Here is a 57,671-nt window from a genome sequence, read left to right as displayed (position 1 = left end):
TCACCTTCTGGTCGGGCGCGAGGTGCCAGAGCGTCTCGTACCGCTGGGTGTCGGTCGCCTGCCCGCGGTCGAGCGTGATGATCAGGTCGGGGTCCTTGAGGACGAGTACGTCGCGCTTCCGGGTCACGCCCGGCGCCGGTGAGTCCGCGAGCGAGTACGACTCCCAGGTCGGTGTGATCGAGGCGCGGACCAACTGCGTCGCCACGCTCACGGTGTCCGCCGACGGGATCGTCATCACGTTGTGCGCGGCCTGGCTCTTCGACCACGCCTGCCACTTGTCGAGCTGGTACCCGGAGTGCCCCGGGTCGATCAGCACGTCCCGGCCGTGCGACGAGTAGGTGATCGACATGTGGTCGTCATGGCCGTGCAGCGTCCGCGCGACGCCGTACCGGATGCTGTACGTCGACTCCTGCGCGAACGACCGCGTCTCGCCCCACCCGGTCCGGCCGAAAACGTAGCCGGCGTCGAAGACCCCGACTCGCTTGGACGGTCGCGTCCCGTGCTTCCCGAGCGAGGCCACGTAGTCGAGCGCGGTCCCGGCAGCACCGATCGGCTTCTGCCGTACGGCGTCACCGACCTGCTGCAACTCACCCGTCGACTTGGTCGCGAGCGCCAGCCATTCCGACAGCGCTGCCCGCCGCTGCGCGATCACCGGCCCGGGGTTCGACCCGCACCGCTGCAGGGCGGTTGTCGCGCGACCCCACAGCAGGTAGTTGAACATCGCGTACCCGACCGACTGCTCGTTCGTCGAGCCCTGTGCATCGATCGCCTTCGTGATCGCCTGCGACAGCCGGTCCACGGCCAGGGTCTTCAGCTCCGGCCGCTTCAACGTGCACCCGACGCCGAACAGCGCGATGCTCTCGTCCGTCCCGTGGTTCGACGGCCCGCTCCAGTTCACGATCATGAACTGCGCATGGTCGACGAGCGCCTTGTCGAGCCAGGCGTACTGCGTCGGCAGTTCACGGACGTGGAGCCCGGTGAGGACGGCCTGCCGGGCGCACAGCAGCACATTGGTGCGGTGCATCGTGGCCTCCCATGCACCGACATCGCCCTTCCACGTGTACGGGTTGTCCTGCACCCAGTCGTGGATGATCGCCATCACGTGCGTCAGCGCCTTGCGATCACCACGTTGCCCGGCCGTGATGCCGCTGCCCAGCCAGCGCAGCGAGTGCAGCCACATGTACCAGCTCGGCTTGTGGTACGGGTCGGAGCGCCAGTTGATGTCACCGCTCCCGTTGCCGACCTTGTACGGCGGATCGTCGCCCCAGGCGAACGTGTCGTTCATCAGCATCGGCAGCGGGACATTCGAGTCGATGCCACTGAAACCGGGGCATTCGTACGTGCCGGTGTTCGCGACCGGAGCCGACGGCGGGGGAGTGGCCGGGGTGTCGACGCCCGGCAGCGGCTCCTCACTCGAGGTCGAGTCGGGGACGCTCGGACGCGGGGCGGGCCGCGGGCTCGGGGTCGACGGCGTCGGCGATCCGACGGCAGCGGGCGTCGTACGGCGGTCGCGGGCGCCTGGCATCAGGACGAAGACCGCACCGGCGAAGGCGACGCCGCAGACCAGGACGCAGGCAAGGGTCAGCGCGACGGTCGTCCCCAGCCGTCTTTTCGACTGTGCAGTCACCCGCCCCCCTCGGCGTCCGGCCCCGATTCGATTGCAACGCCGACAAGCGATTTCTTCAAGCCACGCCGCTCCCGCCCCCAGGAAAGTTACCTGTATGAGTGAAACAGCGTTCACCCCGGCCCTGGTAGCGCGCGTATCCGTCGCGGATCACGAATCGCAGGCCGCCGAGGGTACGAGGACCGGCGTACGGCGGCCGAACGCGGTGACGCCGAGGCCCGCGATGCTCGCGCCGGCGGCCACGATCGCGCACGTCACGAAGCCGCCGGCGAGGTTGTGCGCGGTGCCGAGCAGCGGGCCGAACGTCGCGACGCCGATCGCTCCGCCGATCTGCCGGGAGGTGTTGAACGCGGCCGAGGCGGCGCCGTGCAGGGCGGGTTCGACCGCGGCGATGGACTGCGCGGTCATCGTCGGGACGAGCAGACCGGAGCTGAACCCGATCGGGATCAGTGCGAGCACCATCGGCCAGACCGCGGACGACGTACTCGCCCAGGCGAGTGCTAGCAGCGCTAGCGTCAGGACCGCCTGGCCGATCGCGAGCACGGCCGGTCGGCCGAGGCGGCGGGTCAGCGGAGCGGAGCCGAGGTTGGCGATCGAGATCAGCCCGGTCAGCGGCAGGAACAGCAATCCGGTGACGAGTGCGCTGAGGTGGCGCCCTTGCTGGAGCAGCAGGCTAATCGAGAACAGCACTCCGTAGAAGGCGAAATTGAGCAGCGTGCCCTGCAGCGCGGCGGTCGCGAAACCGCGCTCGGCGTACAGCTTGAGTGGGAGCAGCGGTGCCCGGACGGAACGCTCCAGCACGATGAAGGCGGCGAGGCCGGCAACGGTCATCACGGCCGCGCCGAGGACCGCGGGATCACGCCAGCCGCGCGTCGGCGCCTCGATCAACGCGAACACCAACCCACCGATGAACGCGGTCGCGGCTCCCATCCCCGCGAGATCGAGTCGTCGGGTACGTCGTACGACGGCAGGCATCGAGCGCAGCGCCCAGATCGCGGCGGGGATGCCGATCACCACGTTGACCGCGAAGACGGCTCGCCAGTTCGCGAGGGCGACGAGACCGCCGCCGAGGAGGGGGCCAGCGGCCATCCCGGCGCCGCCGGCCGCGGCCCACCAGCTGACCAGGCGGTGGCGGGCGTGCTCGTCGGTCGCGGACGCGGTCGCGAGAACGAGCGCACTGGGCAGGAGCAACGCGGAGCCCGCGCCCTGGACGAGCCGGGCGAGGTTCAGCATCAGCATCGAGCCGGCCGCCGCGCAGACCGCCGACGAGAGGGTGAAGACGAGGAGTCCGGTGAGGAACGCCCGCTTCGCGCCGATCGTGTCGGCGATCGCCCCGGCGCCGAGCATCAACGCGGCGAACGACAACGTGTAGGCGTTCAGCGACCACTCGAGCTCCGCGCGGGACGCGTGCAGGTGGGTCGCGAGCTGGGCGAGGGTGACGTTCACGATCGTGCTGTCGACGAAGACCATGAACGAAGCGATCAGCGCGAGCGCGACGACCGACCGGCGGTGCTCAAGAGGCATGCCACCCACCCTACGTCCATGTTCGATGTGCGTCGAACAGATCCCGCCCGTTGACCTCCAGGCAGGTGCTGGCTACGGTATCGGAAATCGATTTCTCCCGCTCCGTCCCGCCTAGGAGAACCGAATGACCACGCCTGACCTCCCGCCCGGTTGCGCGAACCGATCCTGTGCCGGCGACTGTCCCCGGGCGCACCTCAGTCGCCGTACCTTCATCTCCCTCAGCGCCGCCGCGGTCGGTGCGATGGCCGTCCCGGGGCAGGCGCTAGCAGCGCTAGCGGCGCCGCCGCGGCACGATCCGGCGGTGCTCTTCGACCGCGGTACACCGACGACGTACACCGGTGCCGCGTTGCCCAGGATCGGGATGCCGGTCGGCGGCGGTACGACGGGGCAGGTGTACCTGGCCGGCGACGGGCGACTGTGGGCCTGGGACATCTTCAACCCGACCTCGTTCCCGCTCGGCGGCGCGGACTTCTCCGGGCACAACTACGCTTTTCCGCCGTCCGCCGATCAGCCTGGTGCATCGCAGTTCGGCCAGGGCTTCGCGCTCCGCACGACCACCCGCGGCCGGACCTCGACGCGGACGGTCGACGCGGCCGGGTTCAAGGACGTCAGGTTCACCGGTTCGTACCCGATCGGCCGGGTCGCGTACGCCGACCCTGACAGCCCCGTGTCGGTAGAGCTGGAGGCCTTCTCGCCGTTCGTCCCGCTCGCCACGCTGGACTCGACGCTGCCCACGACGATTATGGCGTTCACGCTGCGGAACAAGTCGTCGGCGTCGGTCCGCGCGACGCTGCTCGGGTACGCCGAGAATCCGGTCTGCATCGACAGCCGTCTCCGACAGCCCACCACGCTGCAGGCGCGGGCGTTCACCGGCGGGATCCAGTTCGGGGCGATCGACGACACGACCGCAGAGCAGGGCGACATCCTCTTCGAGGATTGGGAGAAGGACACGTACGACGGGTGGACCGTCACCGGTGACGCGTTCGGTGCAGGCCCGGTGCGGCCCCTCGACGTACCGAATCTGATGAAACGGTTCGGCGATCTGAACGTGTCCGGGACGCGGTTCGTCACGTCGTACGACTTCCGTGGTGGCGTGAACGACGGGTCGACCGGGAAGCTGACGAGCCGCGAGTTCACCGTCGAACGCCGGTACGTCGCGGTCGGCGTGAGCGGCGGACGTCATCCCGGCGAGACGTGCGTCAACGTACTCGTCGACGGGCAGGTCGTGGCGTCGGCGGCGGGCGACGAGAGCGAGCCGTTGGTCGCACACATGCTGGACGTCGGCGCGTTCGCCGGCCGCGCGGCGCGGATCGAGATCGTTGACGCGCACTCGGGTGCGTGGGGGCACATCAGTTGCGATGCGATCGTGTTCACGGATCGTCCGGACATCGTGTTCGAGACCTGGGACAAGTCGACGTACGACGGGTGGACCGTGACAGGTGACGCCTTCGGTTCGGGCCCGGTGACCGCGGCCGAGACGCCCGACGGGTTCCGGCGGCCGTTCGGGGTGCGGACCGAGCTGAACGTGAGCGGGCGGTTCGTCACGTCGTACAACTTCCGCGGCACCGGCGACCCGGATCGGTACACGGGCTCGCTGACCAGCCGCGACTTCGTCATCGAGCGCCGGTTCGTCACCGCGTGGGTCGGCGGCGGGCACCACAAGGGCGAGACCTGTTTGAACGTCGTCGTCGACGGACAGGTGGTGGCCTCGGCGACGGGGACCGACATCGAGCCGCTGACCGCGGTGTCGATGGATGTAGGCGCGTTCGCTGGTCGCACGGCTCGGATCCAGATCGTCGACGACAACACCGGCGGCTGGGGTCACGTCAACGTGGACCGGATCCTCTTCAGCGACCGGCCGATCCGCCGGCAGCCGGTCGCGGAACGCCCGGACGGTGGCACCTTCGCGCTCGCCGCGCTGACTCCGGGCGGCGACCGGTCCAACGGCGCCGAGGCGACCGCGCAGGTCGTCGTACGGCCGTCGATCGTCGACTGGACGACGATCGACGCGCTCTTCGACTCGGCCGCCGGACCCGCGGACTCGGACGGTCCGCAGGCCGGGACCGTCGCGGTGACGGTCGCCTTGCCGCCGGGGGCGTCGCGGACGATCCGGTTCGCGTACGGCTGGTTCTTCCCGAACCCAGAGCGCGAGCTGTTCGCCGAACTCGTCGACGCCTCGACATTCCGCCGGCACTACGCGACCCGCTTCTCCTCGGCGCGTCAGGTCGTCGAGTACATCGTTCGTGAGGTGGACCGTCTCGAGCGCGACACGAAGCTCTGGGTGCAGACCTGGTACGACGACTCGTCGCTGCCGCACTGGTTCCTCGAACGGACCCTCGCGCCGGCATCCACGCTCGCCACGAGTACGTGCTACCGCTGGGACAACGGACGTTTCTACGCCTGGGAAGGGACGTACTGCTGCGCCGGCACCTGCGAGCACGTCTGGAACTACGCGCAGGCGATCGGCCGGCTGTTCCCCGAGTTAGAACGCGACACCCGGGAAAGGGTCGACCTCGGCATCGCGTTCCGCCCGAGCGGCGAGATCGGCAACCGCGGCGAGGCCGGCGACGCGTCGACCTCGTTCGCCGACGGTCAGACCGGGACGATCCTGCGGATCTACCGCGAACACCAGATGAGCAAGGACTCCACGTTCCTGCGCCGGGTCTGGCCGCGGGTCCGGACGGCCGTCGAGTTCCTGATCACGCACCGGGACGGGCCGGACGAGGGCGGGATCTTCCGCGGCAGCCAGTGGAACACGCTCGACACGGAGTGGTTCGGCGAGGTGCCGTGGATCAGCGGCCTGTACGTCGCCGCGCTCCGGGCCGCCGCTGCGATGGCGGGTGACCTCGGCGACAGTGCTAGCGCTGCTAGATACGCGACGATCGCCGGTCGCGGGTCGACGTACCTGTCGTCGCTGTGGAACCAGGAGTACGGGTACTACGTGCAGAAGGTCGACCCGGCGCATCCGACGGCCGAGAACAGCAACCGCGGGTTGTTCATCGACCAGATGTACGGGCAGACGTACGCGGCCCAGCTCGGGCTGCCCCGGGTGTTCCCGGCCGATCGGGCGCGGACGGCGCTGGGACGCTTGTACGAGTCGAACTTCCGCGCCGATCCGTGGACGTACCGGCCGCCGGGGATCGGGGCCGGGCGGGTGTACACGACCGAGGGGGAGAGCGGCGTGATCATGGCGACCTGGCCACACGGCGGGTCGTCCGAGACACGCGGGCTGATGTACTTCAACGAGGTGTGGACCGGGCAGGAGTACCAGTTCGCCGCGCACCTGTTCTCCGAGGGCATGACCGCGGAGGCGCTGGCTGTCACACGGGCGATGTACGAGCGCTACTCGGCCGAGAAACGCAACCCGTACAACGAAATCGAGGCCAGCGACCACTACGCCCGCGCAATGATGAGCTACGGCACCTACCTCGCCGCCTGCGGCTACGAGTACCACGGCCCTCGTGGTCACCTCGGCTTCGCACCCCGCATCCACCCGGAGAACTTCCGCTGCGCCTTCACCGCGGCCGAAGGCTGGGGCCTCTACCGCCAACGCCGTACACCGAACTCCCTCTCCGCAACCATCGACGTCCGCTACGGCCGCCTGACCCTCAATACCCTCTCCTTCGAAACAACCACACCCCCACGCCAGGTCGAGCTCCACCTCGACCGCGAACGCCTCCCCGCCCATCTAGTTGCCACCGGCAACCGCACCGTAGTCACCCTCACCCACCCAGCAACCCTCACACCCGGCCAGACCCTGAACGCAACCCTCACCTAGCTCCAGCCCGCCCCCAACCGTCACCCCCACATCGCCCACCTTGTGCACCAGATCCGCACAACAACGACCTCGGCACACGGATCTGGTGCACAAAGACAGCCCCCCGGCGCCGGGGTACGGCGGTCAGTCGCTGGCAGTCCTTCTCGCCGAACAGCGCCAGCCTGGTTCGTGGCGCGATCGCCCGGGTGATCGGGCTGGTGGTGGGACGGCTGCTCGCGGCGGTGGGATGTGCACGCTCGACAGGTAGTGCACCGGCGAGACGCTGTACGCACGGACAAGTTCACGCTCAGGTGCACTACCCCACCACCCGATACATCCTGTCGAGCTTGCACATCACACCCGGCCCCGCGGCCCTGGAACCCGGCGACCACCCACGCATCAGTCACAAGACTGGATATCCCCTCCTGTTGGGGGTTCTCCGTTGGTACTAGAGGGGAGAACCCCCAACACGAGGGGATATCCAGTCCCGTGCGCGGGTGCCGAGGGTCGGCCATCCGGTGACTCCCGGCTCAGCCCACCCGCACATGCGCCACAAGGGCCGCCTGAGGCAAAGGTGTCGCGGCTTGTGCGCCGGGGAGCTGAGGCGATGCTGCGGATTCGTGTGGATCAGGTGGCTGCGGCGGTGGCCAGGAGGAACCAGCCGGTGTGGGGGATCCATTGTTCGGCCCAGCGCCAGGACTCGCCTGTTGGGGCGTCGGGTGGGAGGAAGGCTAGGTCTTGTTCGTTGGTCCAGCCGGAGGTGATGCCGTTGACGATGCCGCCGGGGAGGTTAGGGAAGTCGGAGTGGTACTCGGGGTTGTTCCGGCCGCGGCCCTGCAGCATGCATATGTCGTACGGGTTGCGGCCCAGGATCCACGCCAGTTGGTCGTTGGCGAATATCTGGAATCGCAGGCGATCGGCGGCGGCCACTCCGTCGGCTCGGGCGCAGGCGCTGGCGGCGGCGGAGAGGGAGGCGATGGCGGCGTTCTCGCCTTGCCACCAGTAGCCGGTCTCGTTCTCGTGGGGGAAGAAGAACTGGTCGAGGGCGTTGCGTGGGTAGCCGAAGGGGTTGGGTACGGCGGATGTTCGATCGAGTACGTCGAGCATCGCGCGCACCGCTGTCGCGCGGGCGTGCTCCGCTTGGCGGGTCGTGGGGAACACCTCCGCGAACCGCAGCAGCGCGAGGATCGGCAACCCCGGCTCGACCGCATGCACAAACGCCCGACCACCCTCGTCGCCCCGAAACCACCCCGGACCATCACCCGACGACACGTACCGCGCCACCAACGAATGAGCCCGCCGCCAAGCGGAGTCAGCCACCGCGGCAATCCGATCCTCCGCACCAACCGCCCCGTCCCCGCGAACCGCCTCGTCCCCGCCAACCACCCCGTGCCCGCCCGTCGTGCGGAGGGCGGCGGCTAGTTCGGTGGTGCCTAGGAGGGCGCAGTAGTCGTCGATGATCGACTCGGTGTTGTCGAAGAGGTAGTTGCGGTTGTGTTGTTCTAGGTGGGTGAAGGCTTCGTAGGCCGCCTCGAGGTACGTCGCGCGGGTGTAGTCGCCGTCGGTCTCGGTGGTGGAGGCTCGGGCGAGGGCCGCGATCGCGAGGCCGGCGCCGTGGCGGTACGCGGCCTGGTAGCGCGACGTACGGACGGAGTTCTGGAGAGGTGCGGTGACGAACCGCTCGTCCAGCTGCTTGGTGAGGGCGTCGAAGATGCCGGTGTAGAAGTATCCGTCGGGGGAGCGGAACCGGATCAGGAAGTCCGCGCCGAACAACGCCTCGTCGCGCAGGCGCGTACTGAGGAGCCGAGTCAGCGCAGGGTGATGCGCCGCGATCTCGTCCCGCGCCGCCAGCATCGCCCAGGCACACAACGGGATCTGCTGCGGGCTCATCGTGGACGTGTAGGTCAAATGAGACAAGAACTTGCTGGTGTCCCCGCTCGCGTCCAGCCACCCGCCGCGGGCGTCCACCGTTGTATCCAAGTCACCCCACAACCGGGCGGTCCGGTCCTTGCGGTCGATCTCGCCGCTGGAGCGCATCGCCTTGAAATACGCCAGTACGTCGGACATCGTCTGCCGCTGCACCCGATCCGCCTCGATCACGAACGGTGCGGACTCCACCGGCCCGACGCGCACCGTGTAGGTGCCGGGTGGAAGGTCGTCGGGCAGGACGATCCGCGAGCAGGCGCCAATGCTCCACCCCGGCACCTGCTCTGCAGGCCCAGGACTGAGTGGAACAGTCCGAGGACCCGCCAACACGGCGTCCCTGGATACACCGAGAAGCACGACGGCGCGCCCGGGGCCGGTTCCGAAACCGAGGTGCGGGACGAGGATCTGCATCAGTCCGCGTCGGCCTCCGCAACGTGGCAGGCGGCCTCGTGGTTCGGTCCGAGGACCCGGAGCAGCGGTGTCTCCGAGTGGCAACGGTCCACGGCGAGTGGGCAGCGCCAGCGGAAACGGCAGCCGGGTGTCGGGTCGATGACCTTCGGCGGTTCGCCGGTGTCGCCTTCGATGCCGGTGCTCAGCGGCGCGCGTGGATCGGGCACGGCGCCGAGGAGCAGGTCCGTGTACGGGTGCTTCGGGTTCTGCAGGACCGACTCGGTCGGACCGGTCTCGACGACGTGTCCGGCGTACATGATCATCAACCGGTCGGCGACGTACCGGGCCGAAGCGATGTCGTGGGTGATGTAGAGGAACGAGACGCCCTGCGACTCCCGCAGCTCCGCCATCAGGTTCAGCAGCCCGATCCGGATCGACACGTCCAGCATCGACACCGGCTCGTCGGCGAGGATCAGTTTCGGTTTGTGTGCGAGCGCCTGCGCGAACCCGATCCGTTGCCGTTGGCCACCACTCAGCTCGTACGGGTACCGGTTCATGATGTCACCGGCCGGTGACAGTCCGACCGCCTCGATGACCCGCTCCGCCTCCTCGAGCCGCTGCTGCCGGTTCAGCTCCGGCCGGTGCAGCTTCAGCGAACGCAGTACGCCGTGCGACACCCGGAACGCCGGGTTCAGCGAGCTGAACGGGTCCTGGAACACCATCGGTACGTCGCCCCGGTAGGACAACTGGTCCTTCCGGGAGCGGTACGTCGACATCGCCCGCCCCTGGTAGAAGATCTCGCCGCTCGTCGGCTTGTAGACCCCTGCCAGCAGCCGCGCGATCGTACTCTTGCCGCTCCCGCTCTCACCGGCCAGCGCGACGATCTCCTGCCGCCCGATCGAGAAGTTGACCTCGTCGACCGCGTGCAGCATCTGCCGTGAGAAGCCCCGCCCGACCCGGAAGTGCCGGGTCAGTTCCTTTGCCTCGAGCAACGGTGCGCCGGCGGAATCGGTCTCACCGGGTACGACGTCCACCGCGGTCATCGAGCCTCCTCCCGCACGAGATCAGGGGCGTGCAACAGGCAGCGCGCCTGCACTGCGCCCACCTGGTAGAGCTCCGGCTCGATCTTCGGGCAGTCCTCGAACGCCTTCGGGCAGCGCGGCTGGAACCGGCAGCCGGGTGGCGGATCGGCCAGGTTCGGCGGACTGCCCGGGATGCCCGTCAACGGCACCTTTGGGCCGCGGATCGACGGGAACGCGTCCAGCAGCCCGGCGCTGTACGGATGCTCCGGATGATCGAACACCGCGCGCGTGTCGCCGAACTCGACGACCTGCCCGGCGTACATCACCACCAGCTTGTCCGAGAAATGACTCACCAGTGACATGTCGTGCGTGACGAAGATGACCGCGAACCCGAGCTGCCTCTGCAGTTCCTTGATCTGCACCATCAGCGACCGTTGCGCGACCACGTCGAGAGCGGACGTCGGCTCGTCCATGATGATCAGGTCAGGCGTGAACAGCAGCGCCATCGCGATCATCGCCCGCTGCCGCATGCCGCCGCTGAGCTGGTGCGGGTAGCTGTTCAGATGGATCGGGTCGATCCCGACCAGCCGCAGTACCTCGGCCGGCCGCCCGTCGGCGACCGGCTCGTCGTGCGCCATGATCGTGTCCCGGAACTGCGCGCCGATGCTCTTCACCGGGTTGAGCGCGTTCATCGCGCTCTGCATCACGACCGAGAAGTCGCGCCACCGCAACGCGGACAGCTTCTTCTCGCTCATCGTCACCAGGTTCTGGCCCTGGAACGTCACGCTCCCACCGGTGATGGCGGCCGGCGAGCTAAGCAGTTGCGCGATCGCGAACAGCAGCGTCGACTTGCCGCAGCCGGACTCGCCGACGACGCCGACGAACTCACCGGCGTGTACGTCGAGATCGACGTGGTCGACCGCGACGACCGGGCGGTCCCCGGTGTCGTACTCGACGGTCAGATCCCGGACTTCGAGAAGTGGCCCGCTGTCAAGACTTGGCACGTCGCCTCCGAACCGGCCGCAGCGCGGGGTTGCTGATCTCGTCGAACGCGTAGTTGAGCAGGGCGAACGACACACCGAGCAGCGCGACCGCGAGCCCCGGTGAGAGCGCCCACGCGGGCAGGCCGTTCACCAGGGCGCCCTGGTTCTGCGCCCAGTAGAGCATCGTGCCCCAGCTGAGTGAGTTGGGATCGCCGAGCCCGAGGAACTGCAGGCCGGCGGCGGTGAGCACGGAGTACAGCGCCGCGCCGAGGAAGTTCGCGACGATCAGCGAGATCATCGTCGGCAGCACCTCGACGACGATGATGTACGACGATCGCTCGCCGCGCACCCGCGCCGACTCCAGGAAGTCCCGGTTCCGCAGCGACAACGCCTGCGCCCGCATCTGTCTGGCCCCGTACGACCACCCGGTCAGGATCAGCACGATGATGATCACGGTCAGGTTGCCCTTACCGGCGTACGTCGCCAGCACGATGATCAGCGGGAACGTCGGGAGCACCAGGAAGATGTCGGTCAGCATCGACAGCCCGTCGTCCGCGAACCCGCCGAGGTACGCCGCCGAGACGCCGATGATCACCGACAGGATCGTCGCACCGAGACCGGCGACGACCGCGATCACCAGCGACTCCCGGGTGCTGTAGATCAGCTCGGCGTACACGTCCTGTCCGAGGCCGGTCGTACCGAGCCAGTGCGCGCCGGACGGTTTCGCCAGTGGCGTGTCGCCGATCGCGCGTGGATCGCCGTGAAACCCGGGCGTGAACAGTTGTGGGAACACTGCGAGCAGGATGAACAGGATCAGCAGCGCCGCCCCCACCATGGCCTTGCGGTTCCGCAGGATCGCCCGGAACAGACCACCCCGCGGCCGTCGGGTAACGGTCGGCGCCGGGGCAGCGGTGCCGGCAACAATTGCACTCATCGTCATTACCCCTTCGTCCGGGCGCGCGGGTCGAGCAGGAACACCGCGAAGTCGCAGAGCAGGACACAGATCAGGACCGCCAGCGTCACCAGCAGGAACAGGGCCTGCAGCAACGGATAGTCGGTACTCACCGTGGCGTTGTAGAACATGTAGCCGAGTCCCGGGTAGTTGAAGACGTACTCGACCAGGATCGTTCCGGAGATCACGAAACCGAGCGACATCGCGAACCCGGACAGGTTGGGCAGGAATGCGTTGCGGCCGGCGTACCCGAACATGATCTTGCGGTTCGGGATGCCCTTCGCACGTGCCATCCGGACGTAGTCCTCGGCGAGCGTGGTGACCATGTTGTTCCGCATCGTCAGGATCCAGCCGCCGACCGCCGTGATCAGGATCGTGGCGGCCGGCAGGATGCCGTGCTTGATCACGCTCCAGACGAACTCACCGGTGAACCCGGGGGTCAGGCTCTGGTCGTAGTTGAAGTCGTTGGGCAGCACCGGATTGTTGCCGATCGCAAAGAACGAGATCAGCAGCAGCGCCACCCAGAAGTACGGCAGCGCCGAGGTGACGATGAACACCGGCGGCACGATCCCGTCGATCAGACCGCCGCGCCGCCAGCCAGACACCGTACCGATGAGCGTGCCGAGGAGGAACGCGAGCACGGTCGAGATGCCGACCAGCCCGAGCGTCCACGGCAACGCGTCACCGATCAGCGTCGTCACCGGTACGCCGAGACTGCTGCCGATCGACACACCCCAGTGCCCGGTGACCATCGACCTCAGGTACTCGCCGTACTGCAGCAGGATGTTCTTGTCCGGATCGAAGCCGAACTCGGCCAGCACGGTGCGCAACTGCTCGGGCGTCACCACCGCGCCGCCCTTGCTCAGCCGTTGCCGCAGTGCTTCCTCGGGGCTGCCCGGCATCATCCGCGGGATGAAGAAGTTCAGCGTCATCGCCGCCCACAGCGTGAGCACGAAGAACCCGAGGCGTCGTATCAGGTACCGCACTCCCACCAACTCCTCGTGCTCACGCTACGCAGTCCCTTACTTTTGGGCGGACTTCGAGTACAGGTTGGTCAGCACCTGACCGACATCAGGGATGTTGTACGGCGCGGGCTGCGCGTACGGGTCGTCCTGCGTCGGCCAGCCCTGCAGGTCCTTGGTGTTGTACTGGTACCAGTCGACCGACTCGGTGGTCGGGATCAGCGGCACGTCCTTGATCATGTACGACGAGATCTGCTTGATCAGCTTGACCTGCGTGTCCGGGTCCGCCGCGGCGTACTGGTCGAACAGCTTGTCCACCTCGGGCTTCATGTACCGCGAGTAGTTACTGTTCGCCTGCTTGCCGATCGGCGCGGAGTTCTTCGAGTAGAGCAGCTGCCGCAACTCGTAGTACGGCGTCGGTCCACCGGACAGGCTGGAGTACGCGAGGTCGTAGTCACCGGTGTACAGCTTCTGGTTGTACGACTGCTGCTGCAGGTCCTGGATCGTCAACTCGATCCCGACCTTCGCGAGCTGCTGCTTCACGACCGCCAGCGACGCGTCCCAGTCGGTGTACCCGGTGACCGTGATGACGTTCAGCTTCAGCGGGTTCGACTCCGAGTACCCGGCGGTCTGCAGGAGCTGCTTCGCCTTGTCCGGGTTCGGCTTGTCATACCCCGCCGCGGTCAGCGCGTCCTTGTCGAAGTACTTGTCGAACGTCGGGGTGACGACACCGGTCTGGTTCGCGGCCGGCTGGTACCCGCTCTCACCGATCTTGGAGATCTGCTCCCGGTCGAGCGCGTACGCGATCGCCTGCCGGACCTCGAGCTTGCTGGTCGCCGGACGGGACGGGTCGTTGTTCGGGACCAGGGCGACGTTCGCGGTCGGCGGGAACCAGTAGTTGTTTTCCGGCGACTTGTTCTTGTAGAAGTTGTCGATGTTCGGGATGTACTGCCCGCCCCACTGCGCTTTGCCGCTGGCGAGGTCGAGGTTGGCCGGGTTGTTGTCCAGGTACGCCGGGTACTGGACCTTCTGCACGTACGGCTTGCCCGGCTGCCAGTAGTTGCTGTTAGCAACGTACGAGATGTTGTTGGAGGTGCAGGACTCGACCGTGAACGCCCCGGTGCCGACCGGCTTCGGGTTCGCCCAGGTGGCCGGCTTCGACGCGGCCTCACCCGTGGACCAGATGTGCTTGGGCACGATGCCGACCTGGTTCGCGAAGTTGAAGAAGTACGGCTCGGCCGCGGCCTTGAACTTCAGCGTGACCTTGTTGCCGGCGGCCGTCACGCTGGTCAGGCCGGCGCCGGTCCACAGCGAGTACAGATCGAGGGCGGGCTGCTCCTTCATCCGGTTGAAGGTGTAGACGACGTCGTCGGCGCTGAACGGCTGCCCGTCGCTCCACTTCACGCCGTCGCGGATCGTGAAGACGATCGAGTCCTTGGCCGGCGACCAGCTGAAACCGGTGGCCAGCATCGGCGTGGTGGCGCCGGCCTTCAGTACGTTCACGAACGTCAGCGGCTCGTAGACGAAGCCGAGTGCCTGCTGGTTGACGGCCGGGTTGAACGGGTTGAACTGGCACGGCCAGGTCTGCCCGCCGACGTTGGCGATCGTGACCGTGCCGCCCTGCTTGTGCTCTCCCGTACTGCCACCGCCGCTGCTCGTCGACGACGTCGGGTTGGACGACGCCGCCCCGATCGGCTTGTCCCCACCGCCGCATCCGGCGGTCAGTGCGCCGACCGCCAGGCCGGCGACGGCGATGCGTGTGATGCCCCTCATCGTCTCTGCCTTTCGCTACTGGAAATCCTGCTCATGCGAATGCTTCGGTGCCGAGGTCGACTCCTGCGGCCTCGACGCCGAGGGCGAGCGCCCCGATCAGCGGTGCGTCCGTGGGAAACCGTGCCACCGACAGTTCCGGCGGAAACGGGACGGCTGCGTCGAGGGCGCGACGCAGGCCGGGTTCGAGCTGGTCCCAGGACCGGACCAGCCCGCCGCCGACGACGATCCGGGACGGATCGACGGCGATGGCCAGGTTGGCCAGGTGCGTGGCCAGTTCCCGGACGAACTCGTCGGTGAGGACGGCGGCGTCCGGGTGGGTCCGCGCCATCGTGAAGACGTCGGCGGCCGTGACCGGTCGCCCGAGCCGGGCGGTCCCGGTGGTCTCGAGCGCCTGGCCGCTGACGACGTGTTCCAGGATCGTGCGCTGGTCGCCGGCGACGTACACGTCGGCGGAGGAGCGCAGGTTGTAGCCGATCTCGCCGGACGCGCCGTGCGCGCCGGTGATCACGGTGCCGCCGGCAACGATCGCGATCGCGAGACCGGTGCCGAGATTGACGTAGAGCCCCGGGTCGCAACCGGTCAGTGCACCCCAGCGCAGCTCGGCCGCCGCGGCCGCCTTGACATCGGTCGCCAGCCGCACCGGTACGCCGGGAAACGCGTCGCGGATCAAGCGCCCGAAGGGGAGTTCGCCCCAGCCGGGAAAGGTAGGAGCCAGTTCCACGCGGTCGTCGTACGGGATGCCGAGTGTCGCCGCGCCGACACCGGCGAGGTCATGATCGGGCGCGACCTCCGCGAGGAGTTCGCGCGCTGCGGTCAGGCCGCGGGTCATCGCTTCCGCGGCACCGGCGCCGTCCCGGCTCTCGATGGTCGTCGCGCCCAGGCGGCGACCGGACAGGTCCCCGACCGCGAGGGCGATCTTCGTGCCGCCGAAGTCCAGCCCCAGAACGGCCGGTGTCGAAACCACGGGGTGGCACCTCCTCGCGCCGACCAATAGAATCGATAGGAAACTAACTTAACTATCATCGGCACCACAAGGGATTGCCAGAACTTGTTGGCCGAGTTGTCCGAGTTGTTAGCGAGCGAGGGGGTAAACGTGACCGTCGTTGCCGGAGGCGCCTCGGCTGCGCGCCCGCAGCTGATCCGTGAGATCAACGAGCAGGTGCTGCTCGACCACATCCGACGGTCCGGGCCGATCTCCCGTACCGAGCTCGCCGGGCTCACCGGCCTGTCGAAGCCGACAGTGTCCGCGGCGCTGAGCTCACTGGAGCGGACCGGTCTAGTGCACGTGACCGGCCAGCGCACCGGCGTACCCGGGCCGGCGGCCAGTCTGTACGAGGTACGGCCTGAAGCGGGGTTCGTGCTCGGGCTCGACGTCGGGCGTGAGTACTTGCGCGGTGGGATCGCGGATCTCGCGGGGACGGTGCGCTCGCGGTTGAGCGTGCGGACCAAGGCGGGTGACGCTCTGGCGCGCATCCAGGAGCTCGTGGATCTGACCGCGGCCCTCGCCGCCGACGCCGGTATCGAGGTCACGCAACTCACGCAGACCGTGCTCGGCAGTCCCGGTGTCTACGATCCCCGGCTCGACGCGCTGACTTTGACCGGCCGACTGTCCGGCTGGGATTCGCCGGCGACACTGACCGCGCTGCGTGAGCGCTTCGGTCCGTCGCTGATGATCGAGAACGATGTGGATGCGGCGGCCATCGCGGAGCGGGCGCATGGTCATGGCCGGGATGTGGACAGCTTCGCGTTCGTCTCGGTCGGTACCGGTATCGGGATGGGCCTGGTGCTCGACGGCAAGCTGCGGCACGGGTCGCACGGTGTGGCGGGAGAGATCGGGTACTTGCCGTTCACGGAGGGCAGCGGCAGTGACCCGCGGGACGCGCGGAAGCGTGGCGGGTTCGATGCGTCGGCGTCGGCGGCTGCCGTCGTACGGGCGGCGCGGCGGGCCGGTGTCCGTGGGGCGTCGACTGCAGAGAAGGTGTTCGCTGCTGCGGTCCGGGGCGATGCGCTCGCAGCCGCGGTCGTCGCCGAGGAGGCGTTGCTCGTGGCGAAGGCGGTCTGCACGGTGATCACGGTGGTCGATCCGGATCTGGTCGTGCTGGGCGGCGGTATCGGGCAGGCGCCGGGCTTCCTCGAAGCCGTCACCAAACAACTGCGTCAGCTCGCCCCGGTGATGCCAGAGGTGAAGGCGAGTGTGCTCGGCACCGAGACGGTGGTGGCGGGCTGCCTCGCCGCAGGACTCGATCGGGCCTGGCAGACACTCGTCGGCAACTCAGCCGGAAACTCGGCCGGCTAACCGGACGCAAACCGTCCGCAATGGCTACTAGGGTGCGAGCCATGGCTATCGCAATGTACCCAAGCTTCGTCATGGACTGTCCGGACGCCGCCCGGCTCGGGCAGTTCTACGGCGAACTGCTCGGCTGGAAGGTCGAGTCGCGTGAAGGATGGGCGGAGGTCCGCCCGGAGGACGGGAGCAACTGCATCTGCTTCCAGCAGGTGGAGAACTACAAGGCGCCGACCTGGCCGACCCAGGACGTGCCACAACAGCTGCACCTCGATGTCATGGTGCGGGATCTCGACGAGGCGGAGCCGGAGGTACTGGCCATCGGCGCGACCAAACCCGACCACCAGCCCGGTACGTCGTTCCGCGTCTTCCTGGACCCCGCTGGACACCCGTTCTGCCTGTGTGTCGACTGACCTTAGGCTGAGGGGGTGACGAGCTGGCGGGAGGAGCGACGGCAGGCGGCGGTCGAGCATGCCGCCGCCCTGGAACGTAAGAAGGCATCCGAGAGCGCTCAGGCGCGGGAGTTGCTGGCCGGCTTCATCGCGACGTTGAAAGAGCGTGGCGTCGAGCCTGAGCAGTTGCGTGCTCAGGTGATCGGCTCGAACGCCAGCTACCGTACCGATCTCATCGGGTGGTACCTGCGCCGCAACCGCTCGCTCGCCGTGGACGTCGACGGGAACTTCTACATCCTCGGCGTACCCGCCAGCCTCAAGTCCCGTGTCGCCGGCGTCCACGTGGTCCCGTCCGACCCGCCGCTCGTCGTCGGGCAGGGCGCCCGCGACGGCGAGTCGATGCCGCTCGCCGAGCTGCTACGCCTTCGGCTCGAGTCCTAAAACACTCGCGATCAACGCCGTACCGGGTGCTGTTCGGCCGCCCGGACCGGGGGACGGCGCGACATCGTCCATCTGCAACGCCTCTCCGCACTCCGAGCAGCAGACCGTCGGGGTCGTGACCTTGCCGCAGGTCGTGTGGGTGAACCGGATCGGTTGGCCCGCCGGAGGAGTCGCCCAGCGGTCGCCCCACGCAGTCAGGGCCATCAGGATCGGCACGAGCTCCTGCCCCGCGTCGGTCAGCTCGTAGCTGTAGCGCACCGGGTTCTGCTGGTACGGCGTACGTCGTACCAACCCGCCGTCGACGAGCGTCGCGAGCCGGTCGGTGAGCAGGTTGCGCGAGATCCCGAGGTCCGCGACGAACTGGTCGAAGCGGTTCAGGCCCAGGTAGAGATCGCGCAGCACCAAGGGTGTCCACCAGTCGCCGATCAGCTCCAGGGACTGGGCGAGCGAGCAGTGCATCGAGGCGAAGCTGGTGTTCCGCATGGCCGCATCATCTCCCTCCTTCTTTCCGGCATCGGACCAGGTCTAGTCAGTTGCAGCATTGAACTCACCAAGCCTACGCTGCCGGTATGGGCATTTACCACGGAATCGTCGCGCGGCAGGTGCGGAACGCGTTCGCGCAGATCAGTGCGGGCAACTGGGAGGCGATGGTGGCCGGGATGGCGCCGTCGTTCACGTACCGGTTCTACGGAGATCACGCGCTCGGCGGCGAGCGGCGTACGCACGAGGCGTTACGGCGCTGGTGGGAGCGATGCTTCCGGCTGCTTCCGGGAACCCAGTTCGAGGTCCAGGACGTGGTGGTTGCCGGCTGGCCGTGGAACACGCACGTCGCGACCGCGGTCACCGTGCACGTGAACGTCGTCGACGGGTCGACGTACGAGAACGTCGTCCACCAGTTCCTGACGATCAAGTGGGGCAAGATCACCGAGGTCCGCACCCTCGAGGACACAGCCGTCCTGCAGCGCACCCTCGACCGCCTGGCCGCGGCCGGCTACGCCGAAGCGCACGCGGAGCCGATCGTCGGCTGAGCCCTGTTTTGATTTGGGTTTTGCGGTCACGGCCGGAAACTCGGGTGCGTTTTGTCGGTGGTCGCGACTACGGTCGGTCGAGTGCTGATACTGCTGCGGTACGGAGTGCGGGTTGCTCCTGGAGGCACGCTTCTGACGATGGGTGTGGCCGTCCTCGGCTCGTTGCTGGGGATGGCGGTCACGTTGCTGACCGGCCGGGTCGTCGGAGCGGTTCCAGGGGTGATCGACGGCGGCCCGGGCGCGATGCCGATCGGCGAGTTCGGCTGGCTGCTCGGCTGGCTGCTCGCGGTCTTCGTCATCGACAGCCTGAGGCCGGCGGTGCAGCAGGTCGCGTCATTGGTGATGGACGCCGGCCTGGTCCGCGCGATCGGCACCGGCATCACCGAGCCGCTCCTCACACCGCGCAGGATCGAGCACCTGGAGGACTCCGAAGTACTGGACGTCCAGGAGCGCGCGACAGGCAAGGGCGGCTTCCACCTCGCGCAGGGACTGGGACAGTTGCCGTGGCTGATCGCGAGCCGGGTGACGCTGGTCGGCTCCGCGGTGATCGTCGGCGCGATGTTCGCCTGGTGGGTGGCGGCGATGCTCGTCGCGGTCACGCTGCTCCTGGAGTGGTACGCCGGACGCCGGATCGAGCGTGAGGTCGACGTCTGGTGGGGCAACACCGAGGAGCAGCGCCGGGCTAGCTACCTCTTCAACCTGGGCATGCGCGACGCGCCGAAGGAGTTGCGCGTCTTCGGTCTGCACAACTGGCTCGTGGAGCGGTATGTCCGCGAATGGACGGGCGGCTACCGCCCCGTCTGGGCACGCCGCCGGCAGAACGCGAAGTGGTCGTTGCTGATCGGCGGCGTCCACCTGATCGCCAACGGCGTCGCGATCCTCGCCGTCGGCCGCGCCGCGTACAACGGCACGCTGCCGCTGACGCAGGTCGCGACCACGCTGCCGGCGATCCTCGCGATCGGTCAGGCGAACAACGGGTACGGCGTGGCGCAGGTGCGGCGCGGACTCTCGGCGTACCGCGCGATGCGGGACCTCCCGGGGACGATCGCCGAGCGGCACCCGGAGCCGGTCGTGACCACTCTGTCCGGGAAGCACCGGATCGCGACGATGCCGGCCCGCGAGATCCGGTTCGAGAAGGTGAGCTTCCACTACCCGGGCTCCGACCTCGCCGTCCTGCGCGACCTCGACCTCACGATCCGGGCGCACGAGGCGCTTGCGCTGGTCGGCGTCAACGGTGCCGGCAAGTCCACGCTGGTGAAGCTGCTCGGTGGCGCGTACAAGCCGACGAGCGGGCGGATCCTTGTCGACGGTGTCGATCTCGCGGAGCTGGACCTGGCCGCATGGCAGCGGCGGGTGGCGGCGATCGTGCAGGACTTCCTGCGGTTCCCGTTGTCGGTGACGGACAACGTCGTGTTCGGCGCGGTCGAGCGCGCGGGTGACGAGCTCACGCTGGCCAGGGTCGCGCGCGAGTCGGGGATCGACGAGGTGGTGCGGCGCCTGCCGAAGGGTTGGGACACCGTGCTGGACAAGACGTTCGACGGCGGCGTCGACCTGTCCGGTGGGGAGTGGCAGCGGGTCGCGCTGGCTCGGGCGTTGTTCGCGGTGCACGCGGGAGCAGGTGTTCTGGTGCTGGACGAGCCTGCCGCGGCGCTCGACGTACGGGCCGAGGCGGAGCTGGTCGAGCGCTACCTGGAGCTGACGTCCGGGGTGGCGTCGTTGATCATCTCGCACCGATTCTCGGTGGTGCGCAATGCGGATCGGATCTGTGTGCTGTCCGACGGCCGGATCGTCGAGGACGGCACGCACGAGGAGCTGCTGGCGCAGGACGGCGAGTACGCCGGGATGTTCCGGCTCCAGGCCGAGCGGTACGTGACGGGACCGGAGGCAGTCGATGCGTAGCCTGCGGATCCTCTCGCTGTGGTTGTCCACGTCCTTCCGGGCCGCGCCCGGTCTGATGGCGATCTCGACTGTGCTCGCCGCGGCGCGCGCGGTGACGGCGCCGACCCAGACGTACGGCGTGAGCCGGCTCGTCGACGGGATCGCCTCGGACCGGTCGAGCACGATCGCGCTGGGTATCGCCATCATCATCGGCGGCCTGGCGGTGTCATTCCTCGCCGACGGACTCGGGTGGCCGCTGCAGGACACCGCGCAGGAGAAGATGGCCGGCCGCGTCCACGCGGACCTGCTGGACGTGACGACCGGGATCCCCGGGTTGTCGCACCACGAGCGACCTGACGTCGCCGACCGGCTCGAGCTGGTGCGCGAGAAGGCGTGGCGGATGGGCGTCGGCGCCGAGGTGCTGCTGTGGGCGTTCGGCACGGTGACCAACACCATCACCGTCCTCACGCTGCTCGGGTCGGTGCATCCGGTGCTGCTCCTGCTGCCGTTGCTGGGCGGTGCGCGGATCTGGTCGGCGTACCTGAGCAGCACGCGGCAGAGCAAGGCGTGGGAGGACTCGATGCCGCAGGAGCGGCTCGTCGACAAGCTGATCGAGATGGCGAAGGACCCGCGGACCGGCCTCGAGCTGCGCGTGTTCGGGCTCGGAAAGATCTTGCTGGACAGGATCTTCACGTTGCAGACCCAGCGGTTCGATCGCCGGGTCGAGGCCGCGCGCTGGGGCGGGAAGGTGGACGGCTCGGTGCGGCTCGTGTTCGGTCTCGCGTACGCCGCGGCGATCGTCTGGGTCGTCGCGCGGGCGCGGAACGGGCAAGCGTCCGCGGGAGACGTCGTACTCGTGCTGCTGCTGGCGCCGCAGGTGGATCAGATGACCGGCGGTATCGCGCAGAACGTGTACTGGGTCGGTGAGGTCGTGCGCAGCTTCGGGCGGTACGACTGGCTGCGCGAGTACGCGAAGCAGAACTCGTGGCGGACCAGCGTGACGTCGGCACCGGATCGGATCAGCACCGGGATCGAGTTGCGGAACGTCGGATTCTCCTATCCTGGTTCGGATTCCGCGGTCCTGAGCGACCTGAACCTGAGCGTTCCGGCCGGATCGGCGGTCGCGTTGGTGGGGGAGAACGGCGCGGGCAAGACGACGCTGGTCAAGCTGCTCGCCCGGATGTACGACCCAACGACCGGCCAGATCCTCGTCGACGGCACGGACCTCGCGACGATCCAGCCGGACGCCTGGCGGTCGCAGTTGTCGGCCGGGTTCCAGGACTTCGTCAAGTTCGAGTTCACCGCGCGCGAGGTCGTCGGGATCGGCGACATCGAGCGGGCCGGTGACGAGGAGGCCGTACGGACCGCGGTCGGGCGCGGCGATGCCGAGTCGGTGATCGCCGGGCTGCCGCGTGGGCTGGATTCCCAACTGGGCAAGAAGTTCACCGACGGGGTCGAGCTGTCCGGCGGGCAGTGGCAGCGGCTCGCACTGGCCCGCGCGTTCATGCGCGAGCGGCCGTTGCTGTTGCTGCTCGACGAGCCGACGGCGGCCCTCGACCCGGAGGCCGAGCACCGGCTCTACGAGCAGTACGCGTCGGCCGCGAAGATCGCCGCGTCCGAGACCGGCGGGATCACCGTCCTGGTGTCGCACCGGTTCTCGACCGTGCGGATGGCGGACCTGATCGTCGTCATGCACCGCGGTCGGGTCGAAGAGGTCGGCACCCACGAGGACCTGCTCGAGGCCGGCGGTCGGTACGCCGAACTCTTCGAGCTCCAGGCCCGCGCCTACCGCTGAACCGTGACACAACTGAGAGGTCACTGAGAGGTCAGCGAAAAGGAGTCCACCCCAGTTCGCCAATAGTTAACCTTCGGTCTTCACGTGACCGTACATTGCTTTCTAATGTATTAACCATGGACGCACCGCCCTCTGTCCGTGCCCGCGGCATCATCAAGTACTTCGGCGAGGTCGTCGCACTCGACAGCGTCGACCTCGACGTCGCACCCGGCCAGATCCACGGCCTGGTGGGACCGAACGGAGCAGGTAAGACCACGCTCCTCGGTCTGCTGCTCGGCCTCGCCGTACCCGACCAAGGCTCCCTGGAGATCCTCGGTACGCCGGTCGGTCGCGCCCTCGCGGTACCCGAAGGTGTCGCCGGCTTCGTCGACGGCCCCGGCCTCTACCCCTCGATGACCGCGAAGCAGAACCTGGCCGCCCTGGCCCAGTTGCGCGGCGACGGCACGATGGATCTTGACGACGCGATCGACCAGGTCGGCCTGACCGACGTGGCCGACGACCGGGTCCGCGGCTTCTCGCTCGGCATGCGCCAGCGCCTCGGCCTCGCCGCCGCGCTGCTCACCAAACCCCGGCTGCTGATCCTCGACGAGCCGTCCAACGGCCTCGACCCGGCCGGCAAGAAGCACGTGTACGGCGTCCTCACCCGGCTGGCCGCGGCCGGTACTGCGGTGATGCTGTCGAGCCACCGGATGGACGACGTGGAGGCGCTCTGCTCCGAGGTGACGATCCTGTCCGCCGGACGCGTCGCGTTCTCCGGCCCGATCAGCAAGCTGGCCTCGGAGGACAGCGAACTCGACTACCGCGTCGTCACCTCCAACCCGGCGGCAGCGCGTCGATTGGCCCGCGAGACCAAGGGCATCCGGCTGCGCGATGAGAACGCCGTACAGGAAGGTGTCGAGTTGCTGGTGATCTCGGCGTCGGTGCCGGCGCTGGACGAGTTCGTGAAGGCGCTGGTGCGCGACGACATCGCCGTGCGGGAACTCGCGCCGGTGGTGTCGCCACTCGAGGCCGCCTTCATCGCCCTCACCGAGCAGCAGGAGACCAACTGATGACGGCCACCGTGGCTGCCCCCGAGACCCGTGAAGTCGCCCGTCCGGTACCGATCATCCGCGGGTACCGCTTCGAACTCGTCAAGCTGCTGTCGCAGTGGCGGGTCCGCGTTCTGATCGTCGCGTGCTGGCTGGCGCCCGCGCTGTTCGTCGCCGTCGTGAGCCAGCAGGCATCGCTTCCGGTCGACACGCTGTTCGGTCGCTGGATGCACGCCACCGGATGGGCCGGTCCGCTTGTCCTGCTTGGCTTCTCCGGCTCGTGGGCGCTGCCGCTCCTGACCTCGTTGATCGCCGGTGACGTGTTCGCCTCCGAGGACCGCCTCGGCACCTGGCGGCATCTGCTGGTCGCGGTCCGGTCGCCGCGCCGGATCTTCCTCTCCAAGACACTGTCCAGCCTGACCGTGATCCTGGTACTGGTGATCGGCCTGGTCGTGTCGAGCACGCTCAGCGGCCTGCTGGTCGTCGGCAACCGCCAACTGATCGGCCTCGACGGTCACCTGCTCTCACCGGGCAGCGCGGCCGGAACTGTCCTTCTCGCTTGGCTGTGCGCCCTCGCGCCGACTCTCGCGCTCGCCGCGATCGGCCTGCTCGGTTCGGTCGCGCTCGGCCGATCGCCGATGGGCCTGTTGCTCCCGGCAATCGTCGCGCTCGCGATGCAGATCGTGCAGCAGCTTCCGGTTCCGGTCGCCTTCCGTCTCGCGCTTCCCGGCTACGCGTTCATCAGCTGGAACGGCCTCTTCACCAGTCCGGCGCAGCTCGGCCCGCTGCTGATCGGAGTGATCGTCAGTCTGGTCTGGGCGATTGTCGCGACCGGTCTCGCGTACTTCATCTTCGTACGTCGTGACTTCACGAACCCGACCCACGACGGTTCCGGTCGGCTCGCGTTGACGGCCGGCCTGCTGCCCCTCGTCGTACTGCTCGGCGTGAGCACCGCGGCCATCGCTCCGGTGGCCGGCTTCGGATCGGGGATCGATCAGGCCAAGGTGCAGCGGGCGGTCGCGGTCGAGTTCGCGCACCTGTACAAGCTGCAGACCAAGCAGCTGAACCGGGCCGACGTCACCGAGCAACAGCTGCAGAGTGCGGCCGAGTGCACGAAGGGCGGCGACCAGGTCGCCGCGCGCGGGCCTGGCAACGACTGGCGCTGCGTCGTCAGCTGGCACCTGCCCGGCGTGGAAGCGGCCGGCTCGGCGATCTACCAGCTCGACATCAACCCACTCGGTCGGTACGTCGCCGACGGGGACGGACCGAAAGAAGTGAACGGCTTCTTCCTGGTCCGCACTCCGTCCGGGGACGAACCGAACCCCCTGTGGCAGTTCGACGGCACTGTCGAACTGCTACCTGTCAATTGAAGCCCCAACCCGAAGGGACAACTCCCATGCAGGTAACACGCCGACGTAGGCGTGACACGGCGCAGCTTGACGGAGCGGGCTCGCAAAGTCCTCTCCGGCGCCGAGTACCACTGGTCACGGCAGGCGCTACCGCCGTCGCTGTGGCCCTGGCCGGGACCGCGGTCGCCTCGACGACCGGGTTCGGTAACGACCAGGTCGGGCAGGTCACCGACAAGGGTCAGGTGGTCTCGTCCGACCAGTACATCAAGCCGCTCGGCGACCGCCTTCTGCTGCAGAAGGGCAAGATCATGTCGTCCTCGGTCAGCCCGGACGGCAGCCACCTGGCCGCCTCGGTGGCCGACGGCGGGATGGCGCTGGCGATCATCGACCTGAAGAGCTGGAAGGTCCAGCAGTACGTCGGCAACAACGCCGCGGCGGATCTGAAGATCCCCGGTAACGACGTCGGCCAGGAGGGTCCGTCGTACTCGCCGGACGGCTCGCAGGTCTGGCTCGGGCAGACCGACGGCTACCGGAAGTTCACCGTGAATTCGGACGGCTCGCTCGCGAACCCGACGTTCGTGGCGATTCCGGCCGACGGCGCGAAGCACTCGCTGGCCGCGGAGGCCGTGTTCTCGGCCGACGGTTCCACCGTGTACTCCGCGGTGAACGGCCAGAACAAGGTCATCGCGATCGACACGGCGACCGGTGCGATCAAGCAGAGCTGGGCGACCGGCAACGCGCCGCGCGACCTGGTCAAGGTCGGTGACAAGCTGTACGTGAGCAACGAGGGTGGCCGGACCGCCAAGGCCGGCGACACCACGATCAATTCGTACGGCACCGACGTCGTCGCGAACCAGAACGCGATCACCACGACCGGTACGGTCAGCGTGATCGACCTGAAGAACCCGGGCGCCGCGGTGGCCGGCATCCCGGTCGGTCTGCACCCGACGGCGCTGTACGCGAAGAACGGCGCGGTGTTCGTCACGAACACCGCGAGCAACACGGTCTCAGTGATCAACACCCAGTGGGACAAGGTCACCCAGACCATCGCGACCCAGCCGTGGCCGGAGGCCTCGGTCGGCTACGAGCCCGACGGCGCCACGCTGACTGACGACGGTCACCTGCTGGTGTCGCTCGGCCGCGCGAACGCCATCGCGGTCTACAAGTACAAGAACCCGCTGGAGCCGGTCAGCTACGTGGGTCTGCTGCCGACCGACTACTTCCCGGCGGAGCTCGCGCAGGTGGGCAAGGACATCGTGGTGTCGAACACTCGTGGTGTCGATGCCCGTCGTACCACCACGGCCGCGGGACACGGCACGCACGACACCACGTCGAGCCTGACCAAGTTCCAGTTGCCGGACGACCAGGCGATCAAGAAGTACACCAAGACCGTCTTCGACCAGAACGGCTGGACGAACGGCTCGGCACAGGTTGCCACCGACAACGCGCACCGCAACCCGGTGCCCGTCCCGGCGAAGCTCGGCGACCCGTCGACGATCAAGCACGTCTTCCTGATCGTCAAGGAGAACCGGACCTACGACCAGGTGTACGGCGACATCCCGGCGGGGAACGGCAACCCGGCGCTGACGCAGTACGGCGAGAACGTCACGCCGAACCAGCACGCGCTGGCCAAGCAGTTCGGGCTGTACGACAACACCTACGACGTCGGCACGAACTCCGCCGAGGGCCACAACTGGCTGATGCAGGCCGACAACCCGGAGTACACCGAGTCCTCGGCCGGTGAGTACCTGCGCAGCTACGACACCGAGAACGATGCCCTCGGCCACCAGAAGAGCGGCTTCCTCTGGACCGGTGTGCAGGCGACCGGCAAGTCGGTGAAGAACTTCGGCGAGTTCCTGTCGATCGAGCAGAAGCCGGCCGACGGCACCTGGCAGAACTACTACTGCGACACGAAGAACATCATCGCGACCGGGGCGGACACCAAGTACCCGATCAAGATCGGGTCGGCGATCCCGTCCCTGAACAACGTGTCGGTCCAGGGATTCCCGCAGTTCGACACCAGCGTCCCGGACATCTACAAGACCGAGATCTGGCGCAAGGACTTCCTGAAGAACGGTCCGGCGAACCTGAACATGTTCTGGCTGTCCAACGACCACACCGGTGGTCCGGCCAACGGTCCGGCGCAGGTTGCCGACAACGACCTGGCCACCGGCCGGATCGTCGACCAGATCACGCACAGCAAGTACTGGAAGGACTCGGCGATCTTCGTCGTCGAGGACGACTCGCAGGCGGGTCTCGACCACATCGACGGCCACCGGGCGCCGATCCAGATCATCAGCCCGTACGCGCAGCACGGTGCGGTCGACAGCCACTACTACACGCAGATCACGATGATCCGGACGATCGAGCAGATCCTCGGGATGAAGCCGATGAACCAGAAGGACACCGCGGCCACCCCGATGTTCGGCGCGTTCACCAGCAAGCCGAACTACACGCCGTTCACGGCGCTCCCGAACCGGGTCGCGCTGACCGACGGCCTGAAGACCCCGCCGTCCTGCGGTCTGGACGTGCCGGCGGCGCAGAACCCGACCGTCGCGGCGGCGCCCGCGGTGACCGTCCCGGCCGGCATGGAGTCGATGGCGGCGCAGTGGTCGGCGTGGAAGGACCAGCAGCGGACCACCGGCCCGAAGGCTCGCGCCGACTTCGCGAACCCGTCCCAGATGAACCACTACAACTGGTACGAGTCGCACAGCTGGTCCACGCCGTACCCCGGTGAGGCTCAGATCGTCGCGCCGCAGAACGTTCCGGGTGCGGTGATCCCGGCCGCCGAGAACGACGGCTGACACTCGCAGGTAACCACAAGTTGAGAACCGGCATGTAGAACCAACGACAGGCCAGAACGACCGCGGGCGTCGGCCCGGATCGAGCAACCCCCGATCCGGCCGACGTCCGCGCCGTCGGTTACGGCCCTGCCGACACGCCCGACTGGCTGCAGTAAATCGGTGGCTGCCCGCCGAGCTCGGTGGTAACGTCGCCGGTCTGTCTTTTCGGGATCGAATCGAACCGGATGGATCTGCTCCGGGGCGGGACCCAGCTCACGATTCGAGGCTCTCACCGATGGTCGAACTCGAGGCCGAACGCGCCTTCCTGACCACTGCCCAAGCTGCTCTCCGCCGGATGTTCGCCGAGGTCGTGGACCGCGACGTCCCGATCATCGGCGGCGAGGACAACGACGAACGCTTCACCAACGAGGCCAACCAGCGGGCCAAGGAGATGCGCACGCACGCGCTCCTCGACCTGCCCGACGTACCGCTGTTCTTCGGCCGGCTCGACTACGAGCACGGCACGATCGAGGACCTGGACCAGATCTACATCGGCCGCCGGCATGTCCACGACGGTTCCGGCGTACCGCTGGTGATCGACTGGCGCGCGCCGGTGTCGGTGCCGTTCTACCGCGCGACCCCGAGCGATCGGCGCCGGGTGCTGATGCGCCGGCGCTACGGGTTCTCCGATCACGCCGATCTGACCGGGTTCGAGGACGAGCCGCTGACCGGCGGCATCGAGTCGGACCAGGCGGACAAGTTCCTGCGGTCCGAGATCGAACGGCCGCGCACCGGCCCGATGCGCGACATCGTGGCCACGATCCAGCCCGAGCAGGACGACCTCGTCCGCGCGCCGCTGCACCCGAGCGTGTGCGTGCAGGGTGCGCCCGGCACCGGCAAGACCGCGGTCGGTCTGCACCGTGTCGCGTACCTGCTCTACACCGAACGCGAACGCCTCGGGCGCGGCGGTGTCGTGATCGTCGGCCCGAACCGGTCGTTTCTGTCGTACATCCGCAAGGTCCTGCCCGCGTTGGGCGAGGTCGACGTACGGCAGATCACGATCGACGAGCTGCTCACACGCCCCACCGCCGCCACCGACGCGACGGAGGCCGAGCGGTTGAAGGGCGACGCGCGGATGGCCGACGTACTGCGCCGGGCGTTGTGGTCGTACGTCGGTACGCCGTCCGAGGGAGTCCTTTACAGCAAGGGATCCCGGCGTTATCGGGTGCACGACTACGAGGTTGTCGACATCGTGTCGGACCTGCGCGAGTCGACCCGGTACGCGCCCGGCCGGAACGCGCTCGCGCAGCGGATCGCGCACGTCGTACTGGTCCGGATGGAGGAGCGCGCGGAGTCGCCGGACGACCGCGTGCAGAACGCGGTCGCGCGCTCGAAGCCGGTGAAGGACGTTCTCGACTCGGTCTGGCCGCGGGTCGCGCCCGAGCAGGTCCTGCACCGGCTCTTCTCGGACGCGGACTTCCTGGCCGCTGCGGCCCCGGACTTCACGGACGACGAGCGTACGGCGTTGTTGTGGCCGAAGGCGCCGCGTTCGTGGAAGTCGGCGAAGTGGTCGTTCGCGGACACGGTCCTGCTCGACGAGCTCGAGGACCTGATCGAGCGACGTACCGGATCGCTCGGGCATCTCGTGCTGGACGAGGCGCAGGACCTGTCGGCGATGCAGCTGCGGGCGCTCGGCCGGCGTTGCCGCACCGGATCGGCCACGGTGCTCGGTGATCTTGCACAGGCGACGACACCGTGGGCCGCCGGATCGTGGGATCTCGTGCTCGGTCATCTCGACAAGGGTGATGGCCTCGTGGCTGAGCTCGACCGCGGGTTCCGGGTGCCGGAGCAGATCATCCGCTTCGCGGCGAAGCTGCTGCCCGAGATCGCGCCGACGCTCGGCACCCCGACCGGCGTCCGGACGGTCGCCGACGCGCTGAGCATCATCCCGGCCGACGCGTCCACGTTCGCCGACCAGGTGGTGGCCGAGTGCCGGGCGGCGCTCGAGGGCGAAGGTTCGGTGGCGCTGATCGCGGCGGACGACCAGGTCGTGGCCCTGCGGGACGCGATCGCGGCGGCCGGACTCGAGGTGGCGCTGATCGGCGAGACCGAGGACGAGATCGACACCGTGCGCCTCGTGTGCGTGCCTGCCACGCTGGCCAAGGGCCTGGAGTTCGACGCGGTCGTGGTCGCCGAGCCCGCCCACATTGTCGCCGCCGAGCCTCGCGGTCTGCACCGGCTGTACGTCGTCCTCACGCGAGCGGTCAGCCGTCTCCAGATCATCCACGCGGAACCGCTACCGAGTGCCCTGGCCTGATCCTCTCGCGGCGTTATCGTCCGGTGTGCAAGCAGCCGGATCGGGGAGGCAGATGTGAGCGGTTTGGTCGTCTTGATGGTGATCGCGCTGCTGCTGGTCGTGGCTGCGATCGTGTGGGGGATCGTCGCGCTCGTCCGCCGGCAGCGGTACATCCAATCGATTCGTCAGCGTGGCTGGGCCTTCGTCAACAGTCCGACGTTCGAGGCGGTGGCCCGGCTGAGCAATCCGCCGTTCGGGCTCGGGTTCGTGCGCAAGCCCGACGACCAGATCACCGGGCTGACCGCGACGGGCCGGCCGTTCCAGGTGATCGAGTACAAGTCGACGTACTGGTCGGGCTGGGTCGGCATGGTCACATTGTCGCGGCGGCTTCCGGAGCTGTGGATCACGGGCGGCGAAACCGCACCCCGGTACGGCGTTCTCGCGCACGGCGTCAACGCTCCGGCGCAGCTCGGGCCGGGGTGGCAGGTCGGCGCGATGGATCCGGCATTCGCGCACGAGGTGATGACCTCGGAGCTGTGCGGGCAGCTGAACGCGCTGGCGACCGCGCAGCCCGGTGTGAACCTCGGCGTCGACGGCGACCAGATCGTCGTACTGAATCCGCCCCGCAAGGATCTCGATCAGCTCGCCCCGTGGCTCGAACAGCTCGGCGCGATCGCGGCGGCGATCGACGCGACGCCGCTCGACCACTGGATCCAGCCGGAGCCGGAGCTGCGCCTGCGGTTCTACCACCACCCGGACTGGTACTGGGTCGGCGTCGACGACAACCTGTTGCAGTACACGCCGGTCCGCAGCGGCGGTTACGGTCACCGCACCGACGAGGTGATTCGCGGACGCGACGGTGACGGGCCGCCGTTCGTCGCGTTCAAGCACCACTGGAAGACCTCGCGCACCGAGAGCTACACCGACAGCAACGGCAACTCGCAGACCCGAACCGTGGTCGAGAACCACTCCGAGCCGATCCTCGGCTTCCAACTGCCGGCCCGGATGCCGCAACTCACCGTCGGGCCGAAGGTGTTCCGCAACGGCATCAGTTTCGAGAGTGCTGCGTTCAACGACCGGTTCGCGGTCAGCTCGGCGGACACCAAGTTCGCGTACGACGTGATTCATCCGCGCCAGATGGAGTACCTGATGGCGACGCCGGGCGCCCCGTTCCGGATCGTCGAGGACTGGGTCTGGTTCGCGCCGGGGGAGCACAGCCAGCCCGCGATCGCCTTCTGCTCGGCGTACCTGCGCGGCTTCCTGGGCTGGGTGCCGCGTTTCGTCTGGCGCAACCTCGGCCTGCCGGACACGCCGTACCCAACCCTCGAGACAACCGTCGGGTAGGGGAATACGGTTGCCGCTCACGTGGTTGAGTTCGACCGTGTTGATTCAACGTACCGTCGTCATCTTCGGCGCCAGCGGCGACCTGAGCTCCCGGTTGCTGCTGCCCGGCCTGGGCAGTCTGCTCGCCGGCACGCGCGCCACCGCTGTCCGGATCATCGGCACGGGCCGGTCGCCGCTCGCCGCGGACGAGTGGACGGACCGCGTCCGGACCGCCTTCGGGTCCGAGATCGGCCCGGTCGCGGCGGAGACGTTGGCCACCACGACGTACGTCGCCGGCGACCCGACGGATGCCGCGCACCTGCGTGCGCTCCTGGAGCTCGCCGGTCCGGCGCCGGTGCTGTACTTCTCGCTCCCACCGGCCGTGACGACCGCGATCGTCGAGACACTGCAGCAGGTCGAGCTACCGGAGGGCACCGAGCTGGCCTTCGAGAAGCCGTTCGGCACCGACGCCACGTCCGCGGCCGCGCTGAACAAGCTCGTCGCCTCGCTCGTGCCCGAGGAGAACGTGCACCGCGTCGACCACTTCCTCGGCCGCACCGCAGTCCTGAACCTGATCGGCCTGCGGTTCGCCAACCGGCTGTTCGAGCCGGTCTGGAACGCCGAGCACATCGAGAGCGTCGAGATCGTGTACGACGAGACGCTCGGCCTTGAAGGTCGCGCGCAGTACTACGACAACGCGGGCGCGCTCGTGGACATGATCCAGAGCCACCTGCTGCTCGTCCTCGCACTGCTCGCGATGGACGCCCCGGCCACGATGGACGCGGTCGAGGTACGCAGCGAGATGGCTCGCGCGCTGCGCAGTACGCACCTCTACCGCGGCTCCGCGATCGAGGCGAGCCGCCGGGCCCGGTACACCGCCGGCATCGCGGACGGGCGCGTGGTTCCGTCGTACGCCGGTGAAGCGGGCGTGGACCCGGCCCGGGAGACCGAGACGCTGGCCGAGGTGACGGTCGAGGTGGGCACGAACCGCTGGGCGGGTGTCCCGTTCACGCTGCGCTCGGGGAAGGCGCTCGGTGTTGCGCGCAAGGAGATCGTGATCAAGTTCAAGCCGCTGCGGCACCTGCCGTCCGGACTGCACGGCGGGCGCGACGGCGAGACGTTGCGGATCGGCCTGAACCCGGGGGAGTTGTCGCTGTCCGTTCCGGCGCTCGGCGTCGACGGCCCGTACACGATGGGTCAGGTCTTCCTCGACGCGACACTGCCGTCATCGTCGGTGCTGCCGTACGGCGAGGTGCTGAGCGGCATCCTGCGCGGCGACCCGCTGCTCTCGGTGCGCGGCGACATCGCCGAGCGCTGCTGGGAGATCGTGGAGCCGGTGATCGCCGCCTGGCATGCGGACGACGTGCCGCTGGAGGAGTACGAGGCCGGGTCCGACGGCCCCGGCGAGTGGCAGACGCCCGGGGAGTCCGCCGCCTGAACTGTGCCACTTTCGCACAGAATCTTGACAAGGTTAAGTAATAGACCCAATATCCTATCCGATTCGGTTTTCTCCTGAGTTCTCTGGGAAGAGGTCACCGCCATGACCAGATCCGTTCGGAGCAGGGTGTTGCGGGCCGCGCTTGCGGGGCTCGTAGTCGCCGGGCTGCTGCCGGCAGGTTTGAGTACGACGTCGTCAGCAGCACCAGCATCCGCTACCACCACCGCGACCACCACGACCTCCGCCGCCGTGCTGCCAGGGCCGGCGGGGGACAAGGCCGCCCACCCGTACATGGGCTGGAGCAGCTACAGCATGCAGGTCTTCACCCCGAACGGCGGCAGCTGGATCACGGCGGATCAGCTGATCGCCCAGTCCGACGCGATGCACGCGAAGCTGCAGCCGTACGGGTACGAGTACATCAACATCGACGCCGCCTGGAACGACGGCATCGACGGGTACGGCCGGCCGACGCCGAGCAAGAAGCTCTACCCGAACGGCCTGCAGGCGGTCATCGACCACATCCACGCCAACGGCCAGAAGGTCGGCCTCTACACGATCCCGGGGATCAGCAAGGCCGTCATCGACGCGAAGCTCCCGATCTACGGCGCCCCGGAATGTACGACTGGTGATCTTCCGGTGCTGCCGCTGCAGAAGGGCGACTACTGGGGTATCGGCTACCGCATCGACTTCTCGAAGCCGTGCGCGCAGAAGTACGTCGACTCGATCGCGGACCTGTTCGGCTCGTGGGGCCTGGACTTCCTGAAGTTCGACAGCGTTACCCCGGGCTCGGGGATCAGCGACCTGTCCGTGGATGCGCGCGACGACGTGAAGGCGTGGTCGCAGGCCCTGAAGCGGCACAACATCTGGCTCGAGCTGTCCTGGGCGCTGGACATCAACTACGCGGACTACTGGAAGCAGTACGCCAACGGCTGGCGGATCGAGTGGGACGTCGAGTGCTACTGCACGGGTACGGCGCTGACCGCGTGGCCGAACATCAACCGGCTGTTCCCGAAGCTCGCCGAATGGTGGCGGCACGCGGGACCGGGCGGCTGGAACGACCTCGACTCGCTCGATGTCGGCAACGGCCAGATGGACGGTATGACCAAGGACGAACGCCGTACGGCGGCAACGCTCTGGGCGGTGTCCGCGGCGCCGATGTACATCGGCAACGACATGACCAAGCTGGATTCGTACGGACTCGAACTGCTGACGAACCGCGAGGTGATCGCGGTCGACCAGGCCGGCCGTCCGGCGCACCCGCTGTCGATGAAGACGAACCGGCAGGTGTGGTTCGCGCTGAACCCGGACAGCTCGTACACCGTTGCCCTGTTCAACCTCGGCCAGACCGACGCCGACATGACCGTGAACTTCGCCGACCTCGGCCTGAAGGGCGCCGGCACGGTGCGTGACCTGTGGGCCCGCAAGGACCTCGGCAGCTATCCGTCGAGCTTCACCGCGCAGAACGTCCCGATCCACGGCGTCCGGCTGCTGAAGGTCACGCCGCAGAAGAACTCGGCGATCAGCGTCAACGACGACGACCTCCGGGTCTCGTACGACGGCGCGTGGCAGCGCAACAGCAACTACGAAGTACCCGCGGTCTCGCAGGCGTTGACCGTCGGCGTGACGGACTCGTCCGCGAAGTCTCTCGCGGCGGCCGACCTCCCGACGCGGACCGTCGAGGTCAACAACAACAGCCCGGAGATCGTGTACTCCGGCAACTGGAACTACAGCTCCGGTCGTGGCCTCGGCGACTACCAGGACGACGTGCAATGGACGGAGGGGAACGGCGACTCGTTCTCGTACAGCTTCGTCGGCACCGGTGTCGACTACGTGACCGAGACCGATCCGGGTCAGGGTGACGTCGACATCTACATCGACGGCGAGTTCAAGCAGACCGTGAGCACGTACCTGGATCCGGCGCAGGGGCACAACAAACCCCAGCAGGTCGTCTACAGCGTCTCGGATCTGCCGAACGGCAGTCACACGATCCGCGGCGTCAAGAAGTCCGGCCAGTTCATGCTGCTCGACAAGCTGAACATCCGGCAGGAGAGCCTGCTGAACCCGGACACCGCGGCGTTCGACAAGAACGCGCCGGCCGATGTCACGGTGCAGCTCGGACGTGACCCGGGCGAGCTGGACGGGATCTCGAAGGCCGGCCAGGACCTGGTCAAGGGCACGGACTACACGGTCAACGGAAACGCGGTGACGATCAGCAAGGCGTACCTGGCGAACCTGCCGGTCGGGAACACGGCGCTCGACGTCCGGTTCCGCGGCGACTACCGCGACGACATCCACGCCACCAAGACCGACGGCGCGTCCGTCAGCCTCACCTTCACCGGGACCGGCGTCGATTGGAGTACGGCGCTCGCACCGGATCAGGGCGACGCGGACGTGTACATCGACGGCAAGCTGGTACGGCGAGTGAACCTGCACAACGACACCCGGGTGACGAACCGGACGGTGTTCACGGCGACCGGGCTGAAGAACGCGCAACACGTCGTACGCATCGTCAAGGTGAACGGCGACGTACTCCGCAACGACGCGATCCGCTACACGATCGCGAAGTAGGTCGAACGACAGCGGGTGGCGGTCCCGAGAGGGGCCGCCACCCGCTGTTCTGTTGTCCGGGTCACAGAACTGCCTTGGCTCTGACTGACTGATCAGTCAGTTACTTTGTTAGGCTTACCTCGGGGGGATCGAGCGCGCATCCCTGTCGGATGAATGAGGTGCCGCCTATGTGGTTGAGCGATATCACCGTTGCACGCCGGCGCGGCCGCCGGCGGGAGGACTCCCGGCTTGCCGACCATGTCGATCGGCTGGGCGAGGAGCACCCGCCGATCCCGCTCGGCAGCGTCGACTACTCGATGAAGAAGCCCAGCCTGCTGGCCGAGCGGTTCGGTCCGGTGCTGGCCTACATGACCCGGGTCGAGCTCGAGGTCGAGCGCAACGTGCTCGAACTGAACATCCTGCTGCCCGATCCGCCCGAGGTCGACCGGCATTTCTACGCGGACGTGTGGATGCCGCAGGAGACGCGCCACGGGCAGATCCTCGACAAGCTGCAGCACCTGATCGGCGTGGAGCCGCACGATCCGAACCTGGCGGACGTCTCGTTCAGCCTCAAGCTCCTCGGGGCGCTCGGCCGGATGCCCGGCGTCCAGGACGTCAGCCGGATGCTCTACTACCTGACCGGGCTGGCCACCGAGCGTTCCGCGGTCATCGCCTACAACAAGTTCCATGCCGGGCTGGTCGAGCTCGGCGAGCGGGCCGTCGCGGCCACAGTGGTCGCGCCGATCCGGCGCCAGGAGCCCGGGCACTTCGCCTACTACCAGCTGGCCGCGCAGCAGCTGTGGGACCAGTTGTCGGGGTGGCAGAAGTGGCTGACACGCGGGCTGCGGAAGCGTACGTTCGAAGTGGTGGGTGCCTACAACAAACGTCAGGTGACCGAGTTCGGGGACGTGATGGAGGCGCTGAAGATGAGCGACGGCGGCGAGGCGGAGCTGCGCGAGTACGCGCGGCAGGTCGGGAGGGCCGAGCACGAGCTGATGTGGGCGCACCGGCAGGGTATGCGGGTGCCGGACTATGTCTTCAAGTCCCTCAAGCGAGCCGCCGTGCTCGCAGCCGAACGGAAAGGTGAAGTCTGGCCCGCCGCCGAACCGGCAGGCACATGACCGCTCAGGCGCACCCGCGCCATGCCACGCGACCGTCCAAGCGGCAGCTCATCATCGAGACCGCCGAGCGGCTGTTCGCCGAGCACGGGTACGACGCCACGTCGACGGCCCGGATCGCGACCGAGGCCGGCGTACCGTCGGGGCTGGTGTTCTACCACTTCGCGACCAAGCTGGACCTGCTGCTCGCGGTGGTGCAGGAGCGCCCGGCGCCCAGTGAGGTACTGCGGTCCGCGGCGCGCGGCCGGACCGTCCGCCTGCGGTTGCGCGCGATCGTGGCGGCGATGGCCGAGGAACTGGAGCACGACCGGGCGGCCCGGATCATCGTCTTCCGGGAGGCGCAGGGGAGACCGGAGATCGCGTCCCGGGCGGCCGAGCTGTTCGCTGAGGCGACCGAGACCGTGGCCCGCGTACTGGCCGGTGCCGAAGACGTGGTCGCCGATCCGGACCGGGTGCAGGCGGCTGCGGAGCTCGTGGTCAGCCGGGTGTTCCTGGACACGGTCGCGCTCGGTCAGCCCGAGACGGCGACCAACCGGCATGCCGCGATGATCGACCTGATCGCCGAGTCGCTGACGGGCGGCGTGCGCGCCGAGGACTGAACGCGCACGCCTCCTTTGGTCAGCTTGAGGTGGTCAGGCCCAGGGGTCGAAGGGGATGCCGGAGGGCTTGGACGCGTTCAGCAGGTTGCGGAAGCGGTCGTCCTTGTCGGTGATCTTGATCGTCGCGGACCCGAAGTCGGCGTTCATCAGGATGTCGCGCAGCGACGTACTGGGGTAGCCGTTCCAGCCGACCAGCGGCGGGTACCGCCAGTTGTGGTAGTGGTTCTCCGGCGGCTCGTCGTTGGTGTTGGCAAGGCGGAAGAAGTGCGTGCTCGCGCCGTCTTTGTGGTAGACGACCTTCGGGTGCGAGCCGTCGAACCGCACCTGCGAGCGGGTGTAGGTGACCTGGCTCGAGTGCTGCGTCGTGGTCACGTACTCGACCTGGTTGGACGCCTGGTTGATCCAGGAGATCACGTGCTCCCAGTCGTGCCGGTGGCCGCCGAGACTGCTGCCGGGCAACGCCTGGTCCTTCTCGAAGTAGCTGGCGTACACGACCGCGCACCAGCCGTTGTTGCACTTCTCGCGGGAGTAGGTCTGGGAGTTGTCGAGGTCGGACTGGTCGCGGCAGTTGCCGTTCACGTCGCCGGTCGGGTTGAGGCCGGGGTTGAGGGTGCCGTCCGCGCCGATGGCGGGGGTGGCGTAGCAGCCGTCGGTGTCGTAGTCGTACGCCGGCGAGAACGACTGCTCGTACCCGTCGGCGTTCTGCGGCAGGCTCGGCGGCGGCGCGGCGTACGCGATCGCGGCCGAGGTGATCATCAGGGCGGCGGTTCCGAGAACGACACCGAGCGTTCTGCGGAAGGATCGGGGTCGAGAAGGCGGGGCGGAGTCCTGCATCGATCGCTCCTTTGTTCAAGACTTACTTCAGGGCGGAAAGGAACGATCCGAGGATGCCAGGCCGGGACCACTTCCGCCTATACCTCACGTGACTACTGGTTGACGGTCCGTCGACGTCGGAAATCGATACGTGCCAGGGTCGATGCCGGTGGTGCACAGTGGGACCTGACACCGGCCGCGGTGGGGAGATCGTGGGCCGGTGACGTGGGGAGGAACACGTGCCTGATGAGGACCAGGCGGAGCTCAGGCCTCCGCCGCCCGCACTGCCCGACGGATCGATGCCGACGTACGGCGATCACCCGTTGCCAGGAATCGCCGACGACGAGTCACCGCTGTCGGGCCCGTTCGGATGGGGACCCGACCTCGACCGGCTCGACCAGTTCGCGCACGCCGGGCGCCGGTCACCACCCGCCGAAAGCCCGCTACTGATCGTTGCCTTGATCATCATTGCCGGCGTCGCCCTTTCCGTCCTGATCGCAGCCCTCGCCGTCCACGTGTGACGGCCAGTAATCCTCCCCAAACCGGTTCGGGGAGACTTTCCACCGGGACTGGGGAGGGCTGCTGCCCGATTCGGGAGGGCAGATCTCCCCACAACGCCGCCACCCCGCTGCACCGCCCTGCACCTCGGCGGGGGGATTCCGGGCATATGTCGCGAATTTCCGACCCAGGACACTAGCGGCTGTCGGCGACCGGCTGGGTCGGGGTGGCGCGGGCGCTGAGGATCGTGAAGCCGACGATCGCGAGCGCGGTGAGGCAGGCGGGGATGAAGAAGACGTGCGGCAGGCCGATCGCGGCCACGCCGATACCGCCGATGGTGCCGCCGATCGCCGAGCCGAGCGGGATCGCGCCCAGGAAAACGCCGGACGCGGTCCCCGCGCCTTCCGGGTAGAGCCGTTGGGCGATCGAGACGCCGAGCGCGCCGACGCACGCCCACAACCCGGCCGTCAGCGCCTGGCCGACGAACAGTCCGACGACCGACGTACTGAGTGCGTAGGCGAGGTTGCCGGCCAGGCCGAGTACGGCGCCTGCCGTCATCGCGCGGATCGCGCCGTACCGGTCGGCCAGTCGCGCCACCACCGGGAGCAGGAGCAACTCGAGAAGCGGCTGGATGCCGATCACCACGCCACGCAGCGAGTCGGACACGTGTAACTGCTCGGCCATGTAGATCGGCAGGTACCCGAACTTGATCGTGTCGCCGGTCATCGCCAGGACACAGACCGCGGTGAAGATCAGCAACGGCATCATGTGGTCGATCCGCCGGCGCCCTGACCTGTGCTCAATGCGCGTGCCGGCGCGTGGATCGTCGTACCGCTCGACGCGTTGCCGGCCGAGCGGAATCATCGCGGCGAACACGCAGACGGCCGTTGCCACCAGCAACGCACGGAGCCCGAAGGCGCCGCCGAACCAGCTGCCGAACACCGGGCCGAGGATCCAGCCCGTGGTGAAGGCCATCCGGACGGTTGCGACGATCCGGTTCTCGGCCCGGGTCGGATGCCGGCTCAACTCGTCACGGCACGCCGCGAACAGCTGCGCCATCGAACCGCCGGCAACACTCAACGCCAGCGCGCTGATCACGAACGGCATCCAGACCTCGGTCGATGCCGCCATCGCGAGCCAGCCGGCTGCGCCGACGACCGAGCAGATCCGGAACCACAGCAGCCGGTCCTGGGTCCGGTCCGACCATCGCCCGACCAGGAACCCTGCGATTGGCGCGGCCAGGTTCGTCACGTAATACAGGCCGGCGACCGGCAATGGTGTGTGGAGTTCCCGGACCAGGAACAGCGTGAGCTGCGGGGTCGCCGCCGAGAGACCGACACCGGCGATCAGCAACGACAGGAACGCCGAACGGTAGAACCGTGACCGGAGCACAATGCCCAGCGCGGACTCCGACCGGTCCAGCATCCACCCCTCCACGGAAACGCTTCCCGCCCAACGATAGGCGCACCCACCCGCACCTCACCGCCTCGTGTCACCCCTCGAACAGTTCTCCACCGCTGGTGCGGAGCTCGAGTGGGATTCGAGGTGCTGTTCGGGGGGTCTGGTGGTGGACTATCCGGGGATCGCCACCCGCGATCGGTGACGTCAGGTCCAGATTGCTTGGCTGATGGTTGCGCCGAGGAAGACGCTGCCTAGGCCGGCGACGATGCTTGCGGTGACGTTGGCGACTGCGAGGAAACGGGCTCGGTCCTCGTACAGGCGGATGGTCTCGTAGGAGAACGTCGAGTACGTCGTGAGCGCGCCGCAGAACCCGGTGCCGACGAACAGTTGGACGCCGTGCGGGAGAGCGGAGGACGCGCCGACCAGGAAACCCAGGATCAGCGATCCCACGACGTTCACGCTGAACGTGCCCCACGGGAACAGTGAGTCGTGCCGGGCCTGAACGGCGCGGTCGGCGACGTACCGCAGCGGCGCTCCGATCAGACCGCCCGCGATCACGAGCAACAGCCTGGTCATCGCGTCCTCCACATGATCAGGGCGCGCGTCGCGGTCACCGTCGCCCGGACCGCGAGCAACGCGCCGACGATGGTCGTGGCCAGGTAGAGCAAGGCGATCCCGGCGTTCCGCCCGGTGACGAGCTGCTGGATGTCGACGGCGTACGTCGAGAACGTGGTGAACCCGCCGAGTACGCCGGTGCCGAGAAACGGGCGGAGGAGCCGTTGACGGGTGAGTACGTCGGTGGCCAGCACCATCAGGATCCCGATCAGGCCGCAACCGACCACGTTGATGACCAGCGTGCTCACCGGGAACCCACCCGGCGAGGTGGGCCACCCGAGCCCGACCAGGTATCGCGCGGCGGCGCCGATCGCACCGCCGGTCGCGATCGCGCCGAGGATCACCGGGTCATGCGCACGCTGACCCCGGCCGTCGATCCGCAGGTCGACGTCAGAGTCGACCGGACCCTTGGGCAAGGGGTTCACGGGGTGGTGCTCCACTCCGCTCAGCATATCTGACGTAGGAGATGCCGATCCGCGCGCTACACCTGACTCGAGGGAGCGACGCGCACCTTGATGTTCTTCATCAGGGGCTGGTCGCTCTGGGTGCTGTAGTCGTTGGCGGCGACCAGGACGTTCATCTCCGGCATGTACCCCGCCGCATTGCCGCGGGGCATGTCGTACCGCAGGGCGCGGTACTCGCGGAGCACCCGAGTCGAACCGTCGCGCGCGGTCGCGACGATGTCCACGAGGTCGCCCTGCCCGATGCCGCGCGCACTCATGTCGTCGGCATTCATCAGGATCAGCGTGCGGAGGTTCTTGACGCCGCGGTACCGGTCGTTGTCGGAGTAGATCGTGGTGTTCCACTGGTCGTGCGACCGCATCGTCTGCAGGATCAGGACGTCGCCGTCAGCGGGCACCACATCCGGCAGATCGGCGGTCGAGAACTCGGCGCGGCCACTCGGTGTCAGGAACACGAGCTCGCGCGCGGGTTGCCGCAGCCGGAACCCAAGGCGGTTGCGCACCCGGCGGTTGAAGTCCTCGAAGCCATCGAGCGCCTTGGACATGATGTCGCGGATCCGGTCGTAGTCCTCGACGTACCAGGACCAGGGCGTCCGTGTCTCCGGCAGAGTCGCCTGGGCAATCCCGGCGATGATCGCGGGCTCGGAGAGCAAGGCGGGCGAGGCCGGGTGTTTGCGGCCGATCGACAGGTGAACCATGCTCATCGAGTCCTCGACCGACACCGACTGCGGGCCGGCGGCCTGGACGTCGAGCTCGGTCCGCCCGAGGCACGGCAGGATGAGCGCCTGGCGACCGTGCACGAGGTGACTGCGGTTCAGTTTCGTACTGACCTGAACGGTGAGTTCGCACGCCCGCAGACCTTCGCCGGTCGCGACGGTGTCGGGCGCGGCGAGCGCGAAGTTGCCGCCCATCCCGACGAATACCTTGACCGATCCGTCCCGCATCGCGGCGATCGTGCGGACCGTGTCCAGCCCGTGTTCCCGCGGCGGCTCGATCCCGCAGGCGGTGGCGAGCCGATCGAGGAACGTCGCGCTCGGCCGGTGGTCGATCCCGCAGGTCCGGTTGCCCTGCACGTTGCTGTGGCCGCGGACCGGCGACGGGCCGGCGCCTTCCCGGCCGAGGTTGCCGCGCAACAGCAGCAGGTTGACGAGCTCGCGGACGGTGTCCACGCCATGCTCGTGCTGCGTCACGCCGAGGCACCAGCTGATCAAGGTACGTCGGGATTCCGAGTAGATCGTGGCGGCCCGGCGGATGTCCGCCTCCGTCAGGCCGGACTGCCGCTCGAGGTCGGCCCACTCGGTGTCCTCGCAGATCTTCCGGTACGCCGCGAACCCCTCGGTGTACCGCTCGAGGAACACCTCGTCGAGCGCCTTGCGATCGGTCCGCGCCTCCTCGAGAACCGCCTTCGCGATGCCGCGCAGCAGGGCGAGATCACCGCCGACCCGTACCTGCAGGTTCAGGGTGCTCGTCGGCGTGGACTTGAACAACGCCATGTCGACGAACTCGTGCGGCACGATCGTGCGCCCGGCGGCGGCTTCGACGAGCGGGTTGATGTGCACGATCTGCGCGCCGCGCCGGTACGCGTCCGACAGCGCAGTCAGCATCCGGGGCGCGTTCGACGCGGCGTTCACCCCGAGGACGAAGATCGCTTCGGCGTTCTCCCAGTCGCGAAGGTCCGCCGTACCCTTGCCGGTTCCGAGGGCGGCCTGGAGTGCGCGGCCGGAGGCTTCGTGGCACATGTTCGAGCAGTCGGGCAGGTTGTTGGTCCCGTACTCGCGCGCGAACAACTGGTAGAGGAACGTCGCCTCGTTGCTGAGCCGGCCGGACGTGTAGAAGGACGCCTGGTTGGGGGAGTCGAGGGCGTGCAGCTGGGTGCCGATCAGGTCGAAGGCGGCCTGCCAGCTGATCGGGACGTAGCGGTCGGTCTCGGCGTCGTACATCATCGGCTCGGTCAGGCGGCCGACGTCCTCCAGCGCGAAGTCGGTCCAGCTCTCCAGTTCGGTGACGGTGTGCTCGGCGAAGAACTCACGGCCGGCGCGCTTCGGGGTCATCTCCCAGACGACGTGTTTGACGCCGTTCTCGCACAGGTCGAGTTTGAGGCCGTCGACCGCGTCCGGCCAGGCGCATCCGGGACAGTCGAACCCGCCGTTCTCGTGGTTCATCTTGAGCATCGCGCGCGGCCCGGACAGCACCGCGTGCTCGGTTCCGAGGACCCGCGCGACGGACATCGCCGCGCCCCAGCCCGCGGACGGGTGGTGATAGTCCTTCTGCGACCACTCTGCCTGGGTCTCCGGCCCGTCGCCGCCTGGGTTCACCGTGTCGGTCATGCTGTGCTGCTCCCTCCTCCTGGCACCAGCTTGACGGCGTACGCCGCGGCTGCGAGCTCGGACGCCTGTCGCGGGTCCGACAACGACCGCCCGGTCAGCTCCTGCAGGCGGCGCAGGCGGTAGCGGACCGTGTTCGGATGACAGTGCAGGACGTCGCCGGCCTGTTCGGCCGACCCGCCGTGGTCGAGGTACGCGTCCAGGGTGTCGAGCAGTACGGCGCGATCGTCGCCGGGCAGCGCGAGTACCGGGCCGAGCACCTGATGCGCGATCCGCCGGCCCTCGCGCGGATCCATCGCCATCATCCCGGCGAGCGGACTCGAGTCGAACACCTGGACCTCGGTACGCCCGGCCGGCACCGTGACCAGCGCCGTACGTGCGAGCTGCAGCGCCCGCGGCGTCTCCGACAGCGAGCGGTACGGCGGACTCACCCCGGTCCGCGCCGTCGCCGATTTCTGCAGGACCGTCATGACCGAGCCGTCGGATTCGGCCGGCAGCGAGATCAATCCGAGCTGCAGCGCCGGAGTCAACCGCCAGCCGGAGACGACGCCGCGGCCGGCGAGCTGTTTCTCGATACCGGGCAGGCTCTCCTCGGCGAGGCCACGGGTCTCGGCGGCGACCACGACCAGCTGACTGTCGGGCGGGAAGCCGAGCAGCGAGGCCGCCTCCCACGGGCCGCCTTCCGGCCCCGGATGCCCAGTGAGCAGCGCTTCCACGAGCGCCGAGCGGCGTTGCTGCCGGGCGAGCAGGATCTCGGCGGTCGCTGCCCGGTACGCCTCGGTGACGGCGATCGCGTGGTCGTCGGTCAGCTGCCAGATCATGCTCGCCCCGGACAGCAGCGCGTCGGCCGCAGCCGGCTGCCGGTTCCGGCGCGAGTGTGCGACGAGTGCGTCCCAGAGCGTCGCCCAGCAGACCCGGTACGCCTGCAGCACCTCGGGCAGCGGGGCCGACTGCTGCGCCCGTCGGCGGCCGGTTTCCTTGGGTGCACGCAGGTCCAGCGGAGCGTGCGGATCACGCAGAGCGGCGAGCAGGAACCGCAGGTTGTGCCCGACGGAGCGGCGCAGTTCGGCCACGGTGACGACCTGCGCGTCCCGGTAGAACGGGATCCGCGTGAGGATCGCGCCACAGGCGTCCTCGGTCAGCTCGGGCAGCCGGTCCTCCGCCCACGCGGCAAGGTCCGCCAATTCGGTGCCACTCATACGAAAACCTCCCTGTGCCTCATCTCAACACACTGCGCGCGGACCTGGAGGCATCCGCGCGCAGGCGGTCTGGCGGCGCAGACAAGGAGATCTGTCCGCGCCGACAGACTTCGTGCTCTTTCACAGCCCGGCCCGTCACCCCAGGAATAGCGTGGCTGATCATGAGTGACGAGCTGCAGGGCGCGGTGAACACCGCGATCTTCTTCGATCAGACGGTGGACAGTGTCGCGATCGTGGCGGAGGTCGACGGCGGGGTCGTGACGTTGCGCGGGACGGTCGGGAGTGACCGCGAGAAGGAGCAGACCGAGCACGACGTACTGCAGGTCGACGGCGTCACCGCCGTACACAACGAGCTGGTGGTCACGGCACTGGACGCGGCGACCCGGGACGATGCCGATCTGCGGGGCGCCGTCCTCCAGGCGCTGGCGCTGGAGGACGGCGTACCGGAGTCCGTCGACGCGAACGTCGTGGACGGTTGGGTCACGTTGAGCGGTACCGCGACGCACGATCAGTGCGACCGCGCCGAGGCCGTGGTGACCCGGTTGGAGGCGGTCAAGGGCGTGACCAACGACGTACAGCTGGTTGACTAGCCGCCGTTGAGGACGTCGTACTTCGGGGCGATCCGGAAGTACTGCGGGTCGGAGAAGGTCAGCGGGACCTTGCCCAGACTCTTGATCACGGTGCTCGTTCCGTTGGCGTGACCAACGGCGTACAGGTAACCGGACTTGGTTTCCTTGTCGATGCCGAGCAGCAGCGTGCCGCTCGCGCCGCACTTGGTCGCGATCAGCTGCTCGAAGCCCTGCCAGGTGGTGCCGCGGACCGTCTTGCTGGTCGGCGCGGCCAGGTACTTCGTCGGCCAGGTGACGGTGACGAGCGCACCGGACCTGGTGTTGGCGAGGAACGTCTCCGAGGTCGCCGTACGACCGATCAGCGCAATCCCCTTGACCGTGCTCAGGCCGCCGACACCGGAGGTGATGCGCCAGCCGCTGCCCTCGGAGATCCAGCGCTGCGTCACACCGTCGGTGCGCTGGCCGTACAGCAGTGTGCGGGACGGATCGCCGGCGTTCGCCGGGCGCAGGACCGACTGCTCGATCCAGCGGTAGTTGGACCAGCCGGCGCCGATCCGGAGGTTGTTGTGCGGGTAGTGCGGGTCGAGCTGGCTCTGGCCGTCGACGACGAACGAGCTGGAGTACAGCGCGCCGCCCATGACGGTCAGACCGGTCCGGGACTCGCCGCTGCCGAGCGGCGTGCCGGTGAACGTGCTGATGTGCTGGACCTGGTTCGCCGGGAACACCCCGGCCGTCCCACGGACCCCGCCGATGGTGATCGGTGCGGTGGCGTTGACCATCCGGCTGGTGAACGCGCCGGTCGACGTCACCGAGCCCAATCGCAACGCGCACGCTGCCGTCGTGCTGTCGGATGCTGACTGTGCAGCGGTCTTGGCCTGCGCCGACGGCACCATGGCCGCCCCGAGGCCGAACGCGAGCACGCCGGCCGAGGCCAGACCTACTGTCTTACGAAACATCTGGATCGTCCTCCCCTTGACGCGGAGGCACCCCAGCCTCCGTCGTACCGCATTGGAATCCGGCCGCCCCCGAAAAGTTGCCGGCTGATGTGACCTCCGCGACAACGGCTGGAGGGCTCGGTCGCCCGTGCTTGCTGGTAGACACGGGCGTGGGTACGTGTCGGCGACCGGGAAGCAGACTCGATGGTGATGGCGTGGCGGTTCGGTGCCGTTGACGTCGATGCCGTCATGGGGGTCCTGCGGGACGCGGAAACCTTCGCGGACTGGATGGTCGCCGTACCGCCGGAGCTTCGCGCCGGACCGAACTGGCCGCAGGTGGGAAGCGTCATCCTGCGCGACGACGGCCGCGAGCCGCGCGCACGCCATGCTCACAATCGGCAGCTGCTCGTCGCGGTCGTCGAGCGTTGGCGCCCCGAGAGCGAGCTGGTCGTCCGTCTGCGCAGTGGATTGGGCGGTTGGGTCGAGGTAGCGGTCAAGGTACAACCGCGCCCCGGCGGCGCACTGATCGAGGTCCGCTCCGAACCGCTCACCGCGACAGCCCGCCTCCGCTACAGCGGCACGTCCCGCGGCCGCGCCGAAGAACGCTGCGCCCAAGTCGCCGAAAACCTGATTACCCTGGCCACCACCGACGAACCCGAGGACTAGACCGGCCTCAGAACGATCCGCCCGAACACCTCGCCGTCCTGCATCCTCTGATGCGCCTGCCCGGCGTCGTCCAGCGGCAGTTCCGCATGGATCACCATCGGCATTCGGCCGTCCGCCGCGGCGGCGAACTGCTCGGTTCTGACGGTACGGCGTTCTGCGGCGGTTACCGTGTCCGCGCTGAAGGTCGCGAAGGACAGCGACCTGCGGAAGTTGGCCATCAACGCCGTACCGAGGTCAGCCGGTGGTGGACCCGCGATCGCGCCGACGGCGACGAGCCGGCCGTTCGGACGCAACTTGTCGAGGAACACCGGCAGCTCCGGCCCCGCCACGACGTCGATGATCACGTCGTACGCCGGGGGAGCGGTGGAGTCACCCGCCCCGGACCGGTCCAGAACGTGCGTCGCGCCGACCGCGCGCAACAGTTCACCGCGTGCCGCCGACGAGGTGGTGACCGCGACCGCCGATGCACCGCCCCGCGAGGCCAGGTGGACCGCGAGGATGCCGATGCTTCCGGCGGCACCACGCACCAGAACGGACTGGCCGGGGCTGAAATGCGCGTGCTGCAAGCCGAAATGCGCGACCACGCCTGAGCTCCCGAGCGTCACGGAGCCCGCCGCAGACAGGCCGGTCGGCAACGGTACGACGTCCTCGACCGCGGCGACTGCCTGCTCGGCGTACCCGCCACCAAGACCTGTGAACGCCCAGACCCGTTGCCCGATCCAGGAATGGTCCGTGTCGGGGCCGACGGCAATCACTGTCCCGGCAACCTCCGATCCTGGTACGAGACCTTCACGGAATCCCCACGCAGCAAGGGAACCGCTACGGATCAACGCGTCAACACCCCCGACCCCGATCGCCTCGACCGCAACCAGAACCTCACCTGCACCGGGCACCGGCGCCGGAACCTCGACGACACTCAGCACTTCTGGACCGCCGAACGCCTTGATCACCACTGCCTTCACGTGCGATCTCCTCTCGACTCCTCCTCGACTGTTCCGAGACTAAGTGGACGCACCCGTCCGGTTGGCTAGAGTGAGAGCGGTGAAGGATCGATTGCCTCAGAAACTGCGCGCCGACGCGGAGGACAACCGTGAGCGGATCCTGGCGTCGGCCCGAGCCCTGTTCGCGAGCGAGGGTCTGGCCGTGCCGATGCGCGAGATCGCCCGGCACGCCGGTGTCGGCCCGGCGACGCTGTACCGCCGCTACCCGACGAAGCAGGCGCTGGCGACCGCGGCCTTCGACGAACAGGTCCATGCCTGCGAGGCGATCGTCGAAGCGGGGCTCGCGGCGACGGATCCCTGGCAGGGGTTCTGTCTGGTGATCGAGCGGGTCTGCGAGCTGCACGTCCGGAATCGAGGGTTCACGGATGCGTTCCTGGCGACGTACCCCGAGGCGGTCGACAGTTCGGCGAGCCGCGAGTTGACGTTGAAGTCCGTTGCCACCTTGGCGCGGAGGGCGAAGGCGCGGGGGCGGCTGCGGCGGGATTTCGAGGTGAGTGATCTCGTCATCATGCTCACCGCGCACCGAGGGCTGCAGGCCTCGACCCCGGCTCGGCGGTTGGCTGCTTCGCGGAGGTTTGCCGCGCTGACCGTGCAAGCTTTCAGCGCATGAAAATGCCTGAGGCGGCCGTGGGAACGTCCCACGGCCGCCTCAGTGTGCAGGCTTGTGATCAGCCCTGGTTGTCAGGGATGTCGTCGTTCTGGCCGTCGAGGCCGTCGAGCTGGTCCTTCGCGACGCCGACGCCCTGGTCGATCTTGTCGCCGTACTGGCCGCCGGTCTTCTCGTCGACGAAGTCGCCGGCCTTGTCGAGACCCTCGGCGACCTTGTCACCGTGACCGTCGACCAGGTCGGCCGCCTTGTCCTTCAGGCCCTCGGCCGCGTCCTTGATGTTGTCGAATACGCCCATGTTCGTGATCCCCGATCAGTTTCCGTAGGTGCTGTTGTCGTTGCTGTCGCCGTCGTTCGAGGAGCCGTAGCCGCCCTCCGACGAACGCTCGTTGCCGTCACCGGACTGCCCGTAGTCGCTGCCCCCACGGGACTCCTCGCCCGATCCTTCGTCGCTGCGGGACTCCTCGCGCTGACCGTAGTCGCCGCCGGACTCTTCACGCTGACCGAAGTCACTGCCCGACTCTTCGCGCTGACCGAAGTCGCTGCCCGACTCGTTGCCGGATTCCCCTCCGCTGGAATCCTGGCCGAAGTCGTTGCCGCCGCGGTTCGAGTCGTCACCGGAGCCGTAGCTGTTGCTGTTGCCGGAATCCTCCCGACCACCCTGCTCGCCGTACTGGCTCTCGTTGTTCTGCTCGTCGTAAGGACTGCTCATGCGATATCTCCCCGTGAGATATGAGTTGTCGACCGCCCGGTACTGAACCAAGCTGTACGACGGGGCGGTCGTGAGCCGAATGGCACCCGCCCTTTCCTACCGGAAGGTAGGAGACGGCGCAAGGACTCCGTCGCGTGTTTTGCCTGCCTTCACGAACAGGTCACTCAGCCGGTTCTCAGGTGGCGGGTTCTCAGTCAAGGATTCGGCGCAGCCGGTTGGTCGCGCGGAACTGCAGCTGCTTGACGGCCCCGTCGGTGCGATCCATCGCCGCCGCGGTCTCGCTGATCGAGAGACCCGCGAAGAACCGCAGCAGCAGGCACTCGCGCTGGTCGTCCGGCAGCAGCGAGATTGCGCCGCGCAGCGACGCCTCGCTCACCGACGCCAGCGCGGCCTGCTCGGGTCCCATCGACTCGTCGACCTGCGGGTCGACCTCGTCGGTGACGATCGCCAGCCGGCTCCAGCCGGAGCGGTGATGGTCGATCACCACGTTCCGGGCGATGGTGACCAGCCAGGCCGCGAAGTTCAGGTGGGCTCGCGGCCGACGGGCGATCGCGCGGAACGCCCGCAGGAACGTCTCGCTGGTCAGATCCTCGGCCGCACTGCGGGACGAGGTCTTGCTGTAGGTGTAGCGGTAGATCGACGGCAGGTACCGATCGTAGAGCCGCCCGAAGGCCGCTCCGTCACCCGCTTGCGCGAGCCGGATCAGGTCGTCCTCGTCGTCGAGATGGTCGGAAACTGCGACAGATGCGGCGGTGTGTCTGGACATGTGTCGGTTACGCACCGCCCGGTGCGAAGTTGTTGATGGCCATGCGCTTCCTAAGCCCCGTTCTCAGTCAGCTACGCGGTGAACATCACGAAAAGGTTACCGAAAGTCGCCCACCGTGTCACCACCTATCCGCTCTGTGTCCGAAACTCAGTATTCTGGACCCGGCCGGCAAGGTAGACCGGTTCACCCAGGTAGTTGCTTGAAGCAACGGTGTGAGAGTCATGGAAGACGTTCAGCTCCGGCCGGCCACCGCCGCCGACGACGAGTTCCTGTACGACCTGCACCGCCGCAGCTTGGGCGAAGCCATCGAGGCGACCTGGGGTCCATGGGACGACGACGTACAACGGGAGTTCCACCGCAGGTGGTTCGCGCCGGAGACCGTCGAGATCGTCCTGGTCGGCGGACGGCGGGCCGGAATGGTGCAGGCGGCAATGACCGGTGCCGACACGTTCTACATCTCCCGGATCGAGATCGCCCCGGAGGTGCAGGGCGGCGGCATCGGTACGACGTTGTTGCGCGGGCTCCTCGATCGCGCTCGTGCGTCGGGTGCAGGTGCCGTCGAGTTGCACGTGCTGGAGCTGAACCGTGCGCGTGCGTTGTACGAACGCCTTGGCTTTCGAGTGGTTGACGTGGCGCCTCCCAAGCTTCGGATGCGCTTGGCTCTGTGAGGGCGGAGGCCGGATGCTGCAGGGGGCGGGGTTGGGGGGTGGGGGGCGGTGCAAGATGGGCTTATGGATCTGTCTCTTGCGACGTCGTACGACGCCTCTCCGGAGGAAGTGTTTGCGATGATCACCGATGTCACGTTTCAGGAGCAGGTGTTTCAGCGGTTGCAGGCGCAGTCGTACGACGTGGTGGTGGGCGATGACGGTGACGACCTCGCGGTGCAGTTGCACTGGCAGACACAGGTGATCGACGTACCGGTCGTGGCACGTAGGTTCGTCGGGCACACGCTCGAACTGGAGCAGTCGAAGCGCTGGCATCGGCCCGATGTCGACGGTGGGCGGCTGGCCGAGGTCGACGGGTCGCTCGCCGGTGTGCCGGTGAGGCTGACGGGTACGACGCGGATCGTTCCGGACGGACGCGGTACTACGCAGGCGTTCGATCTGCAGGTGACGGCTTCCGTCCCGGTCGTCGGGACCCGCCTCGAGCAGCTGGTCGCCGAGGCGGTGCGGGTTCGGCTGGAGAAGAAGTTCGAGGTCGCGTGGTCCTGGCTCTCCGGATCACTCTGACCACACGTTATGCGAAGGCCGAGTGCCCGGTGATCGAGCGTCCGACGATCAGCGTGTTCATCTCGCGGGTTCCCTCGTAGGAGTAGATGGCCTCGGCGTCGGCGACGTACCGGCCGACGTTGTGTTCGAGCAGGATCCCGTTGCCGCCCAGCAGTTCGCGCGCGTAGCCGACGGTCTCGCGCATCCGCATGGTGCAGAACATCTTCGCGAGCGACGCATGTTCGTCGTACGCGACTCCGCCGTCCTGGAGTTGCGAGAGCCGCGCGCAGAGCGTTGCCGACGCGGTGGTGTTGGCGAGCATCCGGACGAGGAGGTCCTGCACGAGCTGGAAGGCTGCGATCGGTCGTCCGAACTGCTCGCGGTCGCGGGCGTAGGCGAGCGCGTGCCGGTACGCACCCCGCGCGCAGCCGACCGACATCCAGGCGACTCCGGCGCGTGTCATCAACAGCACCTTCGCGGTGTCCCGGAACGAGTTCGCGCCGGCCAGCCGGTTCGCCTCCGGCACGCGTACGTCGGAGAGCGTGATCAGCGCGTTCTGTACGACGCGGAGCGCCATCTTGTCCTCGAGCTTCGACGTAGTGAACCCGGGTGTGTCCTTCTCGACCACGAAACCCTTGACCTGCCCGTCCTCGACATCGCGGGCCCAGATCACGGTCAGGTCGGAGAACGTGGCGTTGCCGATCCACTTCTTCTGACCGTTCAACACCCACGTGTCGCCGTCGCGCCGAGCCGTCGTCTGCAGACCGCGCGAGGCCCCCGACCCGACGTCGGGTTCGGTCAGCCCGAACGCCCCGATCAGCTCCAGCCGCGCCATCGCGGGCAGCCATCGCTGTTTCTGTTCCTCGGAGCCGCACAGATAGATCGAGCCCATCGAGAGTCCGCTGTGCACCCCGAAGAACGTCGCGATCGACGGGTCCGCCGTACTGAGTTCCATCGCGATCAGGCCGTCCAGCAGGAAGCTCCGGCCGGGGCAGCCGTAGCCGGTGTACGGCGTACCGACGATGTTCAGGTCGCGCAGCGCCGGGAGCAGCTCGAACGGGAACGCCGCGCGGGTCCAGTAGTCGTTGATGATCGGCGCCACTTGCTTGTCGCCGAAATCACGGACGGCGTGCAGCAGAGAGCGCTCTTCGTCGTTCAGCAGGAGTTCGAGGCCGTAGAAGTCGATCGGGTCCGTGGTCATGATGGATCCCCCTCAGCGGGACAGGAAGCGGGTGATGACGGGCACCAGCGTCGGTGCCTCGGTGACGAGCTCGACATGCCCGCCGTTGTAGATGTGCAGTTCGGCGTGCGGGATCAGCCGGGCCAGGATGCGTCCGTTGACGACCGGGATGATCGGGTCGTCGTCTCCGGTGAGAACGAGCGTCGGCTGCCGGATCAGGCCGAGGAACGGGAGGCTGGTCCAGCAGGCGCCCGCGAGCAGCTGGTACACGTAGCCGCGCATCGATCCCGCGCTGACCTGGTTCTTGAAGACCGCGAGGATGTCGCCCGCGTGTTTCCGCGCGGTCCCGCCGTACAGGAGACCGGCGACGCCGGCGGCGTACCCGGGGTCGCTGAAGCGTCGTGGCGTGAGCATGCGCAGCAGCGTGGTCGGTTTGCCGGGCACCATTAGGACTCCGGTGCCGGTGCTGACCAGGACCAGCCGGCGGACCCGCCGCCGGTGCTGGGCCGCGAGTTGCTGGGCAAGCGCTCCACCCCACGACAGTCCGAGTACGTCGACCTGGTCGTACCCGAGCTGGGTCAGCATCCGGTCGACCATCCACGCCATCCGGGGGATGCCGTCCGGGAGCAGACCGCTCCGCGAGCCGCCGACACCCGGTACGTCGAAGCGGATCACCGTCCGGTCCCGCAGTACGTCGACGACGGGCTGCAGGACCTCGAAGCCGGCGCCGATGCCACAGCACATCAGCAGCGGCGTCTGACGGGGATCGCCAGGAGTCACGTCGTACCGGAGCAGGCGGCCGCCGGCGGTCAGGGTCTCCACGTCACGACTCCCGCACGTAGCTGCCAGGGGCTTCTTCCAACGGCTCCAGTCCGCCACCGCCGAGGTGCTTCGGCGCGACCTTCATCCGTCCACTGCGCGAACCGAGCCAGCCGATGTAGTCCGGCCACCAGGAGCCCTGTTCAGTTGTTGCTGTGCGCAACCACTCGTCGGGGTCCTGCGGGTTCGTGTCGTTGACCTGGAACGTCGCTTTCGGGTTGGTCGGCGGATTGACCATCGACGCGATGTGACCGGCCGTCGACAGCACGAACCGGGTCTCGCCACCGAGCAGTTGCGTACTGCGGTAGCAGGACTGCCACGGGCAGATGTGATCAGAGATTCCTGCGATGACGTACGACGGCGTGGTGACCTTGCCCAGGTCGACCGGCGAGCCGAGCATCGTCGCCGCACCCGGCTCGGTGAGCGAGTTCGACATCGCCTGCTCGACGAACCCGCGGTGCAGGGCGGCGGTCATCCGGGTGGTGTCGGCGTTCCAGAACAGTACGTCGAACGCGGCCGGCGGACGGCCCTGCAGGTAGTTGTTGACCCAGTAGCTCCAGATCAGATCGGTCGGCCGCAGCCAGGCGAACACCTCGGCCAGCGCGCGTCCGTCCAGGAAGCCCCTCGAGGCGGACAGCGCGATCGCTGCGGCGGCCATTCGCTCGTCCATGGCGGCCGACGCGAGTCCGGCGCGGCTCTGGTCGAGCACCGAGACCGCGAGCGTGAAGCTCGCGACCCGGTCGAGTTCGCCGCGGTCGGCGAGGTGGCCGAGCAGCATCGAGGCCAGGATCCCGCCGGAGCAGGTCGCGAACAGATGCGTGCTGTCGGTCCGGCAGATCCGTTGTACGGCGTCCATTGCGGTCAGGATCGCGCCGCCGTACGTGTCCAGGTCCCAGTCGCGGTGCCGCGCGTCGGGGTTCCGCCACGAGATCGTGAACACCTGCTGGCCTTGCTGGACGAAGTACTCGACCATGCTCCGGCCCGGCGCGAGATCGACGACGTAGTACTTGTTGATCACCGGCGGGACGATCAGCAACGGAACGGTGCGGACCTTCGGCGTCTGCGGCGTGTACTGGATCAGCTCCAGGACCTCGTTGTGGAACACCACCGCACCGGGGGTGACGGCAACCGTCTTGCCGACCTCGAAGGCTGTCGCCTCGACCATGCTCGGCACCCGCGGCGCGGTCGACAGATCGCGGACCAGGTTCCGGGCGCCCACGATCGAGCTCAGGCCGGCGGTGTCGATCAGCGCCTTCCAGGCCGACGGGTTCAGCACCGGGTTGTTGCTCGGGGCAAGCGCCTCGACGAGGTTGTCGAGGACGAAGGTCATCCGTTGCGTGTCGCGCCAGTCGAGGCCGGCGTCGGAGGGCAGCGCGGCGGCAGTCTCGGCGGCGGCCAGGTAAGCCTGGACGATCCGGCGCAGGATCGGGTTCTGCGTCCACGCGGGGTCGGTGAACCGGCGGTCCCGGCGGGACGCGGCCCGGTCGGAGTGACCGATCGCGATCTCGCCGAGTTCCCCGGCCAGGTGGGCCGCCCGGTGCCCGAGCGTCCGCGGCCGGGCGGCCAGACCGGCCGCCATCCGGGCCCAGGCCGCGTTCGGGGTGAACCGGCGCAGCGGGCCGATCGCCGCGCTGGTCAGCAGCAGGTCGAGCGGGGCAGCAAGTTCGTCGGCAGTCGTAGTCATCGCAGTGTCCCTTCCGGTACGACGACGTCGCGCCGCTGGATCTTGCCGGTCGGACCCTTCGGCAGCTCGTCGACGATCCAGACCGCGCGCGGGTACTTGTACGCCGCGATCCGGCCCTTCACGAAGTCGCGCAGTTCCTCGGGTGTCGCCGTCGTACCCTCCTTGAGAGCGACGGCGGCGCCGATCTCCTCGCCGAGCGACGGGTGCGGGATGCCGACCACGGCCGCCTCGGCGACGGCCGGATGCTCGTACAGCACCTCCTCGACCTCGCGCGGGTAGACGTTGTAGCCGCCGCGGATCAGCAGGTCCTTCTTCCGGTCGACGATGAAGAAGTAGCCGTCCTCGTCCTGCCGGGCCATGTCGCCGGTGCTGAGCCAGCCGTCGGCGTCGATGGTCGCCGCGGTCTCCTCGGGCTTGTTCCAGTAGGACTTCATCACGTTGTGGCCGCCGATCTGGATCTCACCGATCTCACCAGGCTGCACCGGTTGCCGCTTGTCGTCGACCACTCGCATCCGGACGCCCTCGATCGGCGTACCGATCGACCCCGGCTTGCGGACCGCGTCCGGGTGGTTGAACGACGCGACCGGGGAGGTCTCGGACAGTCCGTAGCCCTCGAGGATGATGCAGCCGAACGCTTCCTCGAACCCGCGCAGTACCTCGACCGGCAGCGCGGCCCCACCCGAGATGCAGGTGCGCAGCGTGCTCACGTCGTACTGCTCCCGATCGGGGACGCCGAGCATCGCGGCGTACATGGTCGGAACGCCTTCGAAGACCGTGACGCGGTCGCGCTGGATCACCTCGAGGGCCTTGGCGGGGGTGAAGCGGGGGATCAGGGTGAGGGTGGAGCCGTTGGCGATCGCGGAGTTGAGGCCGCAGGTCAGGCCGAACACGTGGAACAGCGGCAGGCAGCCCATCACCACGTCGTCCGGGCCGAGCAGGACCAGCGTCCGCGCGGTGACGGCCTGGTTGGTGTTCAGGCCGGCGTGCGTCAGTTCGGCGCCCTTCGGCCGTCCGGTGGTGCCGGAGGTGTAGAGGATCACCGCCGTGTCGTCGGCGTCCCGGCTGGCCGGGTTCACCAGCGGGCGGCGCTCGGCGACGAGCTCGCGGAACTCCTGCGGAGCGACCGGCGCCAGTTCGGAGCCGGCGGCCTTCGCGCCGGCCTCGGCCTCGTCGGCGACCTCGTGCCAGGCGAACAGCACCCGGGCGCCGGAGTCGCCGAGGTAGTACTCGACCTCACGCCGCTTCAGCAGCGGGTTCATCGGTACGGCGACGGCACCGGCCCGGAGGATGCCGTAGAAGATGATGGCGAACTCGGGGACGTTCGGCAGCATCAGCCCGACCCGGTCGCCGGGCTGTACGCCGTACTCCTGGAGCAGCGTTGCCACGCGGGAGGCCGCGTCGTCGAGGGCCGTGTAGCTCAGGACGTCGTCGTCCAGGCGGATCGCGGGGTGGTCCGGGTACATGGCCGCGGACTCGGAGAGGTTGAGGCTGAGGTTCGTCATGGTGCGGCTCCGGGGTGGTGGGTTGCTGTGGTTCCACGATCCGGCGGGGCCTGCCCGAAGGCGATGGGGCGTCGGCCAACGTGACGGCGCTGCGGGTGTGGGCGCGAACAACGTCCTATGCTCCGAAGATGAGCGCCGCCGCCGAAGGTCCGCTGGACGAACTGGTCGACCGGATGCACGCCCGCGCCGCCGAGCTGATCGAGGCGATGGCGTCCCGGATCGAGTCCGAGGTCGAGTTCTACCGGGTCGGCGGGCTGGTCCCGCCGGACGTGTTGCGCGCGTCGTGCGGGGCGAACTTCAAGTTCATGCTCGAATCGCTGGCCGGCAACGACGGCTCCGACCCGGTGTCGGCGCGTGAGACGGGACGTGAGCGGGCCGAGCAGGGCGCACCGCTGGCCGACGTGATGGCGGCGTACCGAGTAGGGACCCGCTACCTGTGGGACGCGGTGCTGTCCGAGGCGGCTGCGGCCGGGATGACCGACCAGGTCGTGGTGCTGGCGTCGAGCCGGTTGTGGCAGGTGCAGTCGTCGTACACCGACGCGATGACGGACGCGTACCGCGACGTGCAGTCGCGACGGATGCTTTCGCAGGACCAAGAGCGTTCGGCGCTCGTGGAAGCGCTGCTCGAAGGCCGGATGCCCGGCGGGCGAACGGTCTGGGAGGCGGCCGAGTTGTTGCGGCTGCCGTACAAGGGCCCGTTCGTGGTCGTCGCGGCCGAGGTGCCCGAGGTCGGGCGGCAGGCGGTGACTGCGGCGGAGGAGCGGCTGCGATCGGTCGGTATCGCGTCGGCCTGGCGGTTGCTGCCCGAGCTGCAGATCGGCGTCGTGTCCGTGCCGCCCGCACGTCTCGGCGTACTCGTCGACCTGCTCAGCCGGTCCGCGACGGGGCGGGTCGGTGTCAGTCCGCCGTACGACGAACTCGACGGGACCGGTCAGGCGGTCCGGTTCGCCCGGGTCGCGCTCGCGGGGTCGACCGCGGACTCGCCGGTCACGTTGTTCGAGGAGTCACCGCTGACGATGGCGGCGGTCGCGGCGCCGGACGTGATGCAGTACTTCGTCCACAAGGTACTCGGAGGACTCGACGACCTCGCGCCGGACGACCGTGAGGTCCTGCTCGACACCCTCGCCGCGTGGTCGACCCACAACGGCTCAGCCACCGAAACGGGCGAGTACCTCTACTGCCACCCCAACACCGTCCGGCACCGCCTCCACCGCATCGAAGAACGCACCGGCCGCACACTCACCGACCCACGCGCCGTCGCCGAACTCCTCCTCGCCCTGGAAGCGTCACGCACTAGCTGAGCTCACGCCGGGAGATATCCCCGGGCGTTGTGGGTTCTCCCCTGGCATACGAGCGGAGAACCTCCCACACCAGGGGTTATCCGGCGCTCCGGTCAGATGTGTGGGCGTCAGCGGCGGCATCCGGAGACTCACGACAGACCGTGGAGACCTGCAACCCGACATTCCCTGCCTCCCCCCACCACCTGCTGTCTCCAGTCC

At 68.2% G+C, this 57,671-nt stretch carries 48 protein-coding genes (1 of these 48 running past the window's edge); 23 read left to right on the top strand and 25 right to left on the bottom strand.

Annotated elements, in window-relative coordinates:
* Window positions 1–1,627, bottom strand: partial view of a heparinase II/III domain-containing protein gene (locus tag ACWF0M_RS27825; RefSeq protein WP_452238662.1) — the 5' portion only. It extends 368 nt beyond the left edge of the window; the window shows 1,627 of its 1,995 coding nt (coding positions 1–1,627); it begins with the start codon at window positions 1,625–1,627; its stop codon lies off the left edge, out of view.
* 147 nt (window positions 1,628–1,774) lie between these two features.
* Window positions 1,775–3,148, bottom strand: coding sequence for an MFS transporter (locus ACWF0M_RS27820; protein WP_452238661.1), 1,374 nt, complete (start codon window positions 3,146–3,148; stop codon window positions 1,775–1,777).
* Between the two features lie 124 nt (window positions 3,149–3,272).
* Here ACWF0M_RS27820 and ACWF0M_RS27815 point away from each other — a divergent pair, with 124 nt between their 5' ends.
* Window positions 3,273–6,926 (top strand): GH116 family glycosyl hydrolase, encoded by a 3,654-nt coding sequence (locus ACWF0M_RS27815; protein ID WP_452238660.1) that lies wholly within the window; start codon window positions 3,273–3,275, stop codon window positions 6,924–6,926.
* A 606-nt stretch (window positions 6,927–7,532) separates the two neighbouring features.
* Here the strand turns inward: ACWF0M_RS27815 and ACWF0M_RS27810 are convergent.
* The 7 genes from ACWF0M_RS27810 to ACWF0M_RS27780 all read right to left on the bottom strand — a co-directional run bounded on the left by ACWF0M_RS27810 (window position 7,533) and on the right by ACWF0M_RS27780 (window position 15,877).
* Window positions 7,533–9,110 (bottom strand): glycoside hydrolase family 9 protein, encoded by a 1,578-nt coding sequence (locus tag ACWF0M_RS27810; protein WP_452238659.1) that lies wholly within the window; start codon window positions 9,108–9,110, stop codon window positions 7,533–7,535.
* 131 nt (window positions 9,111–9,241) lie between these two features.
* Complete coding sequence (locus ACWF0M_RS27805) at window positions 9,242–10,264, bottom strand: ABC transporter ATP-binding protein (protein ID WP_452238658.1); 1,023 nt, start codon at window positions 10,262–10,264, stop codon at window positions 9,242–9,244.
* Window positions 10,261–11,247: an ABC transporter ATP-binding protein gene (locus ACWF0M_RS27800; protein WP_452238657.1), complete on the bottom strand. Its 987-nt coding sequence runs from the start codon at window positions 11,245–11,247 to the stop codon at window positions 10,261–10,263. Before ACWF0M_RS27800 ends, ACWF0M_RS27805 begins: the two co-directional genes overlap by 4 nt.
* Window positions 11,234–12,160 (bottom strand): ABC transporter permease, encoded by a 927-nt coding sequence (locus ACWF0M_RS27795; protein ID WP_452238656.1) that lies wholly within the window; start codon window positions 12,158–12,160, stop codon window positions 11,234–11,236. Before ACWF0M_RS27795 ends, ACWF0M_RS27800 begins: the two co-directional genes overlap by 14 nt.
* A gap of 5 nt (window positions 12,161–12,165) precedes the next feature.
* A complete protein-coding gene (locus ACWF0M_RS27790; RefSeq protein ID WP_452238655.1) occupies window positions 12,166–13,164 on the bottom strand; it encodes an ABC transporter permease in 999 nt (332 codons plus the stop codon).
* Between the two features lie 36 nt (window positions 13,165–13,200).
* A complete protein-coding gene (locus ACWF0M_RS27785) occupies window positions 13,201–14,913 on the bottom strand; it encodes an ABC transporter substrate-binding protein (protein ID WP_452238654.1) in 1,713 nt (570 codons plus the stop codon).
* 31 nt (window positions 14,914–14,944) lie between these two features.
* Window positions 14,945–15,877, bottom strand: coding sequence for an ROK family protein (locus tag ACWF0M_RS27780; protein WP_452238653.1), 933 nt, complete (start codon window positions 15,875–15,877; stop codon window positions 14,945–14,947).
* A gap of 129 nt (window positions 15,878–16,006) precedes the next feature.
* Here ACWF0M_RS27780 and ACWF0M_RS27775 point away from each other — a divergent pair, with 129 nt between their 5' ends.
* The 3 genes from ACWF0M_RS27775 to ACWF0M_RS27765 are packed head-to-tail and all read left to right on the top strand — an operon-like array spanning window position 16,007 to window position 18,030.
* Window positions 16,007–17,209: an ROK family transcriptional regulator gene (locus ACWF0M_RS27775; protein ID WP_452238652.1), complete on the top strand. Its 1,203-nt coding sequence runs from the start codon at window positions 16,007–16,009 to the stop codon at window positions 17,207–17,209.
* A gap of 41 nt (window positions 17,210–17,250) precedes the next feature.
* Window positions 17,251–17,610, top strand: coding sequence for a VOC family protein (locus tag ACWF0M_RS27770; protein ID WP_452238651.1), 360 nt, complete (start codon window positions 17,251–17,253; stop codon window positions 17,608–17,610).
* 15 nt (window positions 17,611–17,625) lie between these two features.
* Window positions 17,626–18,030, top strand: a complete 405-nt coding sequence (locus ACWF0M_RS27765; protein ID WP_452238650.1) for a hypothetical protein — start codon at window positions 17,626–17,628, stop codon at window positions 18,028–18,030.
* On the opposite strand, the gene ACWF0M_RS27760 is transcribed toward ACWF0M_RS27765, so the two are convergent.
* Window positions 18,007–18,513 (bottom strand): winged helix-turn-helix transcriptional regulator, encoded by a 507-nt coding sequence (locus tag ACWF0M_RS27760; RefSeq protein WP_452238649.1) that lies wholly within the window; start codon window positions 18,511–18,513, stop codon window positions 18,007–18,009. The genes ACWF0M_RS27765 and ACWF0M_RS27760 overlap by 24 nt on opposite strands.
* 86 nt (window positions 18,514–18,599) lie before the next feature.
* Here ACWF0M_RS27760 and ACWF0M_RS27755 point away from each other — a divergent pair, with 86 nt between their 5' ends.
* From ACWF0M_RS27755 to ACWF0M_RS27700, 12 genes are all read left to right on the top strand, one after another.
* Window positions 18,600–19,058 carry a nuclear transport factor 2 family protein gene (locus ACWF0M_RS27755; protein WP_452238648.1) on the top strand — a complete coding sequence of 153 codons (459 nt, stop codon included), beginning with the start codon at window positions 18,600–18,602 and terminating at the stop codon, window positions 19,056–19,058.
* 81 nt (window positions 19,059–19,139) lie between these two features.
* Window positions 19,140–20,957 (top strand): ABC transporter ATP-binding protein, encoded by a 1,818-nt coding sequence (locus ACWF0M_RS27750; RefSeq protein ID WP_452238647.1) that lies wholly within the window; start codon window positions 19,140–19,142, stop codon window positions 20,955–20,957.
* Complete coding sequence (locus tag ACWF0M_RS27745) at window positions 20,950–22,731, top strand: ABC transporter ATP-binding protein (protein ID WP_452238646.1); 1,782 nt, start codon at window positions 20,950–20,952, stop codon at window positions 22,729–22,731. The genes ACWF0M_RS27750 and ACWF0M_RS27745 overlap by 8 nt, the downstream gene beginning before the upstream one ends.
* Window positions 22,732–22,847: 116 nt before the next feature.
* Window positions 22,848–23,780, top strand: a complete 933-nt coding sequence (locus ACWF0M_RS27740; protein ID WP_452238645.1) for an ABC transporter ATP-binding protein — start codon at window positions 22,848–22,850, stop codon at window positions 23,778–23,780.
* Window positions 23,780–25,129 (top strand): ABC transporter permease, encoded by a 1,350-nt coding sequence (locus tag ACWF0M_RS27735; protein WP_452238644.1) that lies wholly within the window; start codon window positions 23,780–23,782, stop codon window positions 25,127–25,129. Before ACWF0M_RS27740 ends, ACWF0M_RS27735 begins: the two co-directional genes overlap by 1 nt.
* Before the next feature lie 140 nt (window positions 25,130–25,269).
* Window positions 25,270–27,912, top strand: coding sequence for an alkaline phosphatase family protein (locus ACWF0M_RS27730; protein ID WP_452238643.1), 2,643 nt, complete (start codon window positions 25,270–25,272; stop codon window positions 27,910–27,912).
* A 274-nt stretch (window positions 27,913–28,186) separates the two neighbouring features.
* Complete coding sequence (locus ACWF0M_RS27725) at window positions 28,187–30,208, top strand: HelD family protein (RefSeq protein ID WP_452238642.1); 2,022 nt, start codon at window positions 28,187–28,189, stop codon at window positions 30,206–30,208.
* Window positions 30,209–30,262: 54 nt separating this feature from the next.
* A complete protein-coding gene (locus ACWF0M_RS27720) occupies window positions 30,263–31,531 on the top strand; it encodes a hypothetical protein (RefSeq protein WP_452238641.1) in 1,269 nt (422 codons plus the stop codon).
* Window positions 31,532–31,568: 37 nt separating this feature from the next.
* Window positions 31,569–32,948 carry a glucose-6-phosphate dehydrogenase gene (locus ACWF0M_RS27715; RefSeq protein ID WP_452238640.1) on the top strand — a complete coding sequence of 460 codons (1,380 nt, stop codon included), beginning with the start codon at window positions 31,569–31,571 and terminating at the stop codon, window positions 32,946–32,948.
* A 102-nt stretch (window positions 32,949–33,050) separates the two neighbouring features.
* Entirely contained in the window at window positions 33,051–35,516 is a 2,466-nt protein-coding gene (locus ACWF0M_RS27710) for a X2-like carbohydrate binding domain-containing protein (protein WP_452238639.1), read from the top strand.
* Between the two features lie 167 nt (window positions 35,517–35,683).
* Window positions 35,684–36,616: a GTP-binding protein LepA gene (locus tag ACWF0M_RS27705; RefSeq protein WP_452238638.1), complete on the top strand. Its 933-nt coding sequence runs from the start codon at window positions 35,684–35,686 to the stop codon at window positions 36,614–36,616.
* Window positions 36,613–37,212: a TetR/AcrR family transcriptional regulator gene (locus tag ACWF0M_RS27700; RefSeq protein WP_452238637.1), complete on the top strand. Its 600-nt coding sequence runs from the start codon at window positions 36,613–36,615 to the stop codon at window positions 37,210–37,212. The genes ACWF0M_RS27705 and ACWF0M_RS27700 overlap by 4 nt, the downstream gene beginning before the upstream one ends.
* A gap of 33 nt (window positions 37,213–37,245) precedes the next feature.
* Here the strand turns inward: ACWF0M_RS27700 and ACWF0M_RS27695 are convergent, their stop codons facing one another.
* A complete protein-coding gene (locus ACWF0M_RS27695; protein WP_452238636.1) occupies window positions 37,246–38,046 on the bottom strand; it encodes an NPP1 family protein in 801 nt (266 codons plus the stop codon).
* Between the two features lie 218 nt (window positions 38,047–38,264).
* Here ACWF0M_RS27695 and ACWF0M_RS27690 point away from each other — a divergent pair, with 218 nt between their 5' ends.
* A complete protein-coding gene (locus tag ACWF0M_RS27690) occupies window positions 38,265–38,546 on the top strand; it encodes a hypothetical protein (protein ID WP_452238635.1) in 282 nt (93 codons plus the stop codon).
* Between the two features lie 172 nt (window positions 38,547–38,718).
* Here ACWF0M_RS27690 and ACWF0M_RS27685 read toward each other — a convergent pair whose 3' ends face one another.
* From ACWF0M_RS27685 to ACWF0M_RS27665, 5 genes are all read right to left on the bottom strand, one after another.
* Window positions 38,719–39,948 (bottom strand): MFS transporter, encoded by a 1,230-nt coding sequence (locus ACWF0M_RS27685; protein WP_452238634.1) that lies wholly within the window; start codon window positions 39,946–39,948, stop codon window positions 38,719–38,721.
* A gap of 180 nt (window positions 39,949–40,128) precedes the next feature.
* Window positions 40,129–40,500, bottom strand: a complete 372-nt coding sequence (crcB, locus tag ACWF0M_RS27680; RefSeq protein ID WP_452238633.1) for a fluoride efflux transporter CrcB — start codon at window positions 40,498–40,500, stop codon at window positions 40,129–40,131.
* Window positions 40,497–40,964 carry a fluoride efflux transporter FluC gene (locus ACWF0M_RS27675; RefSeq protein WP_452238632.1) on the bottom strand — a complete coding sequence of 156 codons (468 nt, stop codon included), beginning with the start codon at window positions 40,962–40,964 and terminating at the stop codon, window positions 40,497–40,499. Before ACWF0M_RS27675 ends, crcB begins: the two co-directional genes overlap by 4 nt.
* A gap of 56 nt (window positions 40,965–41,020) precedes the next feature.
* The gene (locus ACWF0M_RS27670; protein WP_452238631.1) at window positions 41,021–43,327 is read right to left on the bottom strand and encodes an FdhF/YdeP family oxidoreductase; all 2,307 of its coding nucleotides are present in this window, start codon (window positions 43,325–43,327) and stop codon (window positions 41,021–41,023) included.
* Window positions 43,324–44,523 (bottom strand): PucR family transcriptional regulator, encoded by a 1,200-nt coding sequence (locus ACWF0M_RS27665; protein WP_452238630.1) that lies wholly within the window; start codon window positions 44,521–44,523, stop codon window positions 43,324–43,326. Before ACWF0M_RS27665 ends, ACWF0M_RS27670 begins: the two co-directional genes overlap by 4 nt.
* Window positions 44,524–44,684: 161 nt before the next feature.
* On the opposite strand from ACWF0M_RS27665, the gene ACWF0M_RS27660 reads away from it, so the two are divergent.
* The gene (locus tag ACWF0M_RS27660) at window positions 44,685–45,113 is read left to right on the top strand and encodes a BON domain-containing protein (protein WP_452238629.1); all 429 of its coding nucleotides are present in this window, start codon (window positions 44,685–44,687) and stop codon (window positions 45,111–45,113) included.
* Here the strand turns inward: ACWF0M_RS27660 and ACWF0M_RS27655 are convergent.
* Window positions 45,110–46,048, bottom strand: coding sequence for a hypothetical protein (locus tag ACWF0M_RS27655; protein ID WP_452238628.1), 939 nt, complete (start codon window positions 46,046–46,048; stop codon window positions 45,110–45,112). The two genes, ACWF0M_RS27660 and ACWF0M_RS27655, sit on opposite strands and share 4 nt — an antisense overlap.
* A 183-nt stretch (window positions 46,049–46,231) precedes the next feature.
* On the opposite strand from ACWF0M_RS27655, the gene ACWF0M_RS27650 reads away from it, so the two are divergent.
* The gene (locus tag ACWF0M_RS27650) at window positions 46,232–46,693 is read left to right on the top strand and encodes a hypothetical protein (protein WP_452238627.1); all 462 of its coding nucleotides are present in this window, start codon (window positions 46,232–46,234) and stop codon (window positions 46,691–46,693) included.
* Here the strand turns inward: ACWF0M_RS27650 and ACWF0M_RS27645 are convergent.
* Complete coding sequence (locus ACWF0M_RS27645; protein ID WP_452238626.1) at window positions 46,690–47,655, bottom strand: zinc-binding dehydrogenase; 966 nt, start codon at window positions 47,653–47,655, stop codon at window positions 46,690–46,692. The genes ACWF0M_RS27650 and ACWF0M_RS27645 overlap by 4 nt on opposite strands.
* Before the next feature lie 79 nt (window positions 47,656–47,734).
* On the opposite strand from ACWF0M_RS27645, the gene ACWF0M_RS27640 reads away from it, so the two are divergent.
* Window positions 47,735–48,304, top strand: a complete 570-nt coding sequence (locus ACWF0M_RS27640) for a TetR/AcrR family transcriptional regulator (RefSeq protein ID WP_452238625.1) — start codon at window positions 47,735–47,737, stop codon at window positions 48,302–48,304.
* Window positions 48,305–48,362: 58 nt separating this feature from the next.
* Here the strand turns inward: ACWF0M_RS27640 and ACWF0M_RS27635 are convergent, their stop codons facing one another.
* The 3 genes from ACWF0M_RS27635 to ACWF0M_RS27625 form a co-directional block, all read right to left on the bottom strand.
* Window positions 48,363–48,599, bottom strand: a complete 237-nt coding sequence (locus ACWF0M_RS27635; protein ID WP_452238624.1) for an antitoxin — start codon at window positions 48,597–48,599, stop codon at window positions 48,363–48,365.
* A 15-nt stretch (window positions 48,600–48,614) separates the two neighbouring features.
* Window positions 48,615–49,013, bottom strand: a complete 399-nt coding sequence (locus ACWF0M_RS27630; protein WP_452238623.1) for a hypothetical protein — start codon at window positions 49,011–49,013, stop codon at window positions 48,615–48,617.
* A 190-nt stretch (window positions 49,014–49,203) separates the two neighbouring features.
* Window positions 49,204–49,779 carry a sigma-70 family RNA polymerase sigma factor gene (locus ACWF0M_RS27625; protein ID WP_452238622.1) on the bottom strand — a complete coding sequence of 192 codons (576 nt, stop codon included), beginning with the start codon at window positions 49,777–49,779 and terminating at the stop codon, window positions 49,204–49,206.
* A 221-nt stretch (window positions 49,780–50,000) separates the two neighbouring features.
* Here ACWF0M_RS27625 and ACWF0M_RS27620 point away from each other — a divergent pair, with 221 nt between their 5' ends.
* Together ACWF0M_RS27620 and ACWF0M_RS27615 are read left to right on the top strand one after the other, a co-directional pair.
* Window positions 50,001–50,447: a GNAT family N-acetyltransferase gene (locus ACWF0M_RS27620; RefSeq protein WP_452238621.1), complete on the top strand. Its 447-nt coding sequence runs from the start codon at window positions 50,001–50,003 to the stop codon at window positions 50,445–50,447.
* A gap of 63 nt (window positions 50,448–50,510) precedes the next feature.
* On the top strand, window positions 50,511–51,008 hold the full coding sequence (locus ACWF0M_RS27615) for a DUF2505 domain-containing protein (RefSeq protein ID WP_452238620.1): 498 nt from the start codon (window positions 50,511–50,513) through the stop codon (window positions 51,006–51,008).
* A 7-nt stretch (window positions 51,009–51,015) separates the two neighbouring features.
* Here the strand turns inward: ACWF0M_RS27615 and ACWF0M_RS27610 are convergent, their stop codons facing one another.
* The 4 genes from ACWF0M_RS27610 to ACWF0M_RS27595 are packed head-to-tail and all read right to left on the bottom strand — an operon-like array spanning window position 51,016 to window position 56,172.
* Complete coding sequence (locus ACWF0M_RS27610) at window positions 51,016–52,188, bottom strand: acyl-CoA dehydrogenase family protein (RefSeq protein WP_452238619.1); 1,173 nt, start codon at window positions 52,186–52,188, stop codon at window positions 51,016–51,018.
* 12 nt (window positions 52,189–52,200) lie between these two features.
* The gene (locus ACWF0M_RS27605; RefSeq protein ID WP_452238618.1) at window positions 52,201–52,989 is read right to left on the bottom strand and encodes an alpha/beta fold hydrolase; all 789 of its coding nucleotides are present in this window, start codon (window positions 52,987–52,989) and stop codon (window positions 52,201–52,203) included.
* A 1-nt stretch (window position 52,990) separates the two neighbouring features.
* On the bottom strand, window positions 52,991–54,670 hold the full coding sequence (locus ACWF0M_RS27600) for a PHA/PHB synthase family protein (RefSeq protein ID WP_452238617.1): 1,680 nt from the start codon (window positions 54,668–54,670) through the stop codon (window positions 52,991–52,993).
* Entirely contained in the window at window positions 54,667–56,172 is a 1,506-nt protein-coding gene (locus ACWF0M_RS27595) for a long-chain-fatty-acid--CoA ligase (RefSeq protein WP_452238616.1), read from the bottom strand. The genes ACWF0M_RS27600 and ACWF0M_RS27595 overlap by 4 nt, the downstream gene beginning before the upstream one ends.
* 128 nt (window positions 56,173–56,300) lie before the next feature.
* On the opposite strand from ACWF0M_RS27595, the gene ACWF0M_RS27590 reads away from it, so the two are divergent.
* Entirely contained in the window at window positions 56,301–57,473 is a 1,173-nt protein-coding gene (locus tag ACWF0M_RS27590; RefSeq protein WP_452238615.1) for a PucR family transcriptional regulator, read from the top strand.
* Window positions 57,474–57,671: the final 198 nt, after the last annotated feature.

Source organism: Kribbella sp. NPDC055110 (assembly GCF_053607525.1).
Note: the sequence above shows the minus strand (reverse complement) of the source record. Positions and strands in the feature narration are given on the sequence as shown.

Excerpts from the sequence above, each read along its gene's own strand:
- ACWF0M_RS27655 (WP_452238628.1), bottom strand. The coding sequence starts at position 46,048 with ATGTTTCGTAAGACAGTAGGTCTGGCCTCGGCCGGCGTGCTCGCGTTC.
- ACWF0M_RS27745 (WP_452238646.1), top strand. The coding sequence starts at position 20,950 with ATGCGTAGCCTGCGGATCCTCTCGCTGTGGTTGTCCACGTCCTTCCGG.
- ACWF0M_RS27740 (WP_452238645.1), top strand. The coding sequence starts at position 22,848 with ATGGACGCACCGCCCTCTGTCCGTGCCCGCGGCATCATCAAGTACTTC.
- ACWF0M_RS27700 (WP_452238637.1), top strand. The coding sequence starts at position 36,613 with ATGACCGCTCAGGCGCACCCGCGCCATGCCACGCGACCGTCCAAGCGG.
- ACWF0M_RS27665 (WP_452238630.1), bottom strand. The coding sequence starts at position 44,523 with ATGAGTGGCACCGAATTGGCGGACCTTGCCGCGTGGGCGGAGGACCGG.
- ACWF0M_RS27660 (WP_452238629.1), top strand. The coding sequence starts at position 44,685 with ATGAGTGACGAGCTGCAGGGCGCGGTGAACACCGCGATCTTCTTCGAT.
- ACWF0M_RS27725 (WP_452238642.1), top strand. The coding sequence starts at position 28,187 with ATGGTCGAACTCGAGGCCGAACGCGCCTTCCTGACCACTGCCCAAGCT.
- ACWF0M_RS27785 (WP_452238654.1), bottom strand. The coding sequence starts at position 14,913 with ATGAGGGGCATCACACGCATCGCCGTCGCCGGCCTGGCGGTCGGCGCA.
- ACWF0M_RS27670 (WP_452238631.1), bottom strand. The coding sequence starts at position 43,327 with ATGACCGACACGGTGAACCCAGGCGGCGACGGGCCGGAGACCCAGGCA.
- ACWF0M_RS27695 (WP_452238636.1), bottom strand. The coding sequence starts at position 38,046 with ATGCAGGACTCCGCCCCGCCTTCTCGACCCCGATCCTTCCGCAGAACG.
- ACWF0M_RS27650 (WP_452238627.1), top strand. The coding sequence starts at position 46,232 with ATGGTGATGGCGTGGCGGTTCGGTGCCGTTGACGTCGATGCCGTCATG.
- ACWF0M_RS27630 (WP_452238623.1), bottom strand. The coding sequence starts at position 49,013 with ATGAGCAGTCCTTACGACGAGCAGAACAACGAGAGCCAGTACGGCGAG.
- crcB (WP_452238633.1), bottom strand. The coding sequence starts at position 40,500 with ATGACCAGGCTGTTGCTCGTGATCGCGGGCGGTCTGATCGGAGCGCCG.
- ACWF0M_RS27615 (WP_452238620.1), top strand. The coding sequence starts at position 50,511 with ATGGATCTGTCTCTTGCGACGTCGTACGACGCCTCTCCGGAGGAAGTG.
- ACWF0M_RS27710 (WP_452238639.1), top strand. The coding sequence starts at position 33,051 with ATGACCAGATCCGTTCGGAGCAGGGTGTTGCGGGCCGCGCTTGCGGGG.
- ACWF0M_RS27820 (WP_452238661.1), bottom strand. The coding sequence starts at position 3,148 with ATGCCTCTTGAGCACCGCCGGTCGGTCGTCGCGCTCGCGCTGATCGCT.
- ACWF0M_RS27815 (WP_452238660.1), top strand. The coding sequence starts at position 3,273 with ATGACCACGCCTGACCTCCCGCCCGGTTGCGCGAACCGATCCTGTGCC.
- ACWF0M_RS27635 (WP_452238624.1), bottom strand. The coding sequence starts at position 48,599 with ATGGGCGTATTCGACAACATCAAGGACGCGGCCGAGGGCCTGAAGGAC.
- ACWF0M_RS27600 (WP_452238617.1), bottom strand. The coding sequence starts at position 54,670 with ATGACTACGACTGCCGACGAACTTGCTGCCCCGCTCGACCTGCTGCTG.
- ACWF0M_RS27755 (WP_452238648.1), top strand. The coding sequence starts at position 18,600 with ATGGGCATTTACCACGGAATCGTCGCGCGGCAGGTGCGGAACGCGTTC.
- ACWF0M_RS27590 (WP_452238615.1), top strand. The coding sequence starts at position 56,301 with ATGAGCGCCGCCGCCGAAGGTCCGCTGGACGAACTGGTCGACCGGATG.
- ACWF0M_RS27610 (WP_452238619.1), bottom strand. The coding sequence starts at position 52,188 with ATGACCACGGACCCGATCGACTTCTACGGCCTCGAACTCCTGCTGAAC.
- ACWF0M_RS27735 (WP_452238644.1), top strand. The coding sequence starts at position 23,780 with ATGACGGCCACCGTGGCTGCCCCCGAGACCCGTGAAGTCGCCCGTCCG.
- ACWF0M_RS27770 (WP_452238651.1), top strand. The coding sequence starts at position 17,251 with ATGGCTATCGCAATGTACCCAAGCTTCGTCATGGACTGTCCGGACGCC.
- ACWF0M_RS27760 (WP_452238649.1), bottom strand. The coding sequence starts at position 18,513 with ATGCGGAACACCAGCTTCGCCTCGATGCACTGCTCGCTCGCCCAGTCC.
- ACWF0M_RS27705 (WP_452238638.1), top strand. The coding sequence starts at position 35,684 with ATGTGGTTGAGCGATATCACCGTTGCACGCCGGCGCGGCCGCCGGCGG.
- ACWF0M_RS27625 (WP_452238622.1), bottom strand. The coding sequence starts at position 49,779 with ATGTCCAGACACACCGCCGCATCTGTCGCAGTTTCCGACCATCTCGAC.
- ACWF0M_RS27685 (WP_452238634.1), bottom strand. The coding sequence starts at position 39,948 with ATGCTGGACCGGTCGGAGTCCGCGCTGGGCATTGTGCTCCGGTCACGG.
- ACWF0M_RS27620 (WP_452238621.1), top strand. The coding sequence starts at position 50,001 with ATGGAAGACGTTCAGCTCCGGCCGGCCACCGCCGCCGACGACGAGTTC.
- ACWF0M_RS27795 (WP_452238656.1), bottom strand. The coding sequence starts at position 12,160 with ATGAGTGCAATTGTTGCCGGCACCGCTGCCCCGGCGCCGACCGTTACC.
- ACWF0M_RS27595 (WP_452238616.1), bottom strand. The coding sequence starts at position 56,172 with ATGACGAACCTCAGCCTCAACCTCTCCGAGTCCGCGGCCATGTACCCG.
- ACWF0M_RS27805 (WP_452238658.1), bottom strand. The coding sequence starts at position 10,264 with ATGACCGCGGTGGACGTCGTACCCGGTGAGACCGATTCCGCCGGCGCA.